This window comes from Kushneria aurantia DSM 21353, from assembly GCF_000382245.1.
Classification (GTDB): Bacteria; Pseudomonadota; Gammaproteobacteria; order Pseudomonadales; family Halomonadaceae; genus Kushneria; species Kushneria aurantia.
In genome coordinates, this window is the sequence record NZ_KB907870.1 from 88474 (window position 1) to 131349 (window position 42876).

At 60.4% G+C, this 42876-nt stretch carries 49 protein-coding genes, 4 tRNA genes and 1 rRNA gene; 1 reads left to right on the forward strand and 53 read right to left on the reverse strand.

All coding sequences use genetic code 11. The features are described from left to right. Window positions 1-102: 102 nt before the first annotated feature. The 52 genes from rplQ to cyoA all read right to left on the reverse strand — a co-directional run bounded on the left by rplQ (window position 103) and on the right by cyoA (window position 40484). Window positions 103-489, reverse strand: a complete 387-nt coding sequence (gene rplQ / locus H146_RS0108395) for a 50S ribosomal protein L17 (RefSeq protein WP_019951435.1) — start codon at window positions 487-489, stop codon at window positions 103-105. Window positions 490-529: 40 nt separating this feature from the next. Then, window positions 530-1528 (reverse strand): DNA-directed RNA polymerase subunit alpha, encoded by a 999-nt coding sequence (locus tag H146_RS0108400; protein WP_019951436.1) that lies wholly within the window; start codon window positions 1526-1528, stop codon window positions 530-532. Window positions 1529-1576: 48 nt separating this feature from the next. Beyond that, window positions 1577-2197, reverse strand: coding sequence for a 30S ribosomal protein S4 (gene rpsD, locus H146_RS0108405; RefSeq protein WP_019951437.1), 621 nt, complete (start codon window positions 2195-2197; stop codon window positions 1577-1579). A gap of 12 nt (window positions 2198-2209) precedes the next feature. Continuing rightward, window positions 2210-2596 (reverse strand): 30S ribosomal protein S11, encoded by a 387-nt coding sequence (gene rpsK / locus H146_RS0108410; RefSeq protein WP_009723883.1) that lies wholly within the window; start codon window positions 2594-2596, stop codon window positions 2210-2212. Between the two features lie 37 nt (window positions 2597-2633). After that, complete coding sequence (gene rpsM / locus H146_RS0108415; protein WP_019951438.1) at window positions 2634-2990, reverse strand: 30S ribosomal protein S13; 357 nt, start codon at window positions 2988-2990, stop codon at window positions 2634-2636. Between the two features lie 253 nt (window positions 2991-3243). Beyond that, window positions 3244-4581 (reverse strand): preprotein translocase subunit SecY, encoded by a 1338-nt coding sequence (secY, locus tag H146_RS0108420; RefSeq protein WP_019951439.1) that lies wholly within the window; start codon window positions 4579-4581, stop codon window positions 3244-3246. Continuing rightward, the gene (gene rplO, locus H146_RS0108425) at window positions 4582-5016 is read right to left on the reverse strand and encodes a 50S ribosomal protein L15 (RefSeq protein WP_026351851.1); all 435 of its coding nucleotides are present in this window, start codon (window positions 5014-5016) and stop codon (window positions 4582-4584) included. It abuts the gene before it with no gap. Window positions 5017-5021: 5 nt separating this feature from the next. After that, complete coding sequence (gene rpmD, locus H146_RS0108430; RefSeq protein WP_019951441.1) at window positions 5022-5207, reverse strand: 50S ribosomal protein L30; 186 nt, start codon at window positions 5205-5207, stop codon at window positions 5022-5024. 5 nt (window positions 5208-5212) lie between these two features. Further along, window positions 5213-5716, reverse strand: a complete 504-nt coding sequence (gene rpsE / locus H146_RS0108435) for a 30S ribosomal protein S5 (RefSeq protein WP_026351852.1) — start codon at window positions 5714-5716, stop codon at window positions 5213-5215. A gap of 11 nt (window positions 5717-5727) precedes the next feature. Next, a complete protein-coding gene (gene rplR / locus H146_RS0108440) occupies window positions 5728-6078 on the reverse strand; it encodes a 50S ribosomal protein L18 (protein ID WP_019951443.1) in 351 nt (116 codons plus the stop codon). Window positions 6079-6087: 9 nt separating this feature from the next. After that, window positions 6088-6618 carry a 50S ribosomal protein L6 gene (rplF, locus tag H146_RS0108445; RefSeq protein WP_019951444.1) on the reverse strand — a complete coding sequence of 177 codons (531 nt, stop codon included), beginning with the start codon at window positions 6616-6618 and terminating at the stop codon, window positions 6088-6090. 47 nt (window positions 6619-6665) lie between these two features. Further along, window positions 6666-7058 carry a 30S ribosomal protein S8 gene (gene rpsH / locus H146_RS0108450; protein ID WP_019951445.1) on the reverse strand — a complete coding sequence of 131 codons (393 nt, stop codon included), beginning with the start codon at window positions 7056-7058 and terminating at the stop codon, window positions 6666-6668. 20 nt (window positions 7059-7078) lie between these two features. After that, entirely contained in the window at window positions 7079-7384 is a 306-nt protein-coding gene (gene rpsN / locus H146_RS0108455; RefSeq protein WP_026351853.1) for a 30S ribosomal protein S14, read from the reverse strand. A gap of 10 nt (window positions 7385-7394) precedes the next feature. Next, window positions 7395-7934, reverse strand: coding sequence for a 50S ribosomal protein L5 (rplE, locus tag H146_RS0108460; protein ID WP_019951447.1), 540 nt, complete (start codon window positions 7932-7934; stop codon window positions 7395-7397). An 18-nt stretch (window positions 7935-7952) separates the two neighbouring features. Beyond that, the gene (gene rplX, locus H146_RS0108465) at window positions 7953-8270 is read right to left on the reverse strand and encodes a 50S ribosomal protein L24 (RefSeq protein ID WP_019951448.1); all 318 of its coding nucleotides are present in this window, start codon (window positions 8268-8270) and stop codon (window positions 7953-7955) included. A 16-nt stretch (window positions 8271-8286) separates the two neighbouring features. Next, a complete protein-coding gene (gene rplN, locus H146_RS0108470) occupies window positions 8287-8658 on the reverse strand; it encodes a 50S ribosomal protein L14 (RefSeq protein WP_019951449.1) in 372 nt (123 codons plus the stop codon). A gap of 46 nt (window positions 8659-8704) precedes the next feature. After that, window positions 8705-8968: a 30S ribosomal protein S17 gene (gene rpsQ / locus H146_RS0108475; protein ID WP_019951450.1), complete on the reverse strand. Its 264-nt coding sequence runs from the start codon at window positions 8966-8968 to the stop codon at window positions 8705-8707. A 1-nt stretch (window position 8969) separates the two neighbouring features. Then, window positions 8970-9158 carry a 50S ribosomal protein L29 gene (gene rpmC, locus H146_RS0108480; protein WP_019951451.1) on the reverse strand — a complete coding sequence of 63 codons (189 nt, stop codon included), beginning with the start codon at window positions 9156-9158 and terminating at the stop codon, window positions 8970-8972. Further along, complete coding sequence (gene rplP, locus H146_RS0108485; protein WP_019951452.1) at window positions 9158-9571, reverse strand: 50S ribosomal protein L16; 414 nt, start codon at window positions 9569-9571, stop codon at window positions 9158-9160. Before rplP ends, rpmC begins: the two co-directional genes overlap by 1 nt. Before the next feature lie 11 nt (window positions 9572-9582). Beyond that, a complete protein-coding gene (gene rpsC, locus H146_RS0108490) occupies window positions 9583-10284 on the reverse strand; it encodes a 30S ribosomal protein S3 (protein ID WP_019951453.1) in 702 nt (233 codons plus the stop codon). A gap of 11 nt (window positions 10285-10295) precedes the next feature. Next, window positions 10296-10631 carry a 50S ribosomal protein L22 gene (rplV, locus tag H146_RS0108495; protein WP_019951454.1) on the reverse strand — a complete coding sequence of 112 codons (336 nt, stop codon included), beginning with the start codon at window positions 10629-10631 and terminating at the stop codon, window positions 10296-10298. A 14-nt stretch (window positions 10632-10645) separates the two neighbouring features. Continuing rightward, complete coding sequence (gene rpsS / locus H146_RS0108500; RefSeq protein ID WP_026351854.1) at window positions 10646-10921, reverse strand: 30S ribosomal protein S19; 276 nt, start codon at window positions 10919-10921, stop codon at window positions 10646-10648. 45 nt (window positions 10922-10966) lie between these two features. Beyond that, window positions 10967-11794: a 50S ribosomal protein L2 gene (gene rplB, locus H146_RS0108505; protein WP_019951456.1), complete on the reverse strand. Its 828-nt coding sequence runs from the start codon at window positions 11792-11794 to the stop codon at window positions 10967-10969. A 16-nt stretch (window positions 11795-11810) separates the two neighbouring features. Beyond that, window positions 11811-12107: a 50S ribosomal protein L23 gene (gene rplW, locus H146_RS0108510; RefSeq protein ID WP_019951457.1), complete on the reverse strand. Its 297-nt coding sequence runs from the start codon at window positions 12105-12107 to the stop codon at window positions 11811-11813. Beyond that, the gene (gene rplD / locus H146_RS0108515; protein ID WP_019951458.1) at window positions 12104-12712 is read right to left on the reverse strand and encodes a 50S ribosomal protein L4; all 609 of its coding nucleotides are present in this window, start codon (window positions 12710-12712) and stop codon (window positions 12104-12106) included. Before rplD ends, rplW begins: the two co-directional genes overlap by 4 nt. Before the next feature lie 14 nt (window positions 12713-12726). Then, the gene (gene rplC / locus H146_RS0108520; RefSeq protein ID WP_019951459.1) at window positions 12727-13368 is read right to left on the reverse strand and encodes a 50S ribosomal protein L3; all 642 of its coding nucleotides are present in this window, start codon (window positions 13366-13368) and stop codon (window positions 12727-12729) included. Window positions 13369-13514: 146 nt separating this feature from the next. Continuing rightward, window positions 13515-13826, reverse strand: a complete 312-nt coding sequence (gene rpsJ, locus H146_RS0108525) for a 30S ribosomal protein S10 (protein WP_019951460.1) — start codon at window positions 13824-13826, stop codon at window positions 13515-13517. A gap of 168 nt (window positions 13827-13994) precedes the next feature. Next, window positions 13995-15188 carry an elongation factor Tu gene (tuf, locus tag H146_RS0108530; protein WP_019951461.1) on the reverse strand — a complete coding sequence of 398 codons (1194 nt, stop codon included), beginning with the start codon at window positions 15186-15188 and terminating at the stop codon, window positions 13995-13997. A gap of 32 nt (window positions 15189-15220) precedes the next feature. Next, the gene (gene fusA / locus H146_RS0108535) at window positions 15221-17338 is read right to left on the reverse strand and encodes an elongation factor G (protein WP_019951462.1); all 2118 of its coding nucleotides are present in this window, start codon (window positions 17336-17338) and stop codon (window positions 15221-15223) included. Between the two features lie 60 nt (window positions 17339-17398). Then, complete coding sequence (rpsG, locus tag H146_RS0108540; protein ID WP_019951463.1) at window positions 17399-17869, reverse strand: 30S ribosomal protein S7; 471 nt, start codon at window positions 17867-17869, stop codon at window positions 17399-17401. Between the two features lie 104 nt (window positions 17870-17973). Continuing rightward, window positions 17974-18348 (reverse strand): 30S ribosomal protein S12, encoded by a 375-nt coding sequence (gene rpsL / locus H146_RS0108545; protein ID WP_019951464.1) that lies wholly within the window; start codon window positions 18346-18348, stop codon window positions 17974-17976. A gap of 143 nt (window positions 18349-18491) precedes the next feature. Next, window positions 18492-22709, reverse strand: a complete 4218-nt coding sequence (gene rpoC, locus H146_RS0108550; protein ID WP_019951465.1) for a DNA-directed RNA polymerase subunit beta' — start codon at window positions 22707-22709, stop codon at window positions 18492-18494. A gap of 96 nt (window positions 22710-22805) precedes the next feature. Then, window positions 22806-26882, reverse strand: a complete 4077-nt coding sequence (gene rpoB, locus H146_RS0108555) for a DNA-directed RNA polymerase subunit beta (protein ID WP_026351855.1) — start codon at window positions 26880-26882, stop codon at window positions 22806-22808. 248 nt (window positions 26883-27130) lie between these two features. Continuing rightward, window positions 27131-27508, reverse strand: a complete 378-nt coding sequence (gene rplL, locus H146_RS0108560) for a 50S ribosomal protein L7/L12 (protein WP_019951467.1) — start codon at window positions 27506-27508, stop codon at window positions 27131-27133. Window positions 27509-27577: 69 nt separating this feature from the next. Beyond that, window positions 27578-28081, reverse strand: coding sequence for a 50S ribosomal protein L10 (rplJ, locus tag H146_RS0108565; protein ID WP_019951468.1), 504 nt, complete (start codon window positions 28079-28081; stop codon window positions 27578-27580). 291 nt (window positions 28082-28372) lie between these two features. Beyond that, window positions 28373-29065, reverse strand: a complete 693-nt coding sequence (gene rplA, locus H146_RS0108570) for a 50S ribosomal protein L1 (protein ID WP_019951469.1) — start codon at window positions 29063-29065, stop codon at window positions 28373-28375. 2 nt (window positions 29066-29067) lie between these two features. Beyond that, window positions 29068-29499: a 50S ribosomal protein L11 gene (gene rplK / locus H146_RS0108575; RefSeq protein WP_019951470.1), complete on the reverse strand. Its 432-nt coding sequence runs from the start codon at window positions 29497-29499 to the stop codon at window positions 29068-29070. A 125-nt stretch (window positions 29500-29624) separates the two neighbouring features. Next, window positions 29625-30158 carry a transcription termination/antitermination protein NusG gene (gene nusG / locus H146_RS0108580; RefSeq protein ID WP_019951471.1) on the reverse strand — a complete coding sequence of 178 codons (534 nt, stop codon included), beginning with the start codon at window positions 30156-30158 and terminating at the stop codon, window positions 29625-29627. 8 nt (window positions 30159-30166) lie between these two features. Further along, entirely contained in the window at window positions 30167-30535 is a 369-nt protein-coding gene (gene secE / locus H146_RS0108585; RefSeq protein ID WP_019951472.1) for a preprotein translocase subunit SecE, read from the reverse strand. Window positions 30536-30602: 67 nt separating this feature from the next. Then, window positions 30603-30678: transfer RNA gene (locus H146_RS0108590), tRNA-Trp, on the reverse strand. A 112-nt stretch (window positions 30679-30790) separates the two neighbouring features. After that, a tRNA-Thr gene (locus H146_RS0108595) sits at window positions 30791-30865 on the reverse strand. 18 nt (window positions 30866-30883) lie between these two features. Beyond that, window positions 30884-30957, reverse strand: a tRNA-Gly gene (locus H146_RS0108600). Window positions 30958-30995: 38 nt separating this feature from the next. Beyond that, window positions 30996-31079: transfer RNA gene (locus H146_RS0108605), tRNA-Tyr, on the reverse strand. Window positions 31080-31177: 98 nt separating this feature from the next. Beyond that, the gene (locus tag H146_RS0108610; RefSeq protein WP_019951473.1) at window positions 31178-32017 is read right to left on the reverse strand and encodes a type III pantothenate kinase; all 840 of its coding nucleotides are present in this window, start codon (window positions 32015-32017) and stop codon (window positions 31178-31180) included. Continuing rightward, complete coding sequence (locus tag H146_RS0108615; protein WP_019951474.1) at window positions 32014-32994, reverse strand: biotin--[acetyl-CoA-carboxylase] ligase; 981 nt, start codon at window positions 32992-32994, stop codon at window positions 32014-32016. Before H146_RS0108615 ends, H146_RS0108610 begins: the two co-directional genes overlap by 4 nt. A gap of 135 nt (window positions 32995-33129) precedes the next feature. Next, window positions 33130-34134: a cytochrome d ubiquinol oxidase subunit II gene (cydB, locus tag H146_RS0108620; RefSeq protein WP_019951475.1), complete on the reverse strand. Its 1005-nt coding sequence runs from the start codon at window positions 34132-34134 to the stop codon at window positions 33130-33132. A 16-nt stretch (window positions 34135-34150) separates the two neighbouring features. Continuing rightward, complete coding sequence (locus H146_RS0108625; RefSeq protein ID WP_019951476.1) at window positions 34151-35557, reverse strand: cytochrome ubiquinol oxidase subunit I; 1407 nt, start codon at window positions 35555-35557, stop codon at window positions 34151-34153. 149 nt (window positions 35558-35706) lie between these two features. Further along, window positions 35707-36606, reverse strand: a complete 900-nt coding sequence (cyoE, locus tag H146_RS0108630; RefSeq protein WP_019951477.1) for a heme o synthase — start codon at window positions 36604-36606, stop codon at window positions 35707-35709. 9 nt (window positions 36607-36615) lie between these two features. After that, window positions 36616-36933, reverse strand: a complete 318-nt coding sequence (gene cyoD / locus H146_RS21320) for a cytochrome o ubiquinol oxidase subunit IV (protein WP_019951478.1) — start codon at window positions 36931-36933, stop codon at window positions 36616-36618. Then, window positions 36930-37544 carry a cytochrome o ubiquinol oxidase subunit III gene (gene cyoC / locus H146_RS0108640; RefSeq protein ID WP_019951479.1) on the reverse strand — a complete coding sequence of 205 codons (615 nt, stop codon included), beginning with the start codon at window positions 37542-37544 and terminating at the stop codon, window positions 36930-36932. The genes cyoD and cyoC overlap by 4 nt, the downstream gene beginning before the upstream one ends. Window positions 37545-37546: 2 nt before the next feature. Beyond that, window positions 37547-39529: a cytochrome o ubiquinol oxidase subunit I gene (gene cyoB / locus H146_RS0108645; RefSeq protein WP_019951480.1), complete on the reverse strand. Its 1983-nt coding sequence runs from the start codon at window positions 39527-39529 to the stop codon at window positions 37547-37549. A 4-nt stretch (window positions 39530-39533) separates the two neighbouring features. Continuing rightward, window positions 39534-40484 (reverse strand): ubiquinol oxidase subunit II, encoded by a 951-nt coding sequence (cyoA, locus tag H146_RS0108650; RefSeq protein WP_026351856.1) that lies wholly within the window; start codon window positions 40482-40484, stop codon window positions 39534-39536. Window positions 40485-41123: 639 nt separating this feature from the next. Between cyoA and H146_RS0108655 the strand changes: the two genes are divergently transcribed. Continuing rightward, window positions 41124-42500 carry an MFS transporter gene (locus H146_RS0108655; RefSeq protein ID WP_026351857.1) on the forward strand — a complete coding sequence of 459 codons (1377 nt, stop codon included), beginning with the start codon at window positions 41124-41126 and terminating at the stop codon, window positions 42498-42500. A 277-nt stretch (window positions 42501-42777) separates the two neighbouring features. Here H146_RS0108655 and rrf read toward each other — a convergent pair. Further along, window positions 42778-42876: ribosomal RNA gene (gene rrf, locus H146_RS0108660) — 5S ribosomal RNA — on the reverse strand; the annotation flags it as partial.

Sequence of the window (42876 nt, forward strand, 5' to 3'; positions counted from 1 at the left end):
TTTACAACGCCGAAGGCGGCCCGAAGGGGGTCCGCCAGGGATGGCGGACATAAATAAAGCCGGTCACGGGGACCGGCTTTTCAGGTGATCGCGCAGGGCGGCTTATTCGTCGCCGCTGGCCTCCGCGGGCACCGGGCGATCCACCAGCTCGACGTACGCCATGGGAGCGTTATCGCCGGGGCGGAAACCACACTTGAGTACGCGCACATAGCCGCCCGGACGGGTGGCATAGCGCGGACCCAGCTCGCTGAAGAGCTTACCCACGGTGGCCTTGTTGCGCGTCCGGCTGAAAGCCAGACGACGGTTGGCCACGGTGTCATTCTTCGCCAGCGTGATCAGCGGCTCGATATGACGACGCAGCTCCTTGGCCTTGGGCAGCGTGGTGCGGATCATTTCATGCTCGACCAGCGAAATGCACATGTTCTGGAACATGGCACGCCGATGCGAGCTGTTTCGACTTAGATGACGACCGGTTTTACGATGACGCATGGTTGGGATTCCTTACCAATCTGGGGCGCGAGTCACCCGTTCAGGCGGAGGCCTTGTCATCCTTCAGACTCGCCGGCGGCCAGTTTTCCAGCCGCATGCCGAGTGAAAGATTGCGGGCCTCGAGAACGTCCTTGATTTCGTTCAGCGACTTCTTGCCAAGATTGGGTGTTTTCAGAAGCTCCACTTCGGTGCGCTGAATCAGATCACCGATGTAGTAGATATTCTCGGCCTTGAGACAGTTGGCGCTGCGAACGGTCAGCTCGAGATCGTCGACAGGACGCAGTAGAATCGGATCGATCTGATCCTCTTCTTCTTCGACTTCCTGCTCCTTCTCGGCTTCCAGATCGACAAAGGCCGCCAGCTGCTCCTGCAGAATGGTCGCGGAGCGACGGATCGCCTCTTCGGGATCCAGCGTGCCATCGGTTTCCAGATCAATGACCAGCTTGTCGAGGTCGGTGCGCTGCTCGACACGGGCCGCTTCCACCGCGTAGGAGACGCGACGAACCGGCGTGTAGGAAGCATCGAGCTGCAGGCGACCGATTGCACGCGTCTCCTCGTCACGCTCGGCGCGCACATCAGCCGGCTCGTAGCCGCGGCCGCGCATGATACGCAGCTGCATCTTGAGCTCGCAGCCGTCATTGAGATGGGCGATAACGTGATCCGGATTGACGATCTCGATGTCATGATCGACGGCAATGTCGCCGGCAGTCATGACGCCCGGGCCCTGCTTGTTCAGCGTCAATACAACGTCGTCGCGACCGTGCATCTTGATGGACACGCCCTTCAGGTTCAGAAGGATCTCGATGACATCCTCCTGCACCCCCTCGATTGCGCTGTACTCGTGGAGAACGCCTTCGATCTCTGCTTCGGTAACTGCACATCCAGGCATGGAGGAGAGCAGAATCCGACGCAGGGCGTTCCCGAGAGTGTGGCCAAAGCCGCGCTCGAAGGGCTCGAGCACGATTTTGGCATGATTCGCGCTGACTTCTTCGACCTTGATATCACGAGGCCTCAGAAATTCTGTCACTGAACGCTGCATATGAACACCTATCAGGCTGCCAAACGAATGTTCCAAAAAAGACCGCGCTTATTTGGAGTACAGCTCGACAATCAGGTTTTCGTTGATGTCGGCAGACAGGTCGCCGCGCTCAGGCAGAGCCTTGAAAGTGCCTTCCATCTTCTTCGAATCGACGTCGACCCAGTTGATGTCGCCACGACTGGAAGCCAGCTCGAGCGCCTGCTGGATGCGGGTCTGATTCTTCGCTTTCTCACGAACGCTGATCACATCGCCGGGACGTACCTTGCAGGAAGGCACGTTGACGGTACGGCCATTGACCGCAATCGCCTTGTGGCTGACCAGCTGGCGGGATTCGCTGCGGGTCGAGCCGAAGCCCATACGATAGACCACATTGTCGAGACGGGTTTCGAGCAGTTGAAGCAGCACCTCACCGGTCGCGCCCTTCTGACGGGCCGCTTCCTTGTAATAGTTGCGAAACTGCTTCTCCAGCACGCCGTAGTAACGACGCACTTTCTGCTTTTCACGCAGCTGCGAGCCGTATTCGGAAAGACGCTGACGGCGCTGGCCGTGCTGACCCGGGGGAGTTTCGGACTTGCACTTCTTCTCGAACGCGGTAGCGCCACTCTTGAGAAAGAGGTCGGTACCTTCGCGACGAGACAGTTTGCACCTTGGTCCAGTATATCGTGCCATGAGGTTGTCTCCTTAAACGCGGCGCTTTTTCGGCGGACGGCACCCGTTGTGCGGGATGGGTGTCGCGTCGGTAATGCTCTGCACGCGAAAACCGGCGGCATTCAATGCGCGCACGGCGGACTCACGGCCGGGCCCCGGGCCCTTGACCAGCACGTCGACGTTTTTCACACCATACTCGGCTGCAGCGGTCGCTGCACGTTCGCTTGCCACTTGAGCAGCGAACGGGGTGCTCTTGCGAGAACCACGAAAACCCGAACCACCGGCAGTGGCCCATGAAAGAGCGTTGCCCTGGCGGTCTGTGATCGTCACGATCGTGTTGTTAAAAGAGGCGTGGATGTGGGCGACCGCATCCACTACCTGCTTTTTAACCTTTTTACGGTTACTGCGCGGGTTAGCCATGTTTGATGTTCCTGAACTCTAAACGCCGGACATGCGTTTATTTGCGAATCGGTTTACGCGGTCCCTTGCGGGTACGCGCATTCGTCTTCGTGCGCTGTCCACGCATCGGAAGACTGCGACGATGGCGCAGACCACGGTAGCAACCCAGGTCCATGAGACGCTTGATATTCAGCGTAATCTCACGGCGGAGGTCGCCTTCCACAGCGTACTGGCCGACAGCGGTACGCACTTCGTCAAGCTTCTCGGCGGAAAGCTCCGCCACCTTGACGTCGGGTGCGATACCGACTTGCGTGCAGATCTCCTGCGCGCGAGTACGACCGATACCGTAGATGTAGGTCAGCGAGATCGCCGCATGCTTGTTGTCCGGGATATTGACGCCTGCAATACGGGCCATCAGCTTTCTCCGAATTTGAGCGGCTTGCTCGGTTAGTCATCTTTAAAAGGCGCAATAGCATACCGCCTGTGACCTCACAGGGCAAGAGTATGACATTGACATCCTGGAGATAAACATCGCCATACACCGGAGCGAATGGCGATGTCGTGACAGATGGCGAACGGAGACACGAGAGATCGGCCGGGCCATCTGTCGCACCGGGAGCTCTCCCGACGCGACCGGCATCCGCATAGGCGGATGCCGGCAGAACCGGTCAGCGCATGATACCGCCGCTGCCATAGCCCTTGAGGTTGGCCTTTTTCATCACCGACTCGTACTGGTTGGACATCAGATGCGACTGCACCTGGGCCATGAAGTCCATTACCACAACCACCACGATCAGCAGCGAGGTACCGCCGAAGTAGAAGGGCACCTGCCATGCCACCATCAGAAACTGCGGCATCAGCGAGACCAGCGTGATGTAGAGCGCCCCGAACAGGGTCAGACGCGTCATGACCTTGTCGATATAGCGCGCCGTCTGTTCACCGGGACGAATGCCCGGCAGGAAAGCACCCGACTTCTTGAGGTTGTCGGCCACATCCTTGGGATTGAACACCAGTGCGGTGTAGAAAAAGCAGAAGAACATCACGGCAGCGGCGAACAGCAGAATATACAGCGGCTGTCCGGGACCCAGCGCCTGCGCGATCGTCGACATCCAGCCAAGCCCTTCGCCCTGACCGAACCACTGGCCGATCGAGGCGGGAAAGAGCAGGATACTGGAGGCAAAAATCGGCGGAATGACGCCCGCCATGTTGACCTTCATGGGCAGATAGCTGCTCTGCCCGGCGTACATCTTGTTGCCCACCTGACGTCGCGGGTAGTTGACCGTGATACGGCGCTGACCGCGCTCGATAAAGACCACGAAGGCGACGGTCGCGATACCCAGCGCGCCCAGCGCCAGTATCGGCAGAACATTCCATGCGCCGTCATTGCGCGCCAGCTCGAAGGACTGCCCCAGTGCCTGCGGCAGACCGGCCACAATGCCGGCGAAGATAATCAGCGAAATACCGTTGCCGATGCCCTTCTCGGTAATCTGCTCACCCAGCCACATCAGGAAGACGGCGCCGGCCACAAAAGTCGTGACGGCGGTGAAGTAGAAGGTGAAATCGCCGGTGTAGGCCACCCCGTTACTGACGAGCCCCACTGACATGCCGATCGCCTGCACCAGCGCCAGCCCCACGGTGCCGTAGCGGGTATACTGGCTGATTTTGCGCCGGCCGGCCTCGCCCTCCTTCTTCAGCTGTTCGAGCTGCGGCGAAACCACGGTCAGAAGCTGCATGATGATCGATGCGGAGATGTAGGGCATGATGCCCAGCGCAAAGACGCTCATGCGCTCCAGAGCACCGCCCGAAAACATGTTGAACATGCTCAGGATGGTGCCCTGGTTTTCTCTGAACAAGGCAGCGAGCTGGTCAGGATTGATACCGGGAACGGGAATGTGGGCACCGAGACGGTAGACCACCAGCGCGATGAAAACGAACCTGAGACGTGCCCACAGCTCGCTCAGGCCGCTGCTCTGCGAATTTGCCGGTACTTTTCCTGACTTGGCCATTTAGTCCTCTACCTTGCCGCCGGCCGCCTCGATGGCGGCGCGCGCACCCCTGGTGACCTTCAGACCGCGCACGGTAACGGCGCGATCGATGTTGCCGGAGAGCACCACCTTCGCATAGCGCGTGGCGTTTTTCAGCACATTGGCCTTTTTGAGGCTCTCCATATCGACCACGTCGCCCTCGACGCGTGCCAGCTCGTTGAGGCGCACCTCTTCGCTGACCAGCGACTTGCGCGAGGTAAAGCCGAACTTGGGCAGACGACGCTGCAGCGGCATCTGGCCGCCCTCGAAACCGGGGCGGATGGAACCACCGCTGCGCGAGGTCTGACCCTTGTGGCCGCGTCCGGCCGTTTTACCCAGGCCGGAACCGATGCCGCGGCCAACGCGGCGCGCGGCATGCTTCGAACCCGGTGCCGGACTCAGATTATTGAGTTTCATGGTCATTACCGATCTCCTTCAACGCGAACGAGGTAGTTGACCTTGTTGATCATGCCGCGCACTGACGGCGTATCCTCGAGTTCGACGCTGTGGTTGATGCGACGAAGACCAAGGCCGCGCATGGTGGCCTTGTGCTTTTCGAGCACACCGATAGTGCTGCGAACCTGTGTAACCCTGATGGTACCTGCCATGGCGCTTACCCCGTAATCGCTTCGACGGACAGGCCACGCTTGGCGGCAATCTCGTCGGGGGAGCGCATGGAAGCCAGCCCCTTGACGGTTGCACGCACTACGTTGACCGGATTGGTCGAGCCGTAGCACTTGGCCAGTACGTCATGGACGCCGGCCAGCTCCAGTACCGAGCGCATCGCACCGCCGGCGATGATACCGGTACCCTCGGAGGCCGGCTGCATGAATACCTTCGACGCGCCGTGGTTGGCGCGTACCGGATACTGCAGCGTCTGGCCGCGCAGCTCGACCTTGACCATGTTGCGATGCGCCTGGTCCATCGCCTTCTGGATCGCGACCGGCACTTCACGTGCCTTGCCACGGCCAAAGCCGATACGACCGTTACCATCGCCGACGACGGTCAGTGCGGTGAAACCGAAGATTCGGCCACCCTTGACCACCTTGGCAACGCGGTTGATCTGAACCAGTTTTTCCTGCAGATCACCGCTGCCTCTCTGTTCGTTATTCGCCATCATCGAACCCTTTAGAATTGCAGGCCGCCTTCACGCGCGGCATCAGCGAGTGCCTTGACGCGACCATGGTAGCGATACCCGGAGCGATCAAAGGCAACTTCCGTAATTCCCGCTTCCCGGGCCCGTTCGGCCAGAAGCGAACCGACGCGTGCCGCGGCATCGGCGTTGCCGGTAGCCTCTTCACGCAGCGTCCTGTCGAGCGTGGAGGCACTGACGAGTACCTTGCCGCCATCCGCCGAGATAATCTGAGCGTACATGTGACGCGGCGTGCGATTGACACTCAGACGACTGATGCCAAGTTCGCGGATCTTGGCACGCGTGCGGCGGGCACGACGGAGACGAGCTTCTTTCTTCGCGTTCATAACCCTGCCTTATTTCTTCTTGGCTTCTTTACGAAGGATGCGTTCATCGCTGTAACGAACGCCCTTGCCCTTGTAGGGCTCCGGCGGACGGAAAGCACGAATCTCGGCCGCCACCTGCCCGAGCTGCTGCTTGTCAGCGCTCTTGAGCACGATGGTGGTGTTACGCGGTGTTTCCACCGTCACACCTTCGGGCACTTCGTATTCCACCGGGTGGGAGAAGCCAAGCGTCAGCGTCAGTTTCTGGCCACTGGCCTGGGCACGATAGCCCACGCCGGTAATCTCCAGCGAGCGGCTGAAGCCCTCACTGACGCCAACCACCATGTTATTGACCAGCGCACGGGTCGTACCGGCCATGGCCCAGTTTTTCGACCGAGCGCTGGGCTCGAATGTCAGCTGACTTTCCTGCTGATTGACCACCACTTCGCTGTGGACGGTCATCGCCAGCTGCCCCTGACCGCCCCGGACGGTCAGCCTGCCGTCATCCAGCGTGACTTCCACGCCGCTGGGCAGTTTAACCGGGTATTTTGCAATCCTGGACATCCTGAACTCCTGGGATATGGGCAGATGCCATCGCGGACATCAACAAATCAAAATACGGTGCAGATGACCTCACCACCGACGCCCGCCTGGCGTGCCGCCCGGTCGGTCATAACGCCGTGGGAGGTAGAGACGATGGCAACACCCAGCCCATCCGCGACACGCGGAAGCTCGTTCTTGCCCTTGTAGTGACGCAGCGAGGGCTTGGAGACGCGCTGAATGTGCTCGATAACCGGCTTGCCCTCGAAGTACTTGAGAGTCACCGTCAGCTCAACCTTGACATCGCCCTCGACGGAAAAGTCGGTGATATAACCTTCTTCCTTGAGAACCCGCGCCAGCTCGACCTTGATTTTGGAGGACGGCATGCTCACCGTCTCCCGGGTCGCCATCTGCGCATTACGGATACGGGTCAGCATATCCGCGATTGTATCCTGCATGCTCATCGATAACGCTCCTGATGCAATTACCAGCTGGACTTGGTCAGGCCGGGCACATCGCCGCGCATGGCCGCTTCGCGCAGTTTGTTGCGCGCCAGTCCGAACTTGTTGTAGTAGCCGTGCGGCCGGCCGGTGGCGCGGCAACGATTGCGCTTGCGCACCGGGCTGGAGTTGCGCGGCAGCTGCTGCAGCTTGAGCTGCGCATCGAAGCGCTCTTCGTCCGAACTGTTGACGTCATGAATGATCGCCTTCAACTCGGCGCGACGAGCCGCATACTTGTCGACCAGCTGAGCGCGCTTGCGCTCACGCTCTACCATGCTCTTCTTTGCCATGATCTCACCATTATTTCCGGAAGGGGAAGTTCAGTGCGCTCAACAGCGCACGACCTTCTTCGTCGGTGGCGGCCGATGTAGTGATGGTGACATCCAGCCCGCGAACGCGATCGACCTTGTCGTATTCGATCTCGGGGAAGATGATCTGTTCACGCACACCCATCGAGTAGTTGCCGCGACCGTCGAAGGACCGGGAGTTGAGACCACGAAAATCGCGCACGCGCGGAATCGCGATGTTTACCAGCCGGTCGAGAAAGTCCCACATGCGCTCGCGGCGCAGTGTGACTCTGGTGCCGATCGGCCAGCCTTCACGGACCTTGAAGCCTGCAACCGACTTGCGAGCCATGGTCACGACAGGCTTCTGGCCGGAGATCTTCTCAAGGTCGACGACGGCGTTGTCGAGCAGCTTCTTGTCGCTGGTCGCATCGCCGACGCCCATGTTCAGGCTGACCTTGGTGATCCGGGGCACCTGCATTACGTTGGTGTAGCCAAACTGCTCGGTGAGGCTGGCCATCACCTCGTCTTTGTACTGCTGTTTCAAGTTCGCCATGTTGCCACCCGAATCGCGTTAGGCGTCGATCTGCTTCTGCGTCGACCTGAAAATGCGGACCCTGGTACCGTCGTCGTTCATATGAAAGCCGACCCGATCCGCCTTGCCGGTCTCGCCGTTGAAAATGGCAACGTTCGATTCGTGGATCGGGGCCTCACGTTCGACGATACCCCCCTGGTTGCCGGCCATCGGATTGGGACGGGTGTGACGCTTGATCATGTTCACACCTGCGACCACGTAACGACCGTCCCGAAGCACTCGCTTGACGGTCCCGCGCTTGCCCTTGTCCTTGCCGGCGATGACGATGACTTCGTCATCACGTTTGATCTTGCGCATAATTCCGCCTCGCTCCTTACAGCACTTCGGGCGCCAGTGAGATGATTCGCATGAACTTCTCGTTACGAAGCTCGCGCGTCACCGGGCCGAAAATACGAGTGCCAACCGGCTGCTCGTTGGCGTTGTTCAACAGGACAGCCGCATTGCCGTCGAAGCGAATCAGCGAACCGTCCGGGCGACGAATGCCGCTACGCGTGCGGACCACAACGGCCTTGAGGACCTGGCCCTTCTTGACACGGCCACGCGGAATCGCTTCCTTGACCGTTACCTTGATGATGTCGCCGACGCGCGCATAGCGACGATGAGAGCCACCCAGCACCTTGATGCACTGGATCCGGCGCGCACCGCTGTTGTCGGCGACATCCAGCATTGTTTGCGTTTGAATCATCGGTTTTCTCCGAACCTGAACTGATGCAGAAGGTCAGGCTGACGCCTCAACCCCTGGCCTGCTCGACAACTTCAACCAGCGTCCAGGCCTTTTTCTTCGAAATCGGGCGGCACTCTTCGATAGCGACCAGATCACCAGTGTGCGCCTGGTTGGTTTCGTCGTGCGCATGCAGTTTGGTGGAGCGCTTCATGTACTTGCCATAGATCGGATGGCGCTCGCGGCGCTCGATCATGACAACGATGGACTTCTCCATGCGATCGCTCACGACGCGCCCGGTGAGCCTGCGGGTGTTGCTTGTTTGCTCGGCCATCTCAGTCCACCTTCTCGTTGAGCACAGTTTTCACGCGCGCGATGTCGCGACGAACCTGTTTGAGCAGATGGTTCTGACTCAGCTGGCCGGTCGCCTTCTGCATCCGCAGGTTGAACTGCTCGCGCAGCAGTTCGAACAGCTGCTCATTGAGCGCCTCGGTCGACTTGTCACGAAGTTCGTTGGCTTTCATTACATTACCGTCCGTTTCACAAAGGTAGTGGCAACGGGCATCTTCTGAGCGGCGAGACTGAACGCTTCACGCGCCAGCTCTTCCGAAACGCCCTCGATTTCATAGAGCATTCTGCCGGGCTGGATCTGGGCGACCCAGTATTCGACAGAGCCCTTGCCCTTACCCATACGAACTTCGAGCGGCTTTTCGGAGATCGGCTTGTCCGGGAACACCCGGATCCAGATCTTGCCGCCACGCTTGACGTGGCGCGTGATAGCACGACGACCGGCCTCGATCTGACGTGCGGTGATGCGGCCACGTCCGGTTGCCTTGAGGCCGTATTCACCGAAGCTCACGCTGCTGCCGCGATGCGCCAGACCGCGGTTGCGGCCCTTTTGCTGTTTGCGGAACTTGGTACGCTTGGGCTGTAACATCGACTATCCCCTTACCTGGAACCTTTCTTCTTGCCGGGAGCGCCCGTCTGCGAATTCTTCTGCTTCGCACGAACTTCCTCGAGACCGCCAAGAATCTCGCCCTTGAAGATCCACACTTTCACGCCGATGACGCCGTAGGTGGTATGCGCTTCATACACCGCGTAATCGATATCGGCGCGCAGGGTGTGGAGGGGAACACGACCCTCGCGATACCACTCCGTGCGTGCGATCTCGGCGCCGCCGAGACGGCCGGAGAGCTGGATACGAATGCCCTTGGCACCCAGACGCATGGCGTTCTGCACGGCACGCTTCATGGCGCGGCGGAACATCACGCGGCGCTCGAGCTGGCCGGCCACGTTCTGCGCTACCAGCGACGCATCGAGTTCGGGCTTGCGCACTTCCTCGATGTTGACGTGAACCGGCACGCCCATCATGGCGGTCAGATCACGACGCAGACGCTCGACGTCCTCGCCCTTTTTGCCGATCACGATGCCCGGACGCGCAGTGTGAATGGTAATGCGGGCGTTGTTGGCCGGACGCTCGATATGAATATGACTGACAGAAGCGTTCTTGAGACGCTCGGCCAGAAAGCTGCGAACCTCGAGATCGTTATTGAGCTTGTCGGCGTAAGCGCCGCGCTCGGCGTACCACACCGAGGTGTGATCCTTGACGATCCCGAGACGAATACCGACTGGATTGACTTTTTGACCCATCTGGTCGACTCCTACTTCTCGGCTACCTTGACGGTGATATGGCAGGTACGCTTGTTGATGCGATCTGCGCGGCCCTTGGCGCGCGGCTGGATACGCTTGAGCGTCATGCCCTCATCGACACAGATGGTCGAGACGCGGAGCTCGTCAATGTCCATGCCGTTGTTCTCTTCCGCGTTGGCAATGGCCGACTGCAGCACTTTCCTGACCACTACCGCCGCCTTTTTGGGCGAGAAGGTCAGAATATCGAGCGCTTCGTCAACCGACTTGCCTCGCACTTGATCCGCCACCAGGCGAGCCTTCTGGGCGGACAGGCGAGCGCCGCGTAACTTGGCAGCTACTTCTTCCATTGTGGTCCTCTCCCTTACCGCCTGGCTTTCTTGTCAGCCGCGTGACCGCGATAGGTGCGGGTAGCAGCGAATTCGCCCAGCTTGTGGCCAACCATCTCCTCGGAGACGTGTACAGGCACATGCTGACGACCGTTATGGACGGCGATGGTGAGTCCTACCATGTTGGGCAGGATCATCGAACGACGCGACCAGGTCTTGATCGGTTTGCGGTCGTTCTTCTCTGCAGCCGCCTCTACCTTCTTCAACAGATGAAGGTCAATAAAGGGACCTTTCTTGAGTGAACGTGGCACAGCCATTACCCCTTAAATACTGATGTTTGGCCTTGCGGCACCGGTTTACCTGGCCTTGCGACGACGCACGATCAGCTTGTCGGTGCGCTTGTTCTTGCGCGTCTTGTGACCCTTGGTGGGCATACCCCAGGGACTGACCGGATGACGGCCACCGCTGGTACGCCCTTCACCACCACCATGGGGGTGATCAACCGGGTTCATCGCAACGCCGCGAACGGTCGGACGAACGCCTCTCCAACGCTTGGCACCGGCCTTGCCGAGCTGCCCAAGGCTGTGCTCGGAGTTACCGACCTCGCCAAGCGTGGCGCGACATTCCGCCAGGATACGACGCATCTCACCGCTTTTCAGACGCACGGTCGCGTAGTTGCCTTCGCGAGCCACCAGCTGCGCGCTGGCACCGGCACTGCGTACGAGTTGGGCACCCTTGCCGGGCTTGAGCTCGATGCAGTGGATGGTCGAACCGACCGGAATGTTGCGCAGCGGCAGCGCGTTGCCGCGCCGGATCGGTGCGTTGACGCCGGACTCCAGACGATCGCCGGCGGTCACATCCCGGGGGGCAATGATGTAACGGCGCTCACCGTCCACATACTTGAGCAGCGCAATATGGGCACTGCGGTTCGGGTCGTACTCGATGCGCTCGACGGTGGCGGGAACGCCATCCTTGTTGCGCTTGAAGTCGACCAGACGATAATGCTGGCGATTGCCACCGCCAACGTGGCGCGTGGTAATACGGCCGTGGTTGTTACGCCCGCCCGAACGCGACTGCGACTCGGTCAGCGGCGCATAGGGGCGCCCCTTGTAGAGTGCGTCGGTGACGATCTTCACCTTGTGGCGACGACCGGCGGACGTTGGTTTTGTCTTGACTACTGCCATGATCCGTTCTCCTGCCTCACTCGGCGCCGGTGAAGTCTTCGAGCGTTTCGCCCGCAGCCAGGGTGACGTAGGCCTTGCGATAGCCGTTGCGGTGACCTTCACCACGTGCGCTGCGCTTGACCTTGCCCTTCATGTTGAGGACCTGAACGCTGTCGACCTTCTTCTCGAACAGTGCCTCGACGGCCTTTTTGATCTCGGGCTTGGTGGCGTCACCGGCGACCTTGAAGACGTACTGATTGCGCTCGGCGGCGAACGCAGCCTTCTCGGTCATGTGCGGACCCAGCAGCACCTTGAATACGCGTTCCTGATTCATGCCAGCTTCTCCTCGAACTTGCGCAGCGCCGGCACGGTCATCAGCACCCGGTCATGAGCGATCAGGCTGACCGGATCGGCACTGCCGACCTCGACCACATCGACGTTGGGGATATTGCGAGCGGCCAGGTAGAGGTTCTGGTCCAGCTCGTCGGTGACGATCAGCACCCGATCGAGACCCAGCTCGGCCAGACGGCCTACCAGCTGTTTGGTCTTCGGACTGTCCACGGTGAAGCTGTCCACCGCCACCAGACGATCCTGACGCACCAGCTCGGAGAGGATGGAGCGCATCGCGGCGCGATACATCTTGCGATTGACCTTCTGCGCATGGTCCTGCGGACGTGCTGCGAAGGTCACACCACCGGTACGCCAGATCGGCGAACGGATCGAGCCGGCGCGAGCGCGACCGGTGCCCTTCTGACGCCAGGGCTTCTTGCCGCCGCCGCTCACTTCGGCGCGATTTTTCTGCGCGCGGGTACCCTGGCGACCACCGGCCATGTAGGCGGTGACGACCTGGTGAACCAGCGCTTCATTGAATTCCTTGCCAAAGGTCGTGTCGGAAATTTCGACGGCCCCGGCCTCTGAACCTGCGAGATTGAGATTCATCGTTGGTCTACCCCTCAGCGGCGAGCTTTGACGGCGGTGCGCACAATCACGTCGCTGCCGGTCGCGCCGGGCACGGCACCACGAATCAGCAGCAGATTGCGTTCGGCATCGACGCGGACGACTTCAAGGCTCTGAACGGTGACGCGCTCATTGCCCATCTGGCCGGCCATTTTCTTGCCCTTGAAGACGCGCCCCGGCGTCTGGCACTGGCCGATGGAGCCCGGTGCGCGGTGCGACAGGGAGTTGCCGTGGGAGTTATCCTGGGTGCGAAAGTTCCAGCGCTTGACGGCGCCCTGGTAACCCTTGCCCCTGGATGTTCCGGTAACGTCGATGCGCTGACCGGCTTCGAAGAGGGATACGGTAAGCTCGCTTCCTGTCTGCGGATCCTCGTCGCCTTCGGCGAGACGAAATTCCGTCAGGAAACGACCGGCCTCGACACCTGCTTTGGCATACTGTCCTGCGACAGCCTTGCTGAGGTGCTTGGCCTTGCGCGAGCCTGCGGTAACCTGCACGGCGCGATAACCGTCAGACTCAAGGGTCTTGACGCGCGTCACGCGGTTGGGCTCGACTTCGATAACGGTTACGGGCACGGAAGTGCCATCTTCGGTAAAGATGCGGGTCATGCCGCTCTTTTTACCGACCAAACCGATAGACATGTTCAGTCTCCTTTAGTGTACGGGGCTATCACCCGCTATGGCTGCCCTTTCCAGAGCATTCCACTAGCACGTTGTATGACGCCGTCCCGGCGTGTGCGGCAAGCGCTGAACGCTGTCAAAGCCGCGTGAGTGACTAGTGTATAGGGTTAATCGACCTTGATCTGGACGTCGACGCCGGCGGCCAGGTCGAGTTTCATCAGCGCATCAACCGTTTTCTCGGTCGGCTCGACAATATCGAGCACACGCTTGTGAGTGCGAATCTCATACTGGTCACGCGCATCCTTGTTGACGTGCGGCGAGATCAGAATGGTATAGCGCTCACGCCTGGTCGGCAGCGGAATCGGGCCGCGCACCTGCGCACCAGTGCGCTTGGCGGTATCCACGATTTCCTGTGCAGACTGATCGATCAGGCGGTGATCGAAAGCCTTCAAGCGAATACGAATTTTCTGGTTCTGCATTACCCGGGACTCCAGGACATATTCGAGACGATGCAGGACGCCGATGGCGCCTGACCGCCCACGCCCTCACAAAGGACGCGCATTATAAGCAGTCAGCGGCTCGGAGTCAAACATGCAGGTACAAACAAAGGGGCCTCCGGTGGAGGCCCCTTTGGGGTCGAGAGATGCTTACTCGACGATCTTGGCGACCACGCCGGCGCCCACGGTGCGGCCACCTTCGCGGATAGCGAAGCGCAGACCGTCTTCCATGGCGATCGGTGCAATCAGGGTAACCACCATCTTGACGTTGTCGCCCGGCATGACCATCTCGACGCCTTCCGGCAGCTCACAGGTACCGGTCACATCGGTGGTCCGGAAGTAGAACTGCGGACGATAGCCCTTGAAGAAGGGAGTGTGGCGACCACCCTCTTCCTTGGACAGGATGTAGACCTCGGACTCGAATTTGGTATGCGGCTTGATCGAACCCGGCTTGGCCAACACCTGACCACGCTCGACGTCGTCACGCTTGGTGCCGCGCAGCAGCGCACCCACGTTTTCACCGGCACGACCTTCGTCGAGCAGCTTGCGGAACATCTCGACGCCGGTCACGGTCGTCTTGACGGTATCATGCAGACCCAGAATCTCGACTTCTTCACCGCTCTTGATGATGCCGCGCTCGACACGACCAGTCACCACGGTACCGCGACCGGAGATCGAGAAGACGTCCTCGATCGGCATCAAAAACGGCTGATCGATGGCACGCTCCGGCTCGGGGATGTACTCATCCATGGCGCGAACCAGGTTGGCCACGGCGGTGGTGCCCATGCCGTTGTCGTCCTTGCCATCCAGCGCCATCAGCGCGGAACCCACGATGATCGGCGTGTCGTCGCCCGGGAAGTCGTACTCGTTGAGCAGCTCGCGAACTTCCATCTCGACCAGCTCGAGCAGCTCCTCGTCGTCGACCATGTCGGCCTTGTTGAGGAATACCACGATGAAGGGTACACCGACCTGGCGCGACAGCAGGATGTGCTCGCGAGTCTGCGGCATCGGGCCGTCGGCCGCGGAGCAGACCAGGATAGCGCCGTCCATCTGCGCCGCACCGGTGATCATGTTCTTGACATAGTCAGCGTGCCCGGGGCAGTCGACGTGCGCGTAGTGGCGCTTCTCGGACTGGTACTCGACGTGAGCGGTGGAGATGGTGATACCACGCTCGCGCTCTTCAGGAGCGTTGTCGATGGTATCGAATGCACGCCAGTCGCCACCGAACACCTCGGCGGAAACGCGTGTCAGCGCCGCTGTCAGTGTGGTTTTGCCATGGTCAACGTGACCGATAGTGCCGACGTTGACGTGCGTTTTATTACGTTCAAACTTTTCCTTGGCCACTGCTATAACCTCTTTAGATCAGCTGACGGTTATCAGTTTTGGTTGATGACGGCTTCGACGATGCTGGACGGTGCCTCATCGTACTTCGCAAACTCCATGGAGTAGCTTGCGCGGCCCTGGGTCTGAGAACGCAGATCGGTCGCGTAACCGAACATCTCACCCAGTGGCACAATGGCGCGGATGACCTGACCTGCGCTGGTGTCATCCATGCCCTGAACAAGACCGCGCCGACGGTTGAGGTCGCCCATGACGTCACCCATGAAATCTTCGGGGGTGACCACTTCAACACTCATCATCGGCTCGAGCAATACCGCTCCGGCCTTGCGTGCGCCCTCCTTGATCGCCATCGACGAGGCGACCTTGAAGGCATTCTCGTTGGAGTCAACGTCGTGATAGGAACCATCAAACAGCGTAACCTTGACGTTGATCATCGGGTAACCGGCGATGACACCGTTCTGCAGCTGCTCGAAAGCGCCCTTTTCGACGGCCGGCACGTACTCCTTGGGCACCACACCGCCAACGATTTCAGAGTTGAACTTGAACGTCAGCTCCGGATCATCACCGCGGTCGGCATCAGTCATCGGCTCGATGCGCAGATAGACGTGACCGAACTGGCCGCGACCACCCGACTGGCGCACGAACTTGCCTTCCTGCTCGACGCTTGACTTGATCGTCTCGCGATAGGCCACCTGCGGCTTGCCGATATTGGCCTCGACCTTGAACTCACGACGCAGACGATCGACGAGGATATCAAGGTGCAGCTCGCCCATGCCGGAGATAATGGTCTGACCGGTCTCCTCGTCGGTCTTGACGCGGAAGGAGGGATCCTCCTGAGCCAGCTTGCCCAGCGCGGTCCCCATTTTCTCCTGATCGGCCTTGGATTTGGGCTCCACCGCAACCGAGATGACCGGTTCGGGGAACTCCATGCGCTCCAGCACGATTTTCGAGTTGGGGTCACACAGGGTATCACCGGTGGTGACATCCTTGAGCCCCACACAGGCAGCGATGTCGCCGGCGTAGACCTGCTTGATCTCCTGACGGCTGTTGGAGTGCATCTGCACGATACGACCAACGCGCTCCTTCTTGTCCTTCACCGAGTTGTACACCTGGTCGCCCGAGTTGAGCACACCGGAGTAGACGCGAATAAAGGTCAGAGTGCCGACAAAGGGGTCGGTCGCGATCTTGAAGGCCAGCGACGAAAACGGCGCGTTGTCGTCCGCTTCGCGAGTCTCGATGGTGCCGTCGGCGTCGTCGAGCTCACCCTCGATCGCCTTCACCTCGGTGGGCGACGGCAGGTACTCGATGACCGCATCCAGCATGGCCTGCACACCCTTGTTCTTGAAGGCGCTGCCACAGGTGACCAGTACGATCTCGTTATCCAGAGTGCGACGACGCAGGCCTGCCTTGATATCCTCGATGGACAGATCGCCCTCTTCGAGATACTTCTCCATCAGCTCTTCGGAGGCCTCGGCGGCGGCTTCGAGCATATGCTCACGCCACTCCTGAGCAGTCTCCTGAAGCTCTGCGGGAATATCGAGCAGATCGTAGGTCATGCCCTTGTCGGCTTCGTTCCAGGCGATGGCCTTCATCTGCAGCAGGTCGATGACGCCCTTGAAGTCATCTTCCGCGCCCCAGTTGATCTGGATCGGCACGGCATTGGCATTGAGACGCTTGCGCATCTGCTCGACCACCATGAAGTAGTCAGCGCCAACGCGGTCCATCTTGTTGACGAACACCATGCGCGGCACTTCATAGCGGTTGGCCTGACGCCATACCGTCTCGGTCTGCGGCTGCACACCGGAGCTGCCGCACAGCACCACAATGGCACCGTCGAGCACACGCAGGGAACGCTCCACCTCGATGGTGAAGTCAACGTGCCCCGGGGTGTCGATGATGTTGATGCGATGCTCATCGAACTGCTGGTTCATGCCGCGCCAGAAACAGGTGGTCGCAGCGGAGGTGATGGTAATACCACGCTCCTGCTCCTGCTCCATCCAGTCCATGACGGCGGCACCTTCGTGCACCTCACCGATTTTGTGTGAAAGACCGGTGTAGAACAGCACGCGTTCGGTCGTCGTTGTCTTGCCGGCATCGACGTGGGCGCAGATACCGATATTGCGGTAGCGCTTGAGTGGGGTCTTGCGTGCCACGATACGTATCCTGTTGGTTGGAGGCGCCCCCTGGGGCGCCTCTAATGGGAAGCGAACCGGTTAGAAGCGATAGTGCGAGAAGGCCTTGTTGGCTTCTGCCATACGGTGGACGTCTTCACGCTTCTTCACCGCTGCGCCCCGGCCTTCGGAAGCATCCAGCATCTCGCCGGCCAGGCGTTGCACCATGGTCTTCTCGCCACGGTTACGGGCAGCGTCCACCATCCAGCGCATCGCCAGCGCCTGACGACGGGAGGGGCGCACTTCGACGGGCACCTGATAGGTGGCACCGCCAACGCGACGCGATTTGACCTCGACCATCGGCTGGATAGCCTCCAGCGCCTTGTCGAAGATGTCCAGCGGCTCATCATTGGAGCGTTCGGCAACCCGATCCAGCGCACCGTATACGATACGCTCGGCGACGGATTTCTTGCCGCTGACCATCAGGTGGTTCATGAACTTGGCGAGGCGCTCGCTCCCGAACTTGGGATCCGGCAGGATTTCGCGCTTCGCCGCAATACGTCTTCTAGGCATGATAAGCCCTCTGTCAGAAGAGTCCTTCAGGTAAACCCGGAACGGAATACGCCGAGGCGACGTCCGGCCTTACTCTTATCAGACCAGGGGTTGAAAAAAGGGAATCAGGACTTCGGCCGCTTGGTGCCGTACTTGGAACGCGCCTGACGACGGTTCTGCACGCCGGAGGTGTCCAGCGCACCGCGAACGGTGTGATAACGCACGCCCGGCAGGTCCTTGACACGACCGCCGCGAATCAGCACGACCGAGTGCTCCTGCAGGTTGTGACCTTCACCGCCGATATAGGAAGCCACTTCGTAACCGTTGGTCAAACGGACACGGCAGACCTTACGCAGTGCCGAGTTCGGCTTCTTGGGGGTGGTGGTGTAAACGCGGGTGCAGACGCCGCGGCGCTGTGGGCAGGACTGCAGGGCCGGCACGTCGCTCTTCGGATGGCGACGCTTGCGCGGCTTGCGTACAAGCTGGTTGACGGTTGCCATGAATCGGCTCACTCCAATGATGATGATACAAAACAGCAGAGACAGGACGCACCTGCCCCTACTGTTAAAGGCTGCGAATTCTAAGGGTTCGCCAGCGAGGGCGTCAAGCCCCGCGCCGCTGCGCGACGCGGGACAGCGGCCGTTTACAGATCGTCGTCATCGGCATCCAGGGCGGTGAGGTGCTCGCCCAGCTGCTGCTCGACGTCGAATGCCGAAGGCTGCTGATCGAACTGCGCCTCTTCGCGACGACGGCGACGCTCGGCGTGATGCGTCAGGCCGGTGCCCGCCGGAATCAGGCGACCCACCACCACGTTCTCCTTGAGACCGCGCAGATGGTCGCGCTTGCCGGTGACGGCCGCCTCGGTCAGCACGCGCGTAGTCTCCTGGAAGGAGGCCGCGGAGATGAACGACTCGGTAGCCAGCGACGCCTTGGTGATACCCAGCAGCACACGGTCGAACTGTGCCGGGAAGCGCTCCTGCTCGACCAGCCGGGCGTTCTCCTCGACCACCCGCACCAGTTCGACCTGGTCGCCGGGGATGAAGGAGCTGTCGCCGGCGTCGGTGATCTCCACCTTGCGCAGCATCTGCCGCACGATCACCTCGATGTGCTTGTCATTGATACCCACGCCCTGCAGACGATAGACATCCTGGATCTCGGCGGTGATGTACTTGGCCAGCTCGCTGACGCCCAGCAGTCGCAGAATATCGTGCGGGTTGCTGGGACCGTCGGAGATCACCTCGCCGCGCTCGACCGTCTCACCCTCGAACACCCCGATCTGACGCCACTTGGGAATCAGCATTTCGATCGGGTCGCCCTCGGCCGGGTTGATGGTCAGGCGACGCTTGCCCTTGGTCTCCTTGCCGAAGGTGATGGTGCCGGAAGCCTCGGCAAGAATCGACGGCTCTTTCGGCTTGCGCGCCTCGAACAGGTCAGCAACGCGCGGTAGACCACCGGTGATGTCCTTGTTACCGGACGCCTCGACCGGAATACGGGCGACCACCTCGCCGATGCCGATAGCGGAGCCGTCATCCACCGACACGATGGCGTTACCCGGCAGCATGTACTGCACCGGCGTATTGGAGCCGGGCAGCGATACCGCCTGACCCTGGCCATCCTGCAGCATGATCATCGGACGCTTGTCGCGGCCCGAGGAGGGACGGTTGCCGCTCTCGATCACCTCGATCGAGGAGAGACCGGTCATCTCATCCACGCTGCGGTTGATGGTGACGCCCTCTTCCATATCGGTGAACTGTACGCGACCTTCCACCTCGGAGACGATCGGGTGGGTGTGGGGGTCCCACTTGGCCACCACCTGACCCGACTCGACCTCGTCGCCATCCTTGATCGACAGCTCGGCGCCGTAGGGCAGCTTGTAGTACTCCCGTTCACGGCCGTGCTCGTCGGCCACCGCCAGCGCGCTGGAGCGCGATACCACGACCAGTCGACCGTCGCTGCGCTCGACGTGCTTCATGTTATGAAGCCGCACGCTACCGCCGTGCTTGACCTGCACGCTGTCCACTGCCGAGGCACGCGAGGCGGCGCCGCCGATGTGGAAGGTACGCATGGTCAGCTGGGTACCGGGCTCGCCGATCGACTGCGCGGCGATGACGCCCACCGATTCACCGGTGTTGACCTGGTGACCGCGCGCGAGGTCACGGCCGTAACAGACCGAGCAGACGCCGTGGGCCGTCTCGCAGGTGATGGTCGAGCGCACCACGATCTCATCGACGCCCATGGTGTCGAGCTTTTCGCACCAGGCTTCGTCGAGCAGGGTGTCGCGTGCGATCAGCACCTCGTCGGTCTCCGGATCGACTACATCCTGGGCCACCACGCGGCCCAGCACGCGCTCGGCCAGCGAGACGATGATGTCGCCGCCCTCGATCACCGGGTGCAGGGTCAGGCCCTCCTCGGTGCCGCAGTCGGGCTCGGTGACCACCACGTCCTGCGCGACGTCGACCAGACGACGGGTCAGGTAACCGGAGTTGGCGGTCTTCAGGGCGGTATCCGCCAGACCCTTGCGAGCGCCGTGGGTGGAGATGAAGTACTGCAGTACGTTCAGCCCCTCACGGAAGTTGGCGGTGATCGGCGTCTCGATGATCGAGCCGTCGGGCTTGGCCATCAGGCCACGCATACCGGCCAACTGACGAATCTGCGCGGCGCTGCCGCGGGCGCCGGAGTCGGCCATGATGAAGACGCTGTTGAAGGAGTCCTGCTCCACCTCATTGCCTTCGCGATCGGTGACCGTCTCCTTGGAGATGCCGGTCATCATGGCACGGGCCACCTTGTCGTTGGCCTTGGACCAGATATCGATGACCTTGTTGTACTTCTCGCCGGCGGTAACGAGGCCGGAGGAGAACTGATCCTCGATCTCCTTCACCTCGTCCTCGGCACCCTCGATAATCGACTTCTTGGACTCCGGAATGACGAAGTCGTTGACGCCGATCGAGGCACCCGACCAGGTGGCCAGTCGAAAGCCGGTGTACATCAGCTGGTCGGCGAAGATGACGGTCTCCTTCAGCCCCACCTGACGATAGGCGGCGTTGATCAGCTGCGAGATCGCCTTTTTCTTCATCGGCCGATCGACCAGCTCGAACGGCATACCGCGCGGCACGCTGCGATACAGCAGCGCACGACCGACAGTGGTCTCCTTGACCGATACCTGCTCGGTCAGGTCATCGCTGAAGCTCTCGCGGGTCCACTCTCGAATCCGCACGCGGATACGCGCATGCAGATCGACGCTCTGGGTGCCGTAGGCGCGCTCTACCTCGCCGAGATCGGCAAAGGTCATGCCCTCACCCTTTGCCCCGATACGTTCGCGGGTCATGTAGTAAAGACCCAGCACCACGTCCTGCGACGGCACGATGATCGGCTCGCCGTTGGCCGGCGACAGCACGTTGTTGGTCGACATCATCAGCGCCCGCGCTTCGAGCTGGGCTTCCAGCGTCAGCGGCACGTGCACGGCCATCTGGTCGCCGTCGAAGTCGGCGTTGTAGGCGGCGCATACCAGCGGGTGGAGCTGGATCGCCTTGCCCTCGATCAGCAGCGGCTCGAACGCCTGGATACCCAGCCGGTGCAGGGTCGGCGCCCGGTTGAGCAGCACCGGATGCTCGCGGATGACGTCGGCGAGGATATCCCACACCTCGGGCATCTCGCGCTCGACCATCTTCTTGGCGGCCTTGATGGTCGAGGCCTGACCGCTGGCCTGCAGCCGCGAATAGATGAACGGCTTGAACAGCTCCAGCGCCATCTTCTTGGGCAGACCGCACTGATGCAGGCGCAGGGTCGGGCCCACGGTGATGACCGAGCGGCCGGAGTAGTCGACGCGCTTGCCCAGCAGGTTCTGGCGGAAACGCCCCTGCTTGCCCTTGATCATGTCGGCCAGCGACTTCAGCGGCCGCTTGTTGGAGCCGGTGATCGCCCGGCCGCGACGGCCATTGTCGAGCAGCGCATCGACGGACTCCTGCAGCATGCGCTTTTCGTTGCGCACGATGATGTCCGGCGCGGCCAGATCGAGCAGCCGCTTGAGGCGGTTGTTGCGGTTGATCACGCGACGATAGAGGTCGTTGAGATCGGAGGTCGCGAAGCGACCGCCGTCGAGCGGCACCAACGGACGCAGGTCCGGCGGCAGCACCGGCAGCACTTCCATGATCATCCAGCCCGGATGGTTACCCGAGCGGTAGAAAGCTTCCAGCAGCTTGAGCCGCTTGGAGAGCTTCTTGACCTTGGTGTCCGAATTGGTCTGCGGGATCTCCTCGCGCAGCCGCTCGACCTCTTCACCGAGATCGATATCGGCCAGCAGTGCCTGCACCGCCTCGGCACCCATGCGGGCATCGAAGTCGTCGCCGAACTCCTCCAGCGCCTCGAAGTACTGCTCGTCATTGAGCAGCTGGCCACGCTCGAGGGTGGTCATCCCAGGGTCGATCACCACGAAGGACTCGAAGTAGAGCACCCGCTCGATGTCGCGCAGGGTCATGTCCAGCAGCATGCCGATACGCGACGGCAGCGACTTCAGAAACCAGATGTGAGCGACCGGCGAGGCCAGCTCGATGTGGCCCATGCGCTCGCGGCGCACCGATGCCCGGGTCACCTCGACGCCACACTTTTCACAGATGATGCCGCGGTGCTTCATGCGCTTGTATTTGCCGCACAGGCACTCGTAATCCTTGACCGGACCGAAAATCTTGGCGCAGAAAAGGCCGTCACGCTCGGGCTTGAACGTGCGGTAGTTGATGGTCTCGGGCTTTTTGACCTCGCCGAACGACCAACTGCGGATCATGTCCGGCGAAGCAAGCGAAATGCGAATAGCGTCGAACTCTTCGGACTGCGCCTGCGATTTAAGAACTTTGACCAGATCTTTCATGGGGTCGGCTCCGTTGCGGAGTTGTCATGAGCGGGGCCCAACGCCTCGGGGCCCCGCGGACCGTCATAGCTACAGCTGCGGGATGCGCCTGCAGGCTCAGCCTTCCAGCTCGATATCGATGCCCAGCGAGCGGATCTCCTTGACCAGCACGTTGAACGACTCGGGCATTCCGGCCTGCATGCTGTGGTCGCCGTCGACGATGCTCTTGTACATCTTGGTACGACCTTCCACGTCGTCGGACTTGACCGTCAGCATCTCCTGCAGGGTGTAGGCGGCGCCATAGGCCTCCAGTGCCCACACCTCCATCTCACCGAAGCGCTGGCCACCGAACTGCGCCTTGCCGCCCAGCGGCTGCTGGGTCACCAGCGAGTAGGAGCCGGTCGAGCGCGCATGCATCTTGTCATCCACCAGGTGGTTGAGCTTGAGCATGTACATGTAGCCGACAGTGACCGGGCGATCGAACTTCTCGCCGGTACGGCCATCGTAGAGCTCCATCTGGCCCGACTCGGGCAGCCCGGCCAGCGTCAGCAGGCCCTTGATCTCGTGCTCGCGCGCGCCGTCGAAAACCGGGGTGGCAATCGGCACGCCTCCCGACAGGTTTTTGGCCAGTGCGATCACCTCGTCATCGCTGAGCTCGTCGATCTGTTCGCGACGCCCGCCGCTCTGGTTGTAGACCTTCTCGAGGAAGTCGCGCATTTCGCCGATCTGCTGGCCACGGGCGTCGCGCAGCATGGCGTCGATGCGCCGACCGAGCCCCCAGGCGGCCATGCCAAGGTGGGTCTCGAGAATCTGCCCGACGTTCATGCGCGACGGTACGCCCAGCGGGTTGAGCACCAGGTCGACCGGCACACCTTCGTCGTCGAAGGGCATATCCTCGATCGGCATGATTGCCGAGATAACACCCTTGTTGCCGTGACGGCCGGCCATCTTGTCACCCGGCTGAAGGCGACGCTTCACTGCCAGATAGACCTTGACGATCTTGAGTACGCCCGGCGCGAGGTCATCGCCCTGGGTGAGCTTGCGCTTCTTGTCCTCGAAGCGCTCCTCCATCTCCTTGCGACGGTTCTCGAGCTGCTCGTCAGCCTGCGCCAGCAGCTCGTTGAGCGACTCGTCCTGCATGCGCAGCTTCGACCACTGGGCGCGCGGCAGCGCCTCCAGATAGGCGTCGTCGAGGACATCGCCGCGCGACAGCTTCGGTCCGCCGTTGACCGGCTGCCCGGAGAGCTGACGCTGCAGACGCTCATAAGTGGCGTCTTCGGCGATGCGGTAGGTCTCGCGCAGGTCCTTGCGTACTTCGTCAAGCTGGTCCTGCTCGATGGAGAGGGCGCGCGAATCCTTCTCGACACCGTCACGGGTGAAGACCTGAACGTCGATCACCGTGCCCTTCATGCCGGTCGCGGCGCGCAGCGAGGTATCCTTCACGTCGCTGGCCTTCTCGCCGAAGATGGCACGCAGCAGCTTCTCCTCCGGCGTCAGCTGGGTCTCGCCCTTGGGCGTCACCTTGCCGACCATGATATCGCCCGGGTTGATCTCCGCGCCGATATGCACGATGCCCGCCTCGTCCAGCTTGGAGAGCGCCGACTCACCCACGTTGGGAATGTCGGAAGAGATCTCCTCCGGCCCCAGCTTGGTGTCGCGGGAGACACAGGTCAGCTCCTGGATATGGATCGTGGTGAAACGATCCTCATCGGCCACCCGCTCCGAGATCAGCATCGAGTCCTCGAAGTTGTAGCCGTTCCAGGGCATGAAGGCGATACGAATGTTCTGGCCCAGCGCCAGGTCACCGGTATCCACCGAAGGCCCATCGGCCAGAATGTCGCCGATCGCCACCTGGTCGCCCTGGCGCACGATGGGACGCTGGTTCTGACAGGTGTTCTGGTTGGAGCGCAGATACTTGGTCAGGTTGTAGATATCAACGCCGGCTTCACCGCCGATGATTTCATCCTCGTTGACCCGAATAACGACGCGCCTTGCATCCACCGAGTCGACCACGCCGCCGCGCCGTGCCACCGCGCACACACCCGAGTCGCGCGCCACGAAGCGCTCCATGCCGGTACCGACCAGCGGCTTGTCGGCCTTCAGCGTGGGCACCGCCTGACGCTGCATGTTGGAGCCCATCAGGGCGCGGTTGGCGTCATCGTGCTCGAGAAACGGAATCAACGCCGCCGCCACCGACACCACCTGGCGCGGCGAAACGTCCATCAGGGTCACCTTGTCGGGCGCCATGAAGGTGGTCTCGCCCTTGTGACGCACCTGCACCAGGTCGTCGACCAGCTGGCCCTTCTCATCCACCGTGGCGGAGGCCTGGGCGATGATGAAGTCACCCTCCTCGATCGCCGACAGATGCACGACCTCGTCGGTCACCTGACGGTCGTTGACACGCCGGTAGGGCGTCTCGAGGAAACCGTAGTGGTTGGTATGGCTGTAGGTCGCCAGCGAGTTGATCAGACCGATGTTGGGACCTTCAGGGGTCTCGATCGGGCACAGCCGGCCATAGTGGGTGGCGTGCACGTCGCGCACCTCGAAGCCGGCACGCTCGCGGGTCAGACCACCCGGGCCGAGCGCCGATACACGACGCTTGTGCGTCACCTCGGAGAGCGGATTGTTCTGATCCATGAACTGCGACAGCTGCGAGGAGCCGAAGAACTCCTTGACCGCCGCCGCTACCGGCTTGGCATTGATCAGATCCTGCGGCATCAGGCCTTCGCTCTCGGCCATCGACAGCCGCTCGCGCACTGCCCGCTCGACGCGCACCAGACCGACACGGAACTGGTTCTCCGCCATCTCGCCCACGCTGCGGATACGGCGATTGCCGAGATGGTCGATATCATCCACGTCGCCGAAGCCGTTGCGGATGTTGATCAGTTCCTTGAGCACATCGATGATGTCCTCATGGTTGAGCACACCCGCGCCGTCGTCGCTGTCACGACGCAGCCGACGGTTGAACTTCATGCGGCCCACGCCGGAGAGGTCGTAGCGGTCCTCGCTGAAGAACAGGTTGTTGAACAGCGACTCGGCGGCCTCCTTGGTGGGCGGCTCGCCGGGACGCATCATGCGATAGATCTCGACCAGCGCCTCGAGCTGAGAGCCGGTGGTATCCATGCGCAGCGTCTCGGACATGAAAGCGCCGGTATCGAGATCGTTGGTGTAAAGCGTCTCGATCGAGGTGATCCCCGCCTGGCCGAGCTTCTCGACGATCTCGTGGGTCAGCTCGGTGTTACAGGGCACCAGCAGCTCACCGGTATTGGGGTCGATCTGATCCTTCGCCAGCGTCTTGCCGAACAGATACTCCGCCGGCACGTTGAGACGCTTGATGCCGGCTTTCTCGATCTGACGGATATGCTTCTGGGTGATGCGCCGCCCCTGTTCGACGATGACATTGCCGTCGCCGTCGGTGATATCGAAGCTGGCGGTGTCACCGCGCAGGCGTGACGGCACCAGCGCGACAGAGAAGCCATCCTTTTCGACGTAGTAGACGTCGGTCTCGAAAAACTGCGCCAGAATCTCTTCGCCGCTGTAGCCCAGCGCACGCATCAGCACCGTGGCCGGCAGCTTGCGGCGGCGGTCGATACGCACGAAGACGTTGTCGCGCGGGTCGAATTCGAAATCCAGCCAGGAGCCACGATAGGGAATCACGCGAGCGGAATAGAGCAGCTTGCCCGAGGAGTGGCTCTTGCCCTTGTCGTGATCGAAGAACACACCGGGGCTGCGATGGAGCTGGGAGACGATGACGCGCTCGGTACCGTTGACCACGAAGGTACCGTTTTCGGTCATCAGGGGAATTTCCCCCATGTAGACTTCCTGCTCCTTGATGTCCTTGATCGCCTTGTTCGACGACTCCTTGTCGTAGATGATCAGACGAACCTTGACCCGCAGCGGCGCGGAGTAGGTGACGCCGCGCAGCTGACACTCCTTGACATCGAAAGCCGGATTACCAAAGCGGTAGCTGACGTATTCGAGCGCCGCATTGCCCGAAAAACTTTCGATCGGGAACACGGACTTGAAGGCGGCATGAAGACCAATATCATGGCGTCCCTCAGGGGCACGATCCTGCTGCAGGAAGTCGTAATAGGAATCAAGCTGAATGGCCAGCAGGTAGGGTACATCCATTACCTGCGGCAGTTTGCCAAAATCCTTGCGGATGCGTTTTTTCTCAGTGTATGAGTAAGCCATCTGTAGTCCCCAGCTTGTTCACCATGAGTGACCGGCGTGATCGATGCGCCTGTCGATACTGATACAGGCGCCGAACGGCAAGCCCCGCCGGAGAGCCTGCCGTTCAAGAGTTTCCCGGATCGCCCCGATATACTATACCCTTCCGGGCATAATACATCCGGGGGATCCGGCAACAGAAAAAGGCCGGCGGCGGCCACCTCGTGACCGCCACCAGCCGTCTACCGCAACGCTATGGCGTGAAACACCGGTTACTTGAGTTCCACGCTGGCGCCGGCTTCTTCCAGCTTCTTCTTCGCCTCTTCGGCATCTTCTTTCGACATGCCCTCCTTGAGGGTTGCCGGAGCGCCATCGACAGCGCCCTTGGCTTCCTTCAGGCCCAGACCGGTGATCTCGCGAACCACCTTGATGACGTTGACCTTCTTGTCGCCGGGAGCCGTCAGGATCAGGTCGAACTCGGTCTGCTCTTCTTCAGCAGCCGCTTCGCCGCCACCGGCACCGGGACCGGCCACAACCGCTGCGGCAGCGCTGACGCCGAACTTCTCTTCCATCGCCTCGATCAGCTCGGCGACTTCCATGACGGACATTTCAGCGACTGCGTCGATGATATCTTCTTTGCTCAGTGCCATGATTGCATTCCTGTACTTTGCGGGGCAAACCTCTGCCCGATGAAATTGACCGTTGGTAACTCGTTGCGGTCAGGCCGCTTCTTCCTGCTTCTGGTCACGCAGCGCAGCGAGCGTGCGCACCAGCTTGCCGGCGGAAGCTTCCTTCATGACCGACATCAGTTTGGCGATCGCTTCGTCGCGAGTCGGCAGGCTGGCCAGGCGATCGATATTGGCGGCCTCGATGTACTCGCCTTCGTAAGCCAGCGCCTTGACCTCGAACTTCGGCTGCTCGCGAGCGAAGTCGCGGAACAGACGAGCGCCAGCGCCGGGATGATCCAGCGAGAATGCCAGCAGCGACGGACCAACGAAGGTCTCGTTCAGGCACTCCCAGGACGTACCCTGCAGAGCGCGGCGCGCCAGGGTATTGCGCACAACGCGTAGCTGTACGTTGTTCTCGCGTGCCTGTTTACGCAGCGCCGTCATGGCAGCCACGTTGACACCGCGGGAGTCAGCGACAACGACGGAGAGCGCCTGCCCGGCCGTTTCGCTGACTTCAGCGACGATGGCCTTCTTGTCTTCAAGACCCAGGGGCATATTTTCACTCCTTCGTACCGGCCGCGCGAGGCGGCCATCGTGGTGACCGTCTGCCCATGAAAAGCGACAGACCGGATGATGGCGGGCCAGCGATAACCGCCGGCCGGCACCATCTGCGCAGGCGGCTCGACCATACGAGCCATTAAGACGCTGCAAGCAGCGACACCTGCGGTCTTTGACGGCGCCCCGCCCCACCACGGGTACGGGGACCGCAAAGTGTGGATGTTGCCGCCGTGCTCGATGACTACCTTTCGAGCCGTACGGCACCACCCGCCCTGCAATGATCGGCTATCAGATCATTGCAGAGTGATCGACAGTCAGGCCGGGACCCATGGTGGTCGACAGCGAGACCTTCTTGAGATAAATACCCTTCGAGGTACTCGGCTTGAGACGCTTGAGGTCGTTGACCAGCGCCTCGACGTTGCCGCGCAGCGCCTCGGGGGTGAAATCAACCTTGCCAACGCCGGCATGGATGATGCCGTTCTTGTCGGTACGAAAACGCACCTGACCCGCCTTGGCGTTTTTCACTGCGGTGGCGACGTCAGGCGTCACAGTGCCCACCTTGGGGTTGGGCATCAGGCCGCGCGGACCAAGAATCTGACCCAGCTGACCGACCACACGCATGGCGTCCGGCGCGGCGATCACGACGTCAAAGTCGAGATTGCCCTTTTTCACCTCTTCGGCCAGATCGTCCATGCCGACGATCTCGGCGCCCGCTTCGCGAGCGGCGTCAGCAGCCGCACCCTGAGCGAACACGGCAACACGCACGTCGCGACCGGTACCGTTGGGCAGCACGGTAGCGCCACGCACCACCTGGTCGGATTTACGCGGATCGACGCCCAGATTGACGGCAACCTCGACACTCTCCTTGAACCTTACCGAGGAGAGTTCGGCGAGCAGTGCAGCGGCCTCTTCAATGCTGTAAACGCGATTGGAATCGACACGCTCGCGAATCTGCTTCATGCGACGGGAAACTTTCGCCATGATCAGAGCCCCTCCACGTTGAGCCCCATGCTGCGCGCAGTACCGGCAATGGTACGCACAGCAGCGTCGAGGTCGGCGGCTGTCAGGTCGGGCTCCTTGGTACGCGCAATCTCTTCGAGCTGATCACGGGTCACGGTACCCACCTTGTTGCGATTCGGCTCGCCGGAGCCGGACTTGATGCCTGCGGCCTTCTTGAGCAGGACCGGCGCCGGCGGCGTCTTGGTGACAAAGGTAAAGCTACGGTCGGAGTAGACCGTGATGACGACCGGAATCGGCAAACCGGCTTCAATTTCCTGGGTTTCTGCGTTGAACGCCTTGCAGAACTCCATGATATTGACGCCGTGCTGACCGAGCGCCGGCCCCACCGGGGGGCTGGGATTGGCCTTGGCAGCTGCAACCTGCAGCTTGATATAGGCCTGTACTTTCTTGGCCATACTGTATTCTCCAGTTGGGTGGTAACGCCTTCAGGGCAGCAGGCACCAGCCTTTCGCTGTACCCGCCCCTTTCGGCTCCCCGCAAATGGTCACAACCCGTGGCCGTGACCGCGATTTCCGTCGACTCAGGCCTTCTCTACCTGAGAGAACTCCAGCTCGACGGGGGTAGAACGCCCGAAGATCAGCACACTGACCTGCAGACGACTCTTTTCATAATTGACCTCCTCGACCACGCCGTTGAAGTCGGAGAAGGGGCCGTCGATAACGCGCACCGTCTCGCCGGCATCGAACATGGTCTTGGGTCGAGGTTTTTCGGTACCGTCCTGAACGCGACGCAGAATACCCTCTGCCTCGCGAGCGGTAATCGGCGCCGGTTTCTCCGGCGTACCGCCGATAAACCCCATCACCCGCGGCGTTTCGTTGACCAGATGCCAGGAGCGGTCATCCATCTCCATCTCGACCAGTACGTAGCCGGGATAGAACTTGCGCTCGCTCTTGCGGCGTTTGCCGTCGCGCATCTCGACGACCTCTTCGGTCGGCACGAGAATCTCGCCGAAGTGATCCTCCATTTCGTAAAGCTTCACACGCTCATTGAGTGAGCGCATGACCTGCTTTTCGAAACCCGAATAGGCGTGAACGACATACCAGCGCTTAGACATGCAGGCTCCTAACCTATCAGCAACGACACCAGCCAACCGAAAAACATATCGATCAGCCAGAGGACTATGCCCACAATAACGACGGCGGCCAGCACTATCGCGGTGGTCTGCACCGTCTCGGGACGAGTGGGCCAGACGACACGCTGAATCTCGCGTTTGGAGTTGCGCGCCAGCGACATCAGCTCACGCCCTTTCACGGTCATCAGCGCCGGAACGGCAGCCAGCCCGACAAGCGCCACCACAGCGATGACGCGATAAATCATCGGCTGATCAGAGAAATAGACATTACCGACCACGGCAACAGCCACGAGCACAACGGCAGCCGCCCACTTGAGCGCGTCAAACCGCGGGCTCTGCTCTTCAGCGATCTGCTTCATGGGAAAGAAAACTCCTCAGGAGGACGGCAAGACGTCTGACACTTGAAACTGCCAATCCGAGGAAGACTGGCAGGCCAGGAGGGACTCGAACCCCCAACCTGCGGTTTTGGAGACCGCTGCTCTGCCAATTGAGCTACTGGCCTGTAACACGCCCGCACTGCCGTGAAAAGCGGCAAGTACGATAGCAAAATGCTCGACAGCTGGCAACAGGCTGTACCGAACAAAAAGGGCGACCCCACTGGCTCGCCCCTTGAATGGAGCTCATGGACGGATTTGAACCGTCGACCTCACCCTTACCAAGGGTGTGCTCTACCCCTGAGCTACATGAGCGTAACGCTTTACAACGACTGGAGCGGGCAGCGGGGATCGAACCCGCATCATCAGCTTGGAAGGCTGAGGTTCTACCATTGAACTATGCCCGCTTGCCCCGGATCGAGCACTCAGGTGCTCGATCTAAATCTGGTGGAGGGGGAAGGATTCGAACCTTCGAAGCTTTCGCGGCAGATTTACAGTCTGCTCCCTTTGACCACTCGGGTACCCCTCCGAACATGGCGGCATATCTTGCCGCTCCGGCACGCCATTGTCAATGGCTGCCTTCTCGGGCGAAGCGCTTTTCTTCCCCCGAGAACGCGGCGCATTCTGTCAGAGCAGATAAGTGAACGCAAGCGCCTTCTCTATTGCCTCCCGGGAGGGCGGGGCAACGACTGCCGGCATGCCCGCCAGCACCCCGCGACGTTCGCCTTCGGTAAGCGGAAAAAGCACCTCGAGCCCGGCATAGACCATGTCGGGCCACTGAGCATGCGGCAATTCCAGTCCTCGCGACACAATAGCGCCGTCACCACCGGTGACCAGCATCGGCAGCGCGACGCCATAGCGGTCACAGTTTTCCATATAGAGGCGCTGAATGGCACTGACGGCGGCGACGTAAACACCGTGATTGACCGCGTCCGCTGTATTGCTGCCGGGCGCGAGAAGACGTCCCATCTCCTGCTCGGGGTCGATTGCGACACTACGTGTACCCAGCCGCAGGCTCTCCTTCATCAGACGCAGGCCGGGCAGTATGTAGCCTCCCGGATGCCGGCCATCCGGCAGTACAAAGTCCATGGTCACGGCACTGCCACAGTCCACCGTACAGCAGCCGCCGGCCAGCCGATGGCCGGCGATCAAGCCCAGCCAGCGGTCGACCCCCAGGCGCTCGGGAGCGTCATAGCCGTTGCGCACCCCTCCCGCCTGTGCGGTCGAGCGCGCCACCATGATGTTGTCCACGCGACGCTCCAGCAGCGCCACGGTCCCCTCCAGCACATCATGGCGTGCCACGTTGGAGATGCGAATCGCCTCGATATGCCGGGGGTCGGGAATATCGTCGCCGAAGCGCCACTCGTCGTGTGTCCACATCGCCCCACGACCCATGATCGCATCGCTGGCGCTATCCTTCAGGCGCCACTTGGAGAGCGTATTGCCGATATCCAGATCGAGTATCATGACCGGCCACGCAGTGACACTTCTCCGCCGGAGAAAACCATGCGCTCCTCCCCGACGTTCACGATCAAATTGCCAACGTCATCGATATCCTCGACCACACCATCGTAACAGCGCTCTCCACGACTGATGCGCACCTCTCGGCCGGCATGGAAATGGTAGCGACTCCAGGGCTCACGCCAAGGCGCAAAGCCCTCGCGCTCAAAGCTCTGGAGCATACTCATGAGCGCCTCGATCATGCCGGACACTAGCTGGTTGCGGGAAAGACCGGTACGGCTATCGCACAGACTCGCCACCGGCTGACCGATCGCCTCGGCGGCATGCGGCGAAAGGCGCGCATTGATCCCGATACCGATCACGACCTGGCAGGGACCGGAGGCATCGCCGCGCACCTCGACCAGAATGCCACCCAGCTTGCTCACACCCTCTGCACCCGGCGCCAGTAGATCGTTGGGCCATTTGAGACGGATCGGAACTCCCTCGCGCTTCAGCAGCTCGGCCATGACCGCTCCCACTGCCAGACTCAACCCCTCCAGCGCTGCCACACCGTTTTCGAACTGCCAGCCAATCGAGAAGTGAATACAGCCGCCCCATTCGCTGTAAAAGCCGCGGCCGCGGCGCCCCCGGCCTTTTGTCTGCAGCTCGGCCAGGCACACCTCGCCGTGACCGGCGCCCTGTTCAAAGCGCTCCAGAATCCGACTGTTGGTCGAGTCGAGCCTGTCTTCGATAAACAGATGACGCAGGTGGCGGCGCGCCTGATGCGACAGGGCCGCCACGACCACAGCGCCGTCGAGCGGCTCGGGCGGGTCGATCAGACGGTAGCCACGTCCGCGCACGCTCTCCAGCGCCAGCCCCATGCCCTCGATCTTGCGCAGCTGTTTCCATACTGCCGTTCGCGATACGCCAAGATGACGCCCCAGCACTTCGCCGGAGTGGAAATCGCCGTCACTCATGACTCTGATCAGATCACTGATGCTCATAACCCTGTCGCCCTCGCCGGACGCCACCTGCGGTTTGCGAAAACCTCTTTTCTGCACAGACCTGTTAAAGGTGGCGCAAAACGAAGAAGGGTACCCTTTCGGGTACCCCGGTGTAATCCATGCCGTGCAATCGCGTCAGTGATAGCCCTCGCCTTCGCGCACCTTGCCGCGAAAGACATAATAGCTGTACGCCGTATAGGCCAGCACCATCGGCACCAGTATCACATAGCCGATGATCAGAAAAAGCTGACTGGCGCGCGCCGAAGAAGCCTCCCAGAGAGTGACGTCGGGAGGAATGATAAGCGGAAAGAAACTGATTACCAGTCCCGAAAGGCCGAGGAAGAAAAGCCCCAGCACCTTCAGAAACAGCAGCCTTTCCTGAGAGTGCGTCACGCCATTCCAGATACTCCAGGAGAGCAGCGCCACCAGAATCGGCACCGGTGCGAACCATATGATGTTGGGAAAAACGAACCAGCGCTCGGCAATACGCCCGTTGAACAGCGGTGTCCAGATACTGATCACCACCATGGCCGCCACCACCAGCAGGGTCAGCGGGCGCGCCAGTCGATAAAAACGCAGCTGTAGCTCACCCTCGGTTTTCATGATCAGCCAGCCGGCCCCCAGCAGCGCATAGCCGGCCATCAGTGCCAGCCCGGTAAACAGCGCAAAGGGTGAAAACCAGTCGAATCCGCCACCCTGAAAGCTGCGCTCAGTGACCGTCAGACCATTGATAATGCCGCCCAGCACGACCCCCTGACTGAAAGTGGCCACGATAGCGCCGCCGCTGAAGGCGAAGTCGAACCACTTGCGCGAACGGTTCGACTTGAAACGAAACTCGAAGGCGATACCCCGAAATATCAGTGCCAGCAGCATCAGAATCAGCGGTAGATAGAGGGCCGGCAGAATAACCGCATAGGCCAGCGGAAAAGCGCCATAGAGACCGGCACCACCGAGAATCATCCATGTCTGGTTACCGTCCCACACCGGCGCCACCGAGTTCATCATCACATCGCGGCGATGATCTCCCTGAACAAAGGGAAAGAGGATACCCACACCCAGGCTGAAACCATCCATCACCACATACATGGCCACGGCGAAACCAATCAGGAAATACCAGATTACCGGCAGATCAATGGTCATTGTCCAATACTCCCGATCAGTTCTGCTCGTCGATGCTGTTTTCAGCCGCCGACATCGGTCGCTTGGGCTGGCGATCATGCCCGGGGCCGCCATCCGGTACCATGTCCATCGGTTCCGAGCGGATCAGTTTGAGCATGTAATAGATACCAATTCCGAAAATAATGGCATAAACGATCATGAAACCGAGCAGCGAGGTCCACATATAGCCCACGCCATGATGGGAGACCGCATCGGCGGTACGCAGCATGCCGTAGACCACCCAGGGCTGACGACCCGCCTCGGTCGTCACCCAGCCTGCCAGTAGCGCAATAAAACCGATCGGCGAGGCCGTCATGGCAATACGCTGAAACCAGCGGGTTTCGAACAGGCGGCCTTTCCAGCGCAGGTAGAGCCCCAACAGACCGATACCCAGCATGGCAAAGCCCAACCCCACCATGATACGAAAGCTCCAGAATACCAGCGGCACATTGGGCCACTCATCCCGCGGCCAGTCACTGAGCCCCTGAATCTGACCATCAAGGGTGTGCGTCAGAATCAGGCTGCTGGCATAGGGCACGGCAATTTCGAAGTGGTTGGTGGCGTTTTCCATATCCGGCAGGGCGAACAGTACCAGCGGCATGGCACCACTACCCTCCTCGGTGTGCCAGTGCCCCTCCATGGCAGCGACCTTGGCCGGCTGGTGCTCGAGGGTGTTGAGACCGTGCATATCGCCGGCGATGATTTGAACCGGCAGAGCGATCAGGATCGCCCACATCGCCATCGAAAACATCTTGCGCGCCGCCTGATCGCGGCGATTGCGCAGCAGGTGATAGGCACCGACACCACCCACTACAAAACCGACAGAGATAAAGGCGGCCAGCCCCATATGTACGATGCGGTAGGGGAAGGAGGGATTGAACATAATGGCCAGCCAGTTGGCCGGCTCGAAACGGCCATTGATCAACTCATAACCCGCCGGCGTCTGCATCCAGCTGTTGGACATCAGAATCCAGGTCATCGAGATCAGCGTGCCCACCGCCACCAGGCAGGTCGCGGCAAAGTGCAGCCGCCTGCTCACCCGCCCCTCACCGAACAGCATGATGCCGAGGAAACCCGCCTCCATAAAAAAGGCCGTCAGCACCTCATAGGTCAGTAGCACACCGGTAATATCGCCGGCGCGCTCGGCAAAGCCGCTCCAGTTGGTGCCGAACTCGTAGGCCATGACCACACCCGACACCACGCCGAGACCAAAGACCACAGCGAAGATACGCACCCAGAAGCGGTAAAGATTATGATAAACCTCGTTACCGGTTCTGAGCCAAAGCCCTTCCAACACCATCAGATAGCTGGCAAGACCGATCGAGAAGGCGGGAAAAAGGATGTGAAAGGAAACAGTAAAGGCGAACTGGAACCGAGCCAGGTCCAGGGCATCAATACCCAGCATTGGCGTGGGTCTCCCGGTTTTGAGAAGTCAACTACGACGTTGAACTAATGTAGGGCACTATTGATTGGAATGGAAACGGGCGAGACAAAATGCCGCAGCCGGCTGACATCACGGCAGTCGGCTGCGCATAACACCGCTGAACAAGCGACTCAGAGCGGCGTGACGATTGCGGCAAGGACCGGGTCGGCTGCTGGGTGGCGGTAGTCAAAGGCCATTACCGCACTCAGCGCCGTCACTACCATAATCGATATACCAAAAAGCTGACGCGCCCAGCGACTGTCCTCCTCGCGGCGATAGCGAGTGATCGCCACATAGAGCCACCAGCCGGACAGCGCCAGCGACACCGCAAGGTAGACAAGTCCAGTGTAGCCGGCCACGAACAGCAGCAGCGAGGCGACTCCGAAAGCGACGATATAGGCCACTGTCTGTCGCTTGGCCGCGGCAATGCCGCGTACAGCAGGCAACACCGGGATACCGGCGGCACGATAATCATCCAGACGAAAGATAGCGATGGCATAGGAGTGCGGCATCTGCCACAGACTGAAGATGATCAGCAACAGCAGCGCTCCGGCATCGAAACGACCGCTGACGGCGCAGTAACCGATTACCGGCGGCGAAGCGCCCGACAGGCTGCCAATCAGAGTGCCGTGCACCGAGTGCCGTTTCAGATAGAGGCTATAAACCCCGACATAGATGACGAAACCGAACAGCGCCACGCCGGCCGCGAGCGGATTGGCGATGAACAGCAGAAGCAGAAAGCCGACCGCGCCAAGCAGCGCAGCAATCAAAAGCGCAGTGGTAACGCCGATAGAGCCATCGACCAGCGCACGCTTGCGCGTGCGCTCCATGCGCTCATCAATATCACGGTCGATGACGTTGTTGAACACACAGCCGGAGGCGACAACCAGCGACACCCCCAGCACTGTCGCGAAAAACAGCAGCGGATCGATGCTGCCACGCGACGCCAGAAAGAAACCTCCTGTTACCGAAATCAGATTGCCGAAAACAATGCCCGGCTTGGTCAGCAGGAGGTAGGGCTTCAGGGACATCTTCGCCTTTTACATCATGTTCATGTGCAGGTGATGCATGATCCACAGCGAACCGGCGATCACCAGCACCAGTATGACGACTGCAAAGGCCAGCGAAGTGACGTTCCACCCCCCGTCATCATCGACATTCAGGTGCATAAACAGAATCAGCTGCACCAGCACCTGAACGATGGCAGCAATCGAAATGGTAAGCGCCATGGCGGTAGTACTGAAATTCCCCAACGTCACCACGCCGAATGCGACCAGTGTCAATACGATCGAAATCGCCAGACCGGTGACATAGGACTTCATGCTACCGTGATCGGTGCTTTGGTGTTCATTGCTCATACCATGACTCCAAACAGGTAGACGAAGGAGAAAACACAGATCCAGACAATATCAAGGAAGTGCCAGAACAGGCTGAGGCACATCATCCGCGGCTTTGTCATGTCATCGAGTCCGCGCTTGCGAATCTGAATAAACATGATCGCAATCCAGATCAGACCGAAAGTGACGTGCAGACCATGCGTGCCGACCAGGGTAAAGAAGGCGGAGAGAAAGCCGCTCCTGCCCGGACCGTGACCCTCGGAGATGAGATGATGGAACTCATAGAGCTCCAGCAGAATGAAGCCCAGACCGAGTGCAAAGGTAACCGCCAGCCACTGGAGCACCTTCTCTTTCCTGCCGGCCTGCTGGGCCAGCATCGCCACGCCGAAGGTAAAGCTGCTGACCAACAGCAGCATGGTCGAGACAAAGATCAACGGCAGCGCGACGATGTCATCCGGGCCCGGCCCACCGGCGGTCCCTCTGAGCAGGACCGCGTAAGTGGCAAAGAGCATCCCGAAGATCACCAGGTCGCTCATCAGATAGATCCAGAACCCGAACACCTTCAGGCCGGTTGTATCATGATGCTCGTGCTCGCCGTGGTGATCGTCCTGCTTGAGTGTTTCAGTGGCCATGGTTACGCCTGCATCCCCAGTTTCTCGTGGTACTCCCGCTCGATTCTTTCTACTTCGGCAGCGGGCACGTAGTAGTCGGTATCGTCATTGAAGATACGGAACATGAAGGTCACGAACATGCCGATAATGCCCACAGCCACAAGCCACCAGATATGCCACACCATCGCGAAGCCGAAAATCAGGCTGAACAGCGAGAGGATCGGCCCTTCTGTAGTGTTCCTGGGCATATGAATATCTTCATAGTGCGTACTCAACTCACGCTTGTAGCCACCGGGCTGCTGCTTCTTCTCCCAGAAGGGATCGATCGAGTGAACTTCGGGCAGATGAGCGAAGTTGTAGAATGCCGGCGGAGAGTGCGCCGCCCACTCCAGCGTACGGCCGTCCCAGGGGTCGCCGGTCAGGTCACGATTCTTGTGGCGGTCACGAACGCTGACGAACAGCTGCATGATCAGGCACAGGATACCGAACAGGATCAGTACGGCGCCAAACAGCGCTACAAACATCAGCGGCTGCCACTCAGTCTGCTCATAGGACTGCATACGACGCACCGCACCGTCGAAGCTCAGGATATAGAGCGGCACGAAAGCGAAGTAGAAGCCAATCTGCCAGAACCAGAAGGAACGCTTGCCCCAGGTCTCGTCCAGCTTGAAGCCGAACGCCTTGGGGAACCAATAAGTCAGACCGGCCAGCATACCGAACACTACGCCGCCAATGATGACGTTGTGAAAGTGCGCGATGACGAACAGGCTGTTGTGCAGCACGAAATTGGCACCGGGCACGGCCAGCATCACACCGGTCATCCCACCCAGCGTGAAGGTGATCACGAAGCCAATGGTCCAGAGCACCGGCGAGGTGAACTGAATGCGCCCACGGTACATGGTGAACAGCCAGTTGAATATCTTCACCCCGGTGGGGATGGCGATAATCATCGTGGTGATGCCGAAGAAGGCGTTGACGTTGGCGCCGGCCCCCATGGTGAAGAAGTGGTGCAGCCAGACGATGAAAGACAGTACGGTAATGCCGACAGTCGCCCATACCATGGTCTTGTAGCCGAACAGACGCTTCTTGGTGAAGGTCGCGATCACCTCGGAGAAAACACCGAAGGCCGGCAGTATCAGGATATAGACCTCGGGGTGCCCCCACGCCCAGATAAGGTTGACATACATCATCATGTTGCCACCCATATCATTGGTAAAGAAGTGCATGCCGAGGTAGCGATCCAGTGTCAGCATCGCGATGGTCGCGGTCAGGATCGGGAAGGAGGCAATGATCAGCACGTTGGCGCACAACGCCGTCCAGGTGAAGATCGGCATACGGAACATCGTCATGCCCTTCGTCCGCATCTTGAGAATGGTGACGAAGAAATTGATGCCGGTAAGCGTGGTGCCAATACCCGATATCTGTAACGCCCATATCCAGTAATCGACGCCTACACCCGGACTGTACTCTATGCCCGATAATGGCGCATAGGCGAGCCAGCCGGTCATCGCGAACTCACCGACCACCAGCGAGACGTTGACCAGGATAACGCCTGCCGCAAACAGCCAGAAGCTCAGGTTGTTCATGAATGGAAAGGCCACGTCGCGCGCGCCAATCTGCAGCGGCACCACAAGGTTCATCAGCCCGATCACCATGGGCATGGCCACGAAGAAGATCATGATAACGCCATGAGCGGTAAATATCTGATCGTAGTGATGCGGCGGCAGATACCCCTCGGCGCCACCAGCGGCGATCGCCTGTTGCGAGCGCATCATAATGGCGTCGGAAAAGCCTCGTATCAGCATAACAATCGCTACGAGGAAATACATGATGCCGATCTTTTTGTGATCGATCGACGTAATCCACTCCCGCCAGAGATAGCCCCACTGACGGAAATAGGTAACACCCGCAACGACCGCGGCACCACCGATGGCGATAACAACCGCCACTGACATAACGATCGGGTCGTGAAAGGGGATGGCGTCCAGACTCAGTTTTCCGAACATGAGGTTACTCCGCTGCTTGCGCACTCATGGCGTGCGCCTGATCCGAACTGTGGTTTTGTTCCCGACCGTGGTTACCGTGATTACCATCCGAAGGGCCACCACGGAACCGGTTCAGAATGTCCTGATAAAGATGAGGCGCGATCTGCGAGAAATATTCTACCGGATGGGCAACCGTGGGCTCGGCCAGCGCCTCGTACTCCTGCGGGTAGGTGAGGGTATCGGGAGATTGTCGTACCTGCTGAACCCACTGCTGGAACTCCTGCTCGCTGGTGACGCGGGCGTCAAAAAGCATCTGCGAGAAACCACGACCGCTGTAGTTGGTCGAACGACCTCTGAACACGCCTTCGCGATCGCTCTCCAGGTAAACATCATTATCCATACCGGCCATGGCGTAGATCTGGCTACCCAAAGTGGGAATCATGAAGGAGTTCATGACGGTTCCCGAGGTCACCTGGAAGCGCACCGGCTGGTCGACAGGAAAGGCGACCTCGTTGACGGTGGCAATATTGAGGTCCGGATAAATGAAAAGCCACTTCCAGTCCAGCGATACCGCCTGAATCTCCATAACCTCCTCGGGATTTTCGGTAACCGAGTTGGGGTTATGGGGATCGTACTGGTGCGATGTCTGCCAGGTGATGATTGCCAGGAAGACAATGATGACCAGCGGAATGAACCAGACGAACACTTCGATGATCGTCGAGTGCTCCCAGTTGGGCGTATATTTTGCGGCCAGGTTGGTTTGACGATACCGCCACGCAAAGAGGATGGTCATGATGATGACCGGAATCACGACGATCATCATCAATGCAAAGGCGGTAAAGATCAGTGATCTGAGCCCCTGGCCCACCTGGCCGGCGGGGTCAATGAGGGCCGCGTCACAGCCGCTCAAAAGCAGCAGTGGTACGACCAGCCACATCATCACTCTCAAAGGTTTGAGGGAGTTCCTTTTTCTCATCTCACGCTCTCTTGAACGGCCAGCTTGAACACTTCGCCTGCTATCCTGTCGCATGCGACAGGATCGGGGAAAGCGACGTCAGGGTCGGCTACCCCGTAAGCATCCGCTCCGGATGCCGCGCCAACGGCTGACGCTGCGGGATCATCGAAAATCCTGTCTGGGGGATTACTCGGACAAATGCCTGGTCGGATGTTTCCATCGCGCAGCGAGCGGCGGTCATAATCCGGTACGGCGAGAAGCCTTGCAAACAAGTGGATGCACGAGTTGGCAGTGAACTGCGCTCCACCCCCGGTATTGTTCAGTTTTTCGCCTGTCGACTTCAAGCCCTGTGTGAACTCGAGGCATCTTCTGCGGTCATAGTTGTCAGCGACATCGAACCGCAGTTAGCGTCCACTTCGCCCCGGGGTCGCCTTTCAGGCATTCAGCTCTTCATGGCAAACAGAGCTCTGACGAAATCGGCACGCTGCCTGCGACAAAATACCGCAGCATGATACAACGCCCATCGCACGAGCGCCATGGTTGGCGTTGCGGTAAAACCCGGCCCAACACGGTGGGCGGCACCCTCAGGCCTCGCCCGGGTTTTTTATACTCGCCCGGCGAGCGTAGAATACTTACCCCTGTTCCAGTTCGCGGAGCTGTATGCGATCCCTCCCCTTCCTTCCCGGCGAATATCGCGCCATGATCGGCTTGGGCCTTCTCTATGCATTTCGCATGCTGGGGCTTTTTATGGTATTGCCGGTACTCTCGCTGTACACCCGCGACCTGCCCGGCGCCACCCCTTTTCTGGTTGGCGTCGCGCTGGGTGGTTATGGCCTGACCCAGGCCGTTTTGCAGATCCCTTTCGGTATGCTTTCAGACCGAATAGGCCGCAAGGAGGTCATCGCTGCCGGACTCTGCCTGTTTCTGCTTGGCAGTATCATCGCGGCCCTCTCCTCGTCGATCTACGGCATTATCATCGGCCGCTGCCTGCAGGGCAGCGGTGCCATTGCCGGCGCCCTGATGGCGCTGCTGGCCGATCGTACCCGTGAAGAGGTGCGCACCTCGGCCATGGCTGCGATAGGCATGAGCATCGGTGTTTCCTTTGCTCTCGCCATGGCGATCGGGCCACTACTGGCTGAGTACTTCGGCCTGAGCGGTATTTTCTGGAGTACCTCACTGCTTGCGGTGGCAGGCCTGGTCATTCTGTGGCGTCTGGTACCCGCTGCACCGGCGCGGCGACAGCATCGCGATGTGGGTGTCGATCCGCGCCAACTGATCGCCATGCTACGCCGCCCTGATCTGCTGCGCCTGGATTTTTCCATACTCTGTCTTCACGCACTGCTTACCGCCGCTTTCGTGGCACTGCCGCTGGAGCTGGAGGCGCTGGGTATTGCGCCCCGTTACCACGGCTGGGTCTATCTTCCCATCATGGCGCTTGGTTTTATCGCCATGCTGCCACTGATCATCGCTGCCGAAAAATATCGCCGCATGCGCCCGATTTTTCTGAGCACCGTGGCGATTATGGCGCTTTCGCTGCTGGGCCTGGGCGTTTTTGAAGACAGTCGCTGGAGCGTGCTGGCACTGCTGTTTGTGTTTTTTACCGGCTTCAATCTTATGGAGGCCACCCTCCCCTCCATGATCAGCAAGATCGCTCCGGTGGGCGCCAAGGGTAGCGCCATGGGAATCTATTCAACCAGCCAGTTTCTCGGTGCCTGTCTGGGCGGCGCGGGTGGTGGCGCCATCGTGGGTGTGGCAGGTATCGATGCGCTGTTCCAGTTTTCCGCTTTGCTGGCACTCGTGTGGTTCCTGAGTGTGCTGGGTATGCAGCCGCCACGTCACCTCTCCAGCGAGATCATCGCACTCGACGAGACACTGGACGCCCGAGACAAACAATTAAGCAATCGGCTCGCAGCTATCGCCGGCGTGGAGGAGGTCATGGTGGTAGCGCAGGAGCGAATCGCTTACCTGAAGGTGGACCGCGACAAGCTGGACAGAGAGGCTTTGGCGCACCTATCTCGCCGACAGCAGGAACCGTAGAGCGGCAGAGTCGTTATCGGCAGCAGGCGCCTGAAGAGCAGAGGCCCCGGCAAACCATGTTGCCGGGGCCATTTTTTCACTGCGGGACTAGCGCCCCTACGTAGCGACCATCGGGTCGATTCACTTCGATACTTAAAGCGGTTGTGCGGCCGCTCCGACCGAGGGCGGCACGCCGCCCGACGACGCGAGTGGCCGATATAAAGGGACCCCGACCCTGCCGGGGTCGGGGTCCTGAAAAAGCAAAACCCCGACCATGGGCCGGGGTTTCAAAAAGGGTGCCTGACGATGACCTACTCTCGCATGGGGAGACCCCACACTACCATCGGCGCTGAGCGGTTTCACTGCCGAGTTCGGGATGGGATCGGGTGGGACCCGC

Coding starts and splice junctions, on each gene's coding strand:
- rplQ (WP_019951435.1), bottom strand. CDS start 489: ATGCGTCATCGTAAAACCGGTCGTCATCTAAGTCGAAACAGCTCGCAT.
- H146_RS0108400 (WP_019951436.1), bottom strand. CDS start 1,528: ATGCAGCGTTCAGTGACAGAATTTCTGAGGCCTCGTGATATCAAGGTC.
- rpsD (WP_019951437.1), bottom strand. CDS start 2,197: ATGGCACGATATACTGGACCAAGGTGCAAACTGTCTCGTCGCGAAGGT.
- rpsK (WP_009723883.1), bottom strand. CDS start 2,596: ATGGCTAACCCGCGCAGTAACCGTAAAAAGGTTAAAAAGCAGGTAGTG.
- rpsM (WP_019951438.1), bottom strand. CDS start 2,990: ATGGCCCGTATTGCAGGCGTCAATATCCCGGACAACAAGCATGCGGCG.
- secY (WP_019951439.1), bottom strand. CDS start 4,581: ATGGCCAAGTCAGGAAAAGTACCGGCAAATTCGCAGAGCAGCGGCCTG.
- rplO (WP_026351851.1), bottom strand. CDS start 5,016: ATGAAACTCAATAATCTGAGTCCGGCACCGGGTTCGAAGCATGCCGCG.
- rpmD (WP_019951441.1), bottom strand. CDS start 5,207: ATGGCAGGTACCATCAGGGTTACACAGGTTCGCAGCACTATCGGTGTG.
- rpsE (WP_026351852.1), bottom strand. CDS start 5,716: ATGGCGAATAACGAACAGAGAGGCAGCGGTGATCTGCAGGAAAAACTG.
- rplR (WP_019951443.1), bottom strand. CDS start 6,078: ATGAACGCGAAGAAAGAAGCTCGTCTCCGTCGTGCCCGCCGCACGCGT.
- rplF (WP_019951444.1), bottom strand. CDS start 6,618: ATGTCCAGGATTGCAAAATACCCGGTTAAACTGCCCAGCGGCGTGGAA.
- rpsH (WP_019951445.1), bottom strand. CDS start 7,058: ATGAGCATGCAGGATACAATCGCGGATATGCTGACCCGTATCCGTAAT.
- rpsN (WP_026351853.1), bottom strand. CDS start 7,384: ATGGCAAAGAAGAGCATGGTAGAGCGTGAGCGCAAGCGCGCTCAGCTG.
- rplE (WP_019951447.1), bottom strand. CDS start 7,934: ATGGCGAACTTGAAACAGCAGTACAAAGACGAGGTGATGGCCAGCCTC.
- rplX (WP_019951448.1), bottom strand. CDS start 8,270: ATGCGCAAGATCAAACGTGATGACGAAGTCATCGTCATCGCCGGCAAG.
- rplN (WP_019951449.1), bottom strand. CDS start 8,658: ATGATTCAAACGCAAACAATGCTGGATGTCGCCGACAACAGCGGTGCG.
- rpsQ (WP_019951450.1), bottom strand. CDS start 8,968: ATGGCCGAGCAAACAAGCAACACCCGCAGGCTCACCGGGCGCGTCGTG.
- rpmC (WP_019951451.1), bottom strand. CDS start 9,158: ATGAAAGCCAACGAACTTCGTGACAAGTCGACCGAGGCGCTCAATGAG.
- rplP (WP_019951452.1), bottom strand. CDS start 9,571: ATGTTACAGCCCAAGCGTACCAAGTTCCGCAAACAGCAAAAGGGCCGC.
- rpsC (WP_019951453.1), bottom strand. CDS start 10,284: ATGGGTCAAAAAGTCAATCCAGTCGGTATTCGTCTCGGGATCGTCAAG.
- rplV (WP_019951454.1), bottom strand. CDS start 10,631: ATGGAAGAAGTAGCTGCCAAGTTACGCGGCGCTCGCCTGTCCGCCCAG.
- rplB (WP_019951456.1), bottom strand. CDS start 11,794: ATGGCAGTAGTCAAGACAAAACCAACGTCCGCCGGTCGTCGCCACAAG.
- rplW (WP_019951457.1), bottom strand. CDS start 12,107: ATGAATCAGGAACGCGTATTCAAGGTGCTGCTGGGTCCGCACATGACC.
- rplD (WP_019951458.1), bottom strand. CDS start 12,712: ATGAATCTCAATCTCGCAGGTTCAGAGGCCGGGGCCGTCGAAATTTCC.
- rplC (WP_019951459.1), bottom strand. CDS start 13,368: ATGTCTATCGGTTTGGTCGGTAAAAAGAGCGGCATGACCCGCATCTTT.
- rpsJ (WP_019951460.1), bottom strand. CDS start 13,826: ATGCAGAACCAGAAAATTCGTATTCGCTTGAAGGCTTTCGATCACCGC.
- rpsG (WP_019951463.1), bottom strand. CDS start 17,869: ATGCCTAGAAGACGTATTGCGGCGAAGCGCGAAATCCTGCCGGATCCC.
- rpsL (WP_019951464.1), bottom strand. CDS start 18,348: ATGGCAACCGTCAACCAGCTTGTACGCAAGCCGCGCAAGCGTCGCCAT.
- rpoC (WP_019951465.1), bottom strand. CDS start 22,709: ATGAAAGATCTGGTCAAAGTTCTTAAATCGCAGGCGCAGTCCGAAGAG.
- rpoB (WP_026351855.1), bottom strand. CDS start 26,882: ATGGCTTACTCATACACTGAGAAAAAACGCATCCGCAAGGATTTTGGC.
- rplL (WP_019951467.1), bottom strand. CDS start 27,508: ATGGCACTGAGCAAAGAAGATATCATCGACGCAGTCGCTGAAATGTCC.
- rplJ (WP_019951468.1), bottom strand. CDS start 28,081: ATGCCCCTGGGTCTTGAAGACAAGAAGGCCATCGTCGCTGAAGTCAGC.
- rplA (WP_019951469.1), bottom strand. CDS start 29,065: ATGGCGAAAGTTTCCCGTCGCATGAAGCAGATTCGCGAGCGTGTCGAT.
- rplK (WP_019951470.1), bottom strand. CDS start 29,499: ATGGCCAAGAAAGTACAGGCCTATATCAAGCTGCAGGTTGCAGCTGCC.
- nusG (WP_019951471.1), bottom strand. CDS start 30,158: ATGTCTAAGCGCTGGTATGTCGTTCACGCCTATTCGGGTTTCGAAAAG.
- secE (WP_019951472.1), bottom strand. CDS start 30,535: ATGAAGCAGATCGCTGAAGAGCAGAGCCCGCGGTTTGACGCGCTCAAG.
- H146_RS0108610 (WP_019951473.1), bottom strand. CDS start 32,017: ATGATACTCGATCTGGATATCGGCAATACGCTCTCCAAGTGGCGCCTG.
- H146_RS0108615 (WP_019951474.1), bottom strand. CDS start 32,994: ATGAGCATCAGTGATCTGATCAGAGTCATGAGTGACGGCGATTTCCAC.
- cydB (WP_019951475.1), bottom strand. CDS start 34,134: ATGACCATTGATCTGCCGGTAATCTGGTATTTCCTGATTGGTTTCGCC.
- H146_RS0108625 (WP_019951476.1), bottom strand. CDS start 35,557: ATGCTGGGTATTGATGCCCTGGACCTGGCTCGGTTCCAGTTCGCCTTT.
- cyoE (WP_019951477.1), bottom strand. CDS start 36,606: ATGTCCCTGAAGCCCTACCTCCTGCTGACCAAGCCGGGCATTGTTTTC.
- cyoD (WP_019951478.1), bottom strand. CDS start 36,933: ATGAGCAATGAACACCAAAGCACCGATCACGGTAGCATGAAGTCCTAT.
- cyoC (WP_019951479.1), bottom strand. CDS start 37,544: ATGGCCACTGAAACACTCAAGCAGGACGATCACCACGGCGAGCACGAG.
- cyoB (WP_019951480.1), bottom strand. CDS start 39,529: ATGTTCGGAAAACTGAGTCTGGACGCCATCCCCTTTCACGACCCGATC.
- cyoA (WP_026351856.1), bottom strand. CDS start 40,484: ATGAGAAAAAGGAACTCCCTCAAACCTTTGAGAGTGATGATGTGGCTG.
- H146_RS0108655 (WP_026351857.1), top strand. CDS start 41,124: ATGCGATCCCTCCCCTTCCTTCCCGGCGAATATCGCGCCATGATCGGC.